The sequence below is a fragment of the Paracidovorax konjaci genome, assembly GCF_900112675.1.
Taxonomy (GTDB): domain Bacteria; phylum Pseudomonadota; class Gammaproteobacteria; order Burkholderiales; family Burkholderiaceae_C; genus Paracidovorax; species Paracidovorax konjaci.
The window spans coordinates 115,343-170,908 of sequence record NZ_FOMQ01000001.1 but is presented as its reverse complement, the minus strand read 5'-3'; the positions used below and the strand labels follow the sequence as shown (position 1 = coordinate 170,908).

The 55,566-nt window shown below is 68.1% G+C and carries 57 protein-coding genes (2 of these 57 only partly in view); 17 read left to right on the top strand and 40 right to left on the bottom strand.

The window, feature by feature from the left end:
* A protein-coding gene (locus BM144_RS00710) for a VWA domain-containing protein (protein ID WP_092948822.1) crosses the window boundary here: on the top strand, positions 1-139 show its final stretch. Its footprint begins 935 nt before the window's first position; the window shows 139 of its 1,074 coding nt (coding positions 936-1,074); its start codon lies beyond the left edge, outside the window; the stop codon is at positions 137-139.
* A gap of 103 nt (positions 140-242) precedes the next feature.
* Here BM144_RS00710 and BM144_RS00705 read toward each other — a convergent pair whose 3' ends face one another.
* The 3 genes from BM144_RS00705 to BM144_RS00695 all read right to left on the bottom strand — a co-directional run bounded on the left by BM144_RS00705 (position 243) and on the right by BM144_RS00695 (position 2,566).
* A complete protein-coding gene (locus BM144_RS00705) occupies positions 243-650 on the bottom strand; it encodes a hypothetical protein (RefSeq protein ID WP_092948820.1) in 408 nt (135 codons plus the stop codon).
* Positions 650-1,531, bottom strand: a complete 882-nt coding sequence (locus tag BM144_RS00700; protein ID WP_092948818.1) for a DUF6402 family protein — start codon at positions 1,529-1,531, stop codon at positions 650-652. The genes BM144_RS00705 and BM144_RS00700 overlap by 1 nt, the downstream gene beginning before the upstream one ends.
* A 225-nt stretch (positions 1,532-1,756) precedes the next feature.
* The gene (locus tag BM144_RS00695) at positions 1,757-2,566 is read right to left on the bottom strand and encodes a Nif3-like dinuclear metal center hexameric protein (protein WP_092948815.1); all 810 of its coding nucleotides are present in this window, start codon (positions 2,564-2,566) and stop codon (positions 1,757-1,759) included.
* A gap of 255 nt (positions 2,567-2,821) precedes the next feature.
* Between BM144_RS00695 and BM144_RS00690 the strand changes: the two genes are divergently transcribed.
* Complete coding sequence (locus BM144_RS00690) at positions 2,822-4,075, top strand: cysteine dioxygenase (protein WP_092948813.1); 1,254 nt, start codon at positions 2,822-2,824, stop codon at positions 4,073-4,075.
* A gap of 40 nt (positions 4,076-4,115) precedes the next feature.
* On the opposite strand, the gene BM144_RS00685 is transcribed toward BM144_RS00690, so the two are convergent.
* Entirely contained in the window at positions 4,116-5,447 is a 1,332-nt protein-coding gene (locus BM144_RS00685; RefSeq protein ID WP_092948811.1) for an MFS transporter, read from the bottom strand.
* 400 nt (positions 5,448-5,847) lie between these two features.
* Between BM144_RS00685 and BM144_RS00680 the strand changes: the two genes are divergently transcribed.
* From BM144_RS00680 to BM144_RS00675, 3 genes are all read left to right on the top strand, one after another.
* Positions 5,848-6,996, top strand: a complete 1,149-nt coding sequence (locus BM144_RS00680; protein WP_092948809.1) for a S1C family serine protease — start codon at positions 5,848-5,850, stop codon at positions 6,994-6,996.
* A gap of 481 nt (positions 6,997-7,477) precedes the next feature.
* On the top strand, positions 7,478-7,906 hold the full coding sequence (locus BM144_RS22480; protein ID WP_139225602.1) for a hypothetical protein: 429 nt from the start codon (positions 7,478-7,480) through the stop codon (positions 7,904-7,906).
* Between the two features lie 32 nt (positions 7,907-7,938).
* Positions 7,939-8,262, top strand: coding sequence for a hypothetical protein (locus tag BM144_RS00675; RefSeq protein WP_092948807.1), 324 nt, complete (start codon positions 7,939-7,941; stop codon positions 8,260-8,262).
* A 425-nt stretch (positions 8,263-8,687) separates the two neighbouring features.
* Here BM144_RS00675 and BM144_RS00670 read toward each other — a convergent pair whose 3' ends face one another.
* From BM144_RS00670 to BM144_RS00615, 12 genes are all read right to left on the bottom strand, one after another.
* Positions 8,688-10,379, bottom strand: a complete 1,692-nt coding sequence (locus BM144_RS00670) for an ATP-dependent nuclease (RefSeq protein ID WP_139225601.1) — start codon at positions 10,377-10,379, stop codon at positions 8,688-8,690.
* A gap of 258 nt (positions 10,380-10,637) precedes the next feature.
* On the bottom strand, positions 10,638-11,027 hold the full coding sequence (locus BM144_RS00665; RefSeq protein WP_245783469.1) for a hypothetical protein: 390 nt from the start codon (positions 11,025-11,027) through the stop codon (positions 10,638-10,640).
* A 186-nt stretch (positions 11,028-11,213) separates the two neighbouring features.
* Positions 11,214-12,008, bottom strand: a complete 795-nt coding sequence (tatC, locus tag BM144_RS00660) for a twin-arginine translocase subunit TatC (RefSeq protein ID WP_092948803.1) — start codon at positions 12,006-12,008, stop codon at positions 11,214-11,216.
* A gap of 65 nt (positions 12,009-12,073) precedes the next feature.
* Positions 12,074-12,565 (bottom strand): Sec-independent protein translocase protein TatB, encoded by a 492-nt coding sequence (gene tatB / locus BM144_RS00655; RefSeq protein WP_092948801.1) that lies wholly within the window; start codon positions 12,563-12,565, stop codon positions 12,074-12,076.
* Between the two features lie 72 nt (positions 12,566-12,637).
* The gene (gene tatA / locus BM144_RS00650) at positions 12,638-12,901 is read right to left on the bottom strand and encodes a Sec-independent protein translocase subunit TatA (RefSeq protein ID WP_092948799.1); all 264 of its coding nucleotides are present in this window, start codon (positions 12,899-12,901) and stop codon (positions 12,638-12,640) included.
* Between the two features lie 105 nt (positions 12,902-13,006).
* Entirely contained in the window at positions 13,007-13,363 is a 357-nt protein-coding gene (locus BM144_RS00645) for a histidine triad nucleotide-binding protein (protein ID WP_092948797.1), read from the bottom strand.
* 48 nt (positions 13,364-13,411) lie between these two features.
* A complete protein-coding gene (locus tag BM144_RS00640) occupies positions 13,412-14,452 on the bottom strand; it encodes a patatin-like phospholipase family protein (protein ID WP_092948795.1) in 1,041 nt (346 codons plus the stop codon).
* Entirely contained in the window at positions 14,445-14,834 is a 390-nt protein-coding gene (locus BM144_RS00635; protein WP_092948793.1) for a DUF4870 family protein, read from the bottom strand. Before BM144_RS00635 ends, BM144_RS00640 begins: the two co-directional genes overlap by 8 nt.
* On the bottom strand, positions 14,831-15,265 hold the full coding sequence (locus BM144_RS00630; protein WP_092948791.1) for a phosphoribosyl-ATP diphosphatase: 435 nt from the start codon (positions 15,263-15,265) through the stop codon (positions 14,831-14,833). The genes BM144_RS00635 and BM144_RS00630 overlap by 4 nt, the downstream gene beginning before the upstream one ends.
* A gap of 5 nt (positions 15,266-15,270) precedes the next feature.
* Positions 15,271-15,678, bottom strand: coding sequence for a phosphoribosyl-AMP cyclohydrolase (hisI, locus tag BM144_RS00625; RefSeq protein WP_491893104.1), 408 nt, complete (start codon positions 15,676-15,678; stop codon positions 15,271-15,273).
* A gap of 109 nt (positions 15,679-15,787) precedes the next feature.
* Complete coding sequence (gene hisF, locus BM144_RS00620) at positions 15,788-16,588, bottom strand: imidazole glycerol phosphate synthase subunit HisF (protein WP_092949498.1); 801 nt, start codon at positions 16,586-16,588, stop codon at positions 15,788-15,790.
* Positions 16,589-16,682: 94 nt separating this feature from the next.
* Entirely contained in the window at positions 16,683-17,555 is an 873-nt protein-coding gene (locus BM144_RS00615) for a D-hexose-6-phosphate mutarotase (protein ID WP_092948789.1), read from the bottom strand.
* A gap of 152 nt (positions 17,556-17,707) precedes the next feature.
* Between BM144_RS00615 and BM144_RS00610 the strand changes: the two genes are divergently transcribed.
* On the top strand, positions 17,708-19,042 hold the full coding sequence (locus tag BM144_RS00610; RefSeq protein WP_092948787.1) for a dicarboxylate/amino acid:cation symporter: 1,335 nt from the start codon (positions 17,708-17,710) through the stop codon (positions 19,040-19,042).
* Positions 19,043-19,111: 69 nt separating this feature from the next.
* On the opposite strand, the gene galE is transcribed toward BM144_RS00610, so the two are convergent.
* Complete coding sequence (galE, locus tag BM144_RS00605) at positions 19,112-20,128, bottom strand: UDP-glucose 4-epimerase GalE (RefSeq protein ID WP_092948785.1); 1,017 nt, start codon at positions 20,126-20,128, stop codon at positions 19,112-19,114.
* A gap of 325 nt (positions 20,129-20,453) precedes the next feature.
* Between galE and BM144_RS00600 the strand changes: the two genes are divergently transcribed.
* The 9 genes from BM144_RS00600 to BM144_RS00560 all read left to right on the top strand — a co-directional run bounded on the left by BM144_RS00600 (position 20,454) and on the right by BM144_RS00560 (position 35,868).
* Entirely contained in the window at positions 20,454-23,324 is a 2,871-nt protein-coding gene (locus tag BM144_RS00600; protein WP_092948783.1) for a bifunctional glycoside hydrolase/polysaccharide deacetylase family protein, read from the top strand.
* Entirely contained in the window at positions 23,284-27,321 is a 4,038-nt protein-coding gene (locus tag BM144_RS00595; RefSeq protein ID WP_175525904.1) for a tetratricopeptide repeat protein, read from the top strand. The genes BM144_RS00600 and BM144_RS00595 overlap by 41 nt, the downstream gene beginning before the upstream one ends.
* A gap of 43 nt (positions 27,322-27,364) precedes the next feature.
* Positions 27,365-27,919, top strand: coding sequence for an LpoB-related protein (locus BM144_RS00590; protein WP_092948781.1), 555 nt, complete (start codon positions 27,365-27,367; stop codon positions 27,917-27,919).
* A gap of 7 nt (positions 27,920-27,926) precedes the next feature.
* On the top strand, positions 27,927-29,345 hold the full coding sequence (locus BM144_RS00585; protein ID WP_092948779.1) for a PelD GGDEF domain-containing protein: 1,419 nt from the start codon (positions 27,927-27,929) through the stop codon (positions 29,343-29,345).
* On the top strand, positions 29,338-30,351 hold the full coding sequence (locus tag BM144_RS00580; protein WP_092948777.1) for a tetratricopeptide repeat protein: 1,014 nt from the start codon (positions 29,338-29,340) through the stop codon (positions 30,349-30,351). Before BM144_RS00585 ends, BM144_RS00580 begins: the two co-directional genes overlap by 8 nt.
* Entirely contained in the window at positions 30,348-31,886 is a 1,539-nt protein-coding gene (pelF, locus tag BM144_RS00575; protein ID WP_092948775.1) for a GT4 family glycosyltransferase PelF, read from the top strand. The genes BM144_RS00580 and pelF overlap by 4 nt, the downstream gene beginning before the upstream one ends.
* Complete coding sequence (pelG, locus tag BM144_RS00570) at positions 31,886-33,259, top strand: exopolysaccharide Pel transporter PelG (protein WP_092948773.1); 1,374 nt, start codon at positions 31,886-31,888, stop codon at positions 33,257-33,259. Before pelF ends, pelG begins: the two co-directional genes overlap by 1 nt.
* A gap of 51 nt (positions 33,260-33,310) precedes the next feature.
* A complete protein-coding gene (locus BM144_RS00565; RefSeq protein ID WP_092948771.1) occupies positions 33,311-34,519 on the top strand; it encodes a spherulation-specific family 4 protein in 1,209 nt (402 codons plus the stop codon).
* A 143-nt stretch (positions 34,520-34,662) separates the two neighbouring features.
* The gene (locus BM144_RS00560; RefSeq protein ID WP_092948769.1) at positions 34,663-35,868 is read left to right on the top strand and encodes a spherulation-specific family 4 protein; all 1,206 of its coding nucleotides are present in this window, start codon (positions 34,663-34,665) and stop codon (positions 35,866-35,868) included.
* A gap of 153 nt (positions 35,869-36,021) precedes the next feature.
* Here BM144_RS00560 and hisA read toward each other — a convergent pair whose 3' ends face one another.
* The 7 genes from hisA to BM144_RS00525 all read right to left on the bottom strand — a co-directional run bounded on the left by hisA (position 36,022) and on the right by BM144_RS00525 (position 41,526).
* A complete protein-coding gene (hisA, locus tag BM144_RS00555; RefSeq protein ID WP_092948767.1) occupies positions 36,022-36,768 on the bottom strand; it encodes a 1-(5-phosphoribosyl)-5-[(5-phosphoribosylamino)methylideneamino]imidazole-4-carboxamide isomerase in 747 nt (248 codons plus the stop codon).
* A gap of 66 nt (positions 36,769-36,834) precedes the next feature.
* A complete protein-coding gene (gene hisH / locus BM144_RS00550) occupies positions 36,835-37,503 on the bottom strand; it encodes an imidazole glycerol phosphate synthase subunit HisH (protein WP_092948765.1) in 669 nt (222 codons plus the stop codon).
* 51 nt (positions 37,504-37,554) lie between these two features.
* On the bottom strand, positions 37,555-38,193 hold the full coding sequence (hisB, locus tag BM144_RS00545; protein ID WP_092948763.1) for an imidazoleglycerol-phosphate dehydratase HisB: 639 nt from the start codon (positions 38,191-38,193) through the stop codon (positions 37,555-37,557).
* Complete coding sequence (locus BM144_RS00540; protein ID WP_092948761.1) at positions 38,190-39,302, bottom strand: pyridoxal phosphate-dependent aminotransferase; 1,113 nt, start codon at positions 39,300-39,302, stop codon at positions 38,190-38,192. The genes hisB and BM144_RS00540 overlap by 4 nt, the downstream gene beginning before the upstream one ends.
* The gene (locus BM144_RS00535; protein ID WP_092948759.1) at positions 39,299-39,757 is read right to left on the bottom strand and encodes a PIN domain-containing protein; all 459 of its coding nucleotides are present in this window, start codon (positions 39,755-39,757) and stop codon (positions 39,299-39,301) included. Before BM144_RS00535 ends, BM144_RS00540 begins: the two co-directional genes overlap by 4 nt.
* On the bottom strand, positions 39,754-39,993 hold the full coding sequence (locus BM144_RS00530; protein ID WP_092948757.1) for a CopG family transcriptional regulator: 240 nt from the start codon (positions 39,991-39,993) through the stop codon (positions 39,754-39,756). Before BM144_RS00530 ends, BM144_RS00535 begins: the two co-directional genes overlap by 4 nt.
* A 60-nt stretch (positions 39,994-40,053) precedes the next feature.
* Positions 40,054-41,526, bottom strand: coding sequence for an aminotransferase-like domain-containing protein (locus BM144_RS00525; protein ID WP_092948755.1), 1,473 nt, complete (start codon positions 41,524-41,526; stop codon positions 40,054-40,056).
* Positions 41,527-41,679: 153 nt separating this feature from the next.
* Between BM144_RS00525 and BM144_RS00520 the strand changes: the two genes are divergently transcribed.
* Entirely contained in the window at positions 41,680-42,030 is a 351-nt protein-coding gene (locus BM144_RS00520) for a DUF2917 domain-containing protein (RefSeq protein WP_175525903.1), read from the top strand.
* Between the two features lie 45 nt (positions 42,031-42,075).
* On the opposite strand, the gene hisD is transcribed toward BM144_RS00520, so the two are convergent.
* The 16 genes from hisD to BM144_RS00440 form a co-directional block, all read right to left on the bottom strand.
* Positions 42,076-43,389, bottom strand: coding sequence for a histidinol dehydrogenase (gene hisD, locus BM144_RS00515; protein WP_092948751.1), 1,314 nt, complete (start codon positions 43,387-43,389; stop codon positions 42,076-42,078).
* 93 nt (positions 43,390-43,482) lie between these two features.
* The gene (locus BM144_RS00510) at positions 43,483-43,836 is read right to left on the bottom strand and encodes a hypothetical protein (protein WP_092948749.1); all 354 of its coding nucleotides are present in this window, start codon (positions 43,834-43,836) and stop codon (positions 43,483-43,485) included.
* Positions 43,837-43,934: 98 nt separating this feature from the next.
* Entirely contained in the window at positions 43,935-44,597 is a 663-nt protein-coding gene (hisG, locus tag BM144_RS00505) for an ATP phosphoribosyltransferase (RefSeq protein WP_092948747.1), read from the bottom strand.
* Positions 44,594-45,907, bottom strand: coding sequence for a UDP-N-acetylglucosamine 1-carboxyvinyltransferase (murA, locus tag BM144_RS00500; protein ID WP_092948745.1), 1,314 nt, complete (start codon positions 45,905-45,907; stop codon positions 44,594-44,596). The genes hisG and murA overlap by 4 nt, the downstream gene beginning before the upstream one ends.
* A gap of 101 nt (positions 45,908-46,008) precedes the next feature.
* Positions 46,009-46,257, bottom strand: coding sequence for a BolA family protein (locus BM144_RS00495; protein ID WP_092948743.1), 249 nt, complete (start codon positions 46,255-46,257; stop codon positions 46,009-46,011).
* A gap of 91 nt (positions 46,258-46,348) precedes the next feature.
* Positions 46,349-47,104, bottom strand: a complete 756-nt coding sequence (locus tag BM144_RS00490) for an ABC transporter permease (RefSeq protein WP_092948741.1) — start codon at positions 47,102-47,104, stop codon at positions 46,349-46,351.
* A 43-nt stretch (positions 47,105-47,147) separates the two neighbouring features.
* Complete coding sequence (locus BM144_RS00485; protein ID WP_092948739.1) at positions 47,148-48,125, bottom strand: ABC transporter ATP-binding protein; 978 nt, start codon at positions 48,123-48,125, stop codon at positions 47,148-47,150.
* Positions 48,126-48,216: 91 nt separating this feature from the next.
* The gene (locus BM144_RS00480) at positions 48,217-48,513 is read right to left on the bottom strand and encodes an STAS domain-containing protein (protein ID WP_491893105.1); all 297 of its coding nucleotides are present in this window, start codon (positions 48,511-48,513) and stop codon (positions 48,217-48,219) included.
* Positions 48,510-49,166, bottom strand: a complete 657-nt coding sequence (locus tag BM144_RS00475; RefSeq protein WP_092948735.1) for an MlaC/ttg2D family ABC transporter substrate-binding protein — start codon at positions 49,164-49,166, stop codon at positions 48,510-48,512. The genes BM144_RS00480 and BM144_RS00475 overlap by 4 nt, the downstream gene beginning before the upstream one ends.
* Positions 49,167-49,298: 132 nt before the next feature.
* Positions 49,299-50,081 (bottom strand): MlaA family lipoprotein, encoded by a 783-nt coding sequence (locus BM144_RS00470; RefSeq protein WP_092948733.1) that lies wholly within the window; start codon positions 50,079-50,081, stop codon positions 49,299-49,301.
* Positions 50,078-50,566 (bottom strand): outer membrane lipid asymmetry maintenance protein MlaD, encoded by a 489-nt coding sequence (gene mlaD, locus BM144_RS00465; protein WP_092948731.1) that lies wholly within the window; start codon positions 50,564-50,566, stop codon positions 50,078-50,080. The genes BM144_RS00470 and mlaD overlap by 4 nt, the downstream gene beginning before the upstream one ends.
* A 53-nt stretch (positions 50,567-50,619) precedes the next feature.
* A complete protein-coding gene (mlaE, locus tag BM144_RS00460; protein WP_092948729.1) occupies positions 50,620-51,402 on the bottom strand; it encodes a lipid asymmetry maintenance ABC transporter permease subunit MlaE in 783 nt (260 codons plus the stop codon).
* On the bottom strand, positions 51,399-52,235 hold the full coding sequence (locus BM144_RS00455; RefSeq protein ID WP_092948727.1) for an ABC transporter ATP-binding protein: 837 nt from the start codon (positions 52,233-52,235) through the stop codon (positions 51,399-51,401). The genes mlaE and BM144_RS00455 overlap by 4 nt, the downstream gene beginning before the upstream one ends.
* Positions 52,236-52,442: 207 nt before the next feature.
* A complete protein-coding gene (locus tag BM144_RS00450; RefSeq protein ID WP_092948725.1) occupies positions 52,443-53,240 on the bottom strand; it encodes an amino acid ABC transporter ATP-binding protein in 798 nt (265 codons plus the stop codon).
* The gene (locus BM144_RS00445) at positions 53,221-53,874 is read right to left on the bottom strand and encodes an amino acid ABC transporter permease (protein WP_092948723.1); all 654 of its coding nucleotides are present in this window, start codon (positions 53,872-53,874) and stop codon (positions 53,221-53,223) included. The genes BM144_RS00450 and BM144_RS00445 overlap by 20 nt, the downstream gene beginning before the upstream one ends.
* 174 nt (positions 53,875-54,048) lie before the next feature.
* Positions 54,049-54,855, bottom strand: coding sequence for an amino acid ABC transporter substrate-binding protein (locus tag BM144_RS00440; protein WP_092948721.1), 807 nt, complete (start codon positions 54,853-54,855; stop codon positions 54,049-54,051).
* A 425-nt stretch (positions 54,856-55,280) separates the two neighbouring features.
* Between BM144_RS00440 and BM144_RS00435 the strand changes: the two genes are divergently transcribed.
* On the top strand, positions 55,281-55,566 hold the 5' portion of the coding sequence (locus BM144_RS00435; protein ID WP_092949494.1) for a sigma-70 family RNA polymerase sigma factor. 242 nt of this gene lie beyond the right edge of the window; the window shows 286 of its 528 coding nt (coding positions 1-286); it begins with the start codon at positions 55,281-55,283; its stop codon lies beyond the right edge, outside the window.

Below are 55,566 nucleotides of genomic sequence, written 5' to 3'. Positions count from 1 at the left end.
GGTCTACGAAACCCTCAGCTCGCGCCTCACGGTGGAGAAGAAGGAAACCGAGATCTCCGCGCTGCTGGCGCTGGCGGGTGCGGCCTGCATGGTGCTGGCGGCAATCCTCTCGGTCTGGTGGTTCGGGAGGGTCATGTAGTGTTTTCGCCTCCATGCCGCCGGATCCATTCAATAGTTTGCTATTAATTCAATAGCAAATGGGCGGCCTGCCCAGGACGAGCGCATCCAATCTTCGGCCATCTTCAGGGCTTGGTATTGGGGCAGCCCGGTATCTGTGCCGCTTCCGTGCATTCCGGTGGGATGTTCTTAAAGATGACATCCCTGCCCACATAGACTTTGTTGGCTTCCACGGGCGGGTCGAGTTGCCATTCGATATCGATTCCACTCCAAAGATCGACCACTTGGCTTTCTCCCAGTAGTTCCTTGGGGTCAACCCGGTGCAGGCGGACGATGAACGGGGCCTTCTGGTCGTGATGCACGATGCGCTGCCACAAAGAGGCGTGGTAGAGCTCCAAACGATAGACGTAGTGGGGGCTGTTGTAGCTGTTGAAGAGCGTTGGCGTGCTTGCGTACCAGCCCAGCACCGCGCAGGCATTCAATGCCAGGCACCAGACGATGCAGGGCACGTTTTTGACATCGGACAGTTTCATCACCACTCCAGTTGGATCGGAAAAGCAAGGCGCACGCGGTGCACGTCGGAGACGACCATGAAGTCCCCGCCTCGGCCATGCAGCGCACGCCATTGCCTGAAATGTTTGTTCTGCACCAGATAGCTCTGGTGGCTTGCCTCGCCGGCATCGGCATACATCCACTGCTCATTGATGGGGATGTCCAGGGCGGACCGGGGGATGCGCTCCACGCCTTGCGGCCCCCAGAAACCCAGCGGCTGCGATAGAAAGGAATCGTCGTTGAAGTCATAGGAATCGCGCAGGTAGAAGGCCAGTTCATCAATGGCTATGGAGGCCTTGCCGCGCCCCTTGGGCGTCACGATGCCCGACACCGCGATCTTGAGCGTGGACTCGCCCATGGCGCCGTAGAAATCGTCCATGGGGTCGCCGAACCGGCCTACGTCCAGGAAATTTACCTGGCAGGTGTTGTCCAAGACTTTGGCAGGATGGTTCAGGTTGCCGAAACGCCAGGGACGGGTCTGCCCCAATGTTTGCCGTGCGGCCTTCCGTTGTAGCAACTCTATTCCGGCAGGGCTGTTCCATTGCGCTTGCAACATCGACACCGCAGTCCGCACCCGGGCAAAGCCCAATGCCCATGCCATGGTGACCGTGTTTTCTTCCAGTTGCGAGCTGGGCAACTGGTGGAGTTCTTGGGATGGCGCGCTGAGTTTGATCGGCAGAGTGATTGCAAACCCCGCACCCCTGAACCACCGCTCCATCAACGCCGCCGCCACCGGCCACCCCAGGCGCGAGCGCATCACGCCCGGAATGTCATCGAGCTGGAAGCGCCGGGTCTTGGGCGGCAGTTTCTTTTCGAGTTCCGCGCGCGTGCGCTCCCTGTCCACATGGACGATATCGTTCACTGGCCTCTCCCCCCGCTTGGGTCTTCTCGTTTTTACGGGACCGGATTCTGAAGGGAAAAGCGGAAAGGGAAGAGAAAAGTCACGGATCTTTGGTGACTGCGGGTAACGGCTTCTGCTGGATCTGCGGGCTGGCATCCGGACGATCTGGTGGCTCTGCCGGGGCTATCGGGTGGCAGGCGATTGACCTGGCGGCCCGCTCTGCCCGGCGCGGCCGTGCCGCTGGAATCAGGCCGGGTTGTCGATCTCGATGAAGCGGTGCTCCACGCCCAGCGCGGCCGCCACGTGCGCCGCCGCCGCCGGGGCGCCGTAGCGCTCGGTGGCGTGGTGGCCGGCGGCGATGAAGGCCACGCCGGTCTCGCGCGCCAGGTGCGCCTGCGGCTCGGAGATCTCGCCCGTGATGAAGGCATCGGCCCCGGCCGCGATGGCGCCCTCGAAGAAGCCCTGCGCGCCGCCCGTGCACCAGGCCACGCGGCGGATCGGACGCGCCGCGCCGGCGCCCTCTTCGGGCACCACCAGCGTCACCGGCCGGCCCAGCGCCGCTTCCACCCGCGCGGCGAGCGCGCCCGCGTCGGCGATGTCGGCAGAGGCGCTGAAGCCCAGGTCCTGCTCGCCGAAGCGCACGTCGGCCGGAGCGAAGCCGAGCACGCGGCCCAGTTGCGCGTTGTTGCCCCACTCGGGGTGCGCGTCGAGCGGCAGGTGGTAGGCGATGAGGTTGATGTCGTGCGCCAGCAGGCGCTGCAGCCGCTGCTTCATCCAGCCCGTCACGCGGCCGTCCTGCCCGCGCCAGAACAGGCCGTGGTGCACGAACAGCGCGTCGGCGCCAGCACCGATGGCCGCGTCGATCAGCGCGCGGCTGGCCGTCACGCCGCTCACGATGCGGCGGATGCGGGGCCTGCCCTCCACCTGCAGGCCGTTGGGGCCGTAGTCCTTGAAGCGCGCGGGCTGCAGCAGGCCGTCGAACGCCGCGAGCAGGTCGTCCCGGGAAACCCCGGGGGTGGAGTCGTCGATGGAAGAAGGTACAACAGAGGCCGTCATGCACGGAATTGTGGCAGGGCGCGCGCCAGGCAGGCGCGCCGCCCGCAGGCCACTCCGGCCCCGAAGCCAGAACAAAAACCACACGCGCGCAGACCGCCGGCCAGGCGGCGCCGCGACAGGAGGGATCGCCACCACCAACACCGCCGACGCCCTTCGGGCCGGCCACGCCTCGCCTGCCGCTGCCTGCAGCGTGCGCCGCCCGCGCCCATCGCCTCGCTTGCGCAGCCCATTCATTCAACCTTCACCCGCCACGCCATGCCCTCCGCACAGCCCGCCACCACCGCCACGCCGATCAAGCTCCACCTCGTCTCCAAGGATGCCGCCCAGGGCGACTTCCGCATCACGGGCCAGGGCACCGCCTCCGTGCGCCTGCCCGCCGACGCGAGCGCGCGCTCGCTCACCATCGCGCTGCGGCCGGCCCGGCCGGGCCAGGCGCCGGCCGGCGCCTGCGGCCTGACCGTGGATGCCACCAGCGCCGTGCTCTGGGTCGAGAAGAACGGCGAGCGCTACGAACTGGCCCGCAGCATCGCCCCCAAGGCCCTGCTGCAGGCCCACACCAACCAGTCGTACTGGCTGAGCCTGGACAGCAACAACCGGCGCCTGCGCTACGGCAAGGGCGAGATGCCGCTGCACCTGATGCAGTTCGAGTACGCGTTCCCGGAAACGTCGGACCCGCTCGGGCTCGGCCAGCTGGCTCCCACGCTGGGGCACGTGGAGGTGCGCGGCGCGGGCGACCATCCGCACCTCGTGCTGCGGCCCATCCCGGTCAACCTCGACCCGGCCCCGCGCGTGGTCCGGCCCGAGGACATCACGCTCGACCTCATCGCGCAGAACACCGTCAGCGTGGCGCAGAACCTGCCCAAGGAATGCCAGCTGCTCTACGCCAACGTGGCGGGGCCGAACATCCGGCTCGCATCGCCGGACTTCCCGGAATTCGCGCAGGCCATCCAGTATTCGATCGTCACACCCGGGAAGATGTGCTTCGAGAAGCTCAAGGAGAAAGCCGGCGGCGAAGGCGGCTTCAGCTACCTGCGCATCACGCTGGACGGCAACCTGGGCGACTCGCCCGGCCAGCCCTACGTGCTGGAGGTGTGGCCCGCGGGCAGCCACTCGCCCATCCACGACCACGGGCAGGCCAACGCCATCATCAAGGTGCTGCACGGCCAGATCCTGATCGAGTGGTTCGGCACGCTGAGCCCGCAGGACGAGACCTCGTGGGGCCACATGCTCGCGCACGCGGGCGACGTGACCTTCCTCACGCCGCAGTACTACCAGATCCACCGGCTCAGCAACCCGTCGCCGCGCGCGGGTGGCGACTTCTGCGCCACCATCCAGTGCTACCGGTACGCGAACAAGGACCGCCAGCACTACGAGTTCTTCGACTACATCGACGACAAGGAGCAGCGCGTCGAGCATTTCCGGCCCGACTCGGACTGGACCTACCGCGACTTCAAGCAGCTGATCCAGAAGGAATGGGCCGAGGCGATGCACGGCCTCTCGCCCACCTGAAGGCGCGGGACGCGGCGGCAGGCCGGCCGCGCCCCGGCGGTCAGGCCCGCGCGGCGCCCGGCTGCCAGCCGCGCGAGGCCAGCGGCACGAAACCCAGCGCGAAGCCCAGCAGGCCCATGGCCGCCACGTAGTGCGCGGGCGCCAGCAGGTCGTGCTGCTGCCACACGGTGATGAGGATCGGCGTGATGCCGCCGAACACCGCATAGGCCATGTTGTAGGAGAACGAAAGCCCCGAGAAGCGCACTTCCGGCGGGAAGGCGCGCACGCCCACGATGGGCAGCAGCGCGATCGAACCCACGAAGAAGCCGATCAGCGCGTAGTTGCGCACCAGCGTCTCCGGCGTGCCGGGCAGGCCCAGGTAGAACAGGTACGACGTGGCGAACAGGCCGCCCCAGCCCACGAGCATCACCGCGCGCGTGCCGAACCGGTCGTTGGCCCAGCCCGCCACCACGCAGCCGATGGTCAGCGTGAGCGTGGCCACGGCATTGGCCTCCAGCGCCAGCGTGGCGGGGATGTGGAAGGCCTTCTGCAGGTACGACGGCGTGATGAGCACCACCACCACCACCGCGGTGGAGAGCACCCAGGTCATCAGCGCCACGAGCAGCATCGCGCCCTTGTGGTCGCGCAGGATGGTCTTGAGCGGCATCTCGTTGGCGACGGCGCGGCGCGCGGCCAGCTCCTGGAACACCGGCGTCTCGTGCAGGAAGCGGCGCAGGTACACCGACACCAGGCCGAACACGCCGCCCAGGATGAACGGAATGCGCCACGCGAAGCCCTGCACCTCGGCCGGCGTGTAGCTGCGGTTGATGGCGATGGCCACGAGCGAGCCCAGCAGGATGCCGCCGGTGATGCCGGCCGTGAGCGTGCCCACGCCCAGGCCGTAGCGGTTCCTGGGTACGTGCTCGGCCACGAACACCCAGGCGCCCGGCATCTCGCCGCCGATGGCCGCGCCCTGCAGCACGCGCATCGCCAGCAGCAGCAGCGGCGCCGCCACGCCGATGCTGGCGTAGGTGGGCAGCAGGCCGATCACCAGCGTGGGCACGGCCATGAGGAAGATCGACAGGCTGAACATGCGCTTGCGGCCCAGCTTGTCGCCGAAGTGCGCGATCACGATGCCGCCGATCGGGCGCGCCAGGTAGCCCGCCGCGAAGATGCCGAAGGTCTGCAGCTGGCGCAGCCAGTCGGGCATGTCGGGCGGGAAGAACAGCCCGCCCACCACCGTGGCGAAGAAGACGTAGATGACGAAGTCGTAGAACTCGAGCGTGCCGCCCAGCGCGGACAGGCCCAGCGTCTGGTAATCGCGGCGGGTGAGCGGTCGGTGGGGCTGCGCGGCGGCGTCCACGGGCGCGGCGGCGGGGGAGGAGGAGGTCATGGCAGGGTCCGGAAGATCACGGGAGGCATCGGCCCGGTGGCGCCCGCACGCCAGGGCGGTGCGGGGCCGACGGGCGTCTGGCGGCCACCGTCCCGGGGATTCAGCAAGGCGTGCGGGTGGAGCGCGGGCTGGAGGCGCGGCCACGGGGGTGGTGCGGTCGCGCGGTGGGAGACGGGGCCGGCGCGGGGACCGGCGGGTTGCAGTCGGTCACGATTTTAGGGTTTTCCCGGAGCACCGGGCACGGCATGCGGGGAAAGGCCCCTGGTGCGGCGTGGGGGGATGGCCCGGCGGCCGCGCATGCGCACGCGGCGCCGGTCCGCAGGCCGGCGTGCCCTCCCACGGCCACGGCCGCGCAAAGTGGCGACAATGTGGGCCCTTCCCGATCTCTCCCGTTGCCACCATGAAGCGCTTCTGGCTGCTGTTCTCCCAGGCCGTGACCGTGTTCGTCGCGGCCTACTTCGTCGTCGCCACCCTCCAGCCGGACTGGATCCGGCGCGGCGCCACACGCAGCGGCGCCGGCATCTCGCTCATCGAGGCGCCCCCCGCGCCCTCCTCCCAGCCCGTGGCGGGCAGCTTCAGCGCCGCGGCCCGCAAGGCCGCGCCGGCCGTGGTCAGCATCAACACCAGCAAGGCCGTGCGCCACCCGCGCAGCAACGACCCGTGGTTCCAGTTCTTCTTCGGCGACCAGGGCACGCAGCAGGCGCAGACCGGCCTGGGCAGCGGCGTGATCGTGAGCCCCGACGGCTACATCCTCACCAACAACCACGTGGTCGAAGGCGCCGACGAGATCGAGGTGACCCTGGCCGACAGCCGCCGCACGCGCGCCACCGTCATCGGCACCGACCCGGACACCGACCTCGCCATCCTGAAGGTGGACCTCGACAAGCTGCCCGCCATGGTGCTGGGCAACTCCGACCAGCTCTCCGTGGGCGACCAGGTGCTGGCCATCGGCAACCCCTTCGGCGTGGGCCAGACCGTGACCAGCGGCATCGTGAGCGCGCTGGGCCGCAGCCAGCTGGGCATCAACACCTTCGAGAACTTCATCCAGACCGACGCGGCCATCAACCCCGGCAACTCCGGCGGCGCGCTGGTGGACGTGAACGGCAACCTCATGGGCATCAACACCGCCATCTACTCGCGCTCGGGCGGCAGCATGGGCATCGGCTTCGCGATCCCCGTCTCCACCGCCAAGCTCGTGCTGGACGGCATCGTGCGCGACGGCCAGGTCACGCGCGGATGGATCGGCGTGGAACCCAACGAACTCTCGCCCGAACTCGCCGCCACCTTCGGCGTGCGCGCTACCGAAGGCGTGATCATCACCGGCGTCCTCCAGGACGGCCCCGCCGCCCGCGCCGGCATCCGCCCCGGCGACGTGATCGTGCGCGTGGGCGACAAGCCCACCGACAACGTCTCCGCCCTGCTCTCGGCCGTGGCGGCCCTCAAGCCCGGCGAGGCGACGGCGTTCCAGCTGCAGCGGGGGGACAGCCAGGTGGAGCTGAACGTGGTGCCGGGAACGCGGCCGCGGCAGCAGCGGGGGCAGCGGCGGTGAGGGGGTTTGGGCTTACGGTGGCGCGGGGTGGCGCGGGGTGGCGCGAGTTTGCTGTGGAGGGTGATGCGAAGGGTTCCGCCTGGGATGAAAGCGCCCTGGAAGCTGGACTGAACGCTGCTTCTGCCACGGAATCGATACCGAGTGTTTTCGGCACCATGCGGTAGTGATCATTCAGTTTTTTGCTATGTATTTAATAGCAAACAGGCGGTTGAATGTCAGCATTGCGAGGGCGGTTTGGGGCTTTAGGACAAGCTCGGGCAGATACGTCCGGCTGATGGCAGAGGCCACTCCGGAAGGCTGATTTGCAGCGATTGCGGCCGGTCAAGGCATTGGGTTCTAGGGCGGCGACCGGCCAGTAGCGGTCACCCGCGGAGATGCCAAACGTGAGCCTTAAAGCTGACACAGAGTCTTGTCGCCCAGGATTTGCCATCGCTCTGCAGCGCAATTGGCCGAAAGTGAATTTCATTCAAGGAGAAGCTTCTTGCTGTTTATGCGCGTATGCCAACTCGGACTAGCTGTTTTCGGCCTCGCTCTGTGTGTTCAAGCGCGTGCGCAGTCAGCCGAAGAAGTTTTAGCCGCTGAGCTTTCCTATTGCACCGTGATCGCCACATATATCTCGACCAACATTCCGACTCCAGCGACCGCCGAACAGGCCAACGCTCGCGCAGGGTGGCAGCGGAAGGCGCTCATTTTCAATGGAAGTGCTGCCCTGCTCACGTCGCAAGAGCTCGCGAAGGTCGGAGCCGACGCGGCGACAAGCCGTTTCCTAGAGGAGGCAGGTCGCGATAAAGAACAAGATATCAAGCTGAAGTTTCGAACATGGATGACGGCTATCGACCGTTGTGAAGCAAAACTCATTGCAAACAAGGAGAGACTGCTCGAAATTGCTGCATCTCGGAGGAACAACTGAAGTCAGTTCGGCCACAAGCAGATGCCAAAACTATGAATTGGAGTTTTGCACAGCCAAAGAGTCTCGCTGTCATCACCGTGGCTAGCGTGGTGTCTGGCAATCGCCCCGTCCTCTATTTCTCACATGACGAAGATGATGGTGGCTGGCAATTTCTCGACGGAACTGCGCGTTTAGAAGCGAACGTGCTAGTCGTCGGTCTCGGCGGCATGGTCGAAAGCGACCCGGCCCTTGCCGAACTTGCAGACCTCCAAGAAGGCTTCATCGCCACGCGAAGCAGCACGGAAGATGCTTGTGTGTGGCAGCGTCGGCCTAACGCCCCGTTTGGCCAGAACCTGTCATTCGCAACCGCCAACTGAAATGGACATACACGCATCCAGCGCTCGGTCTATTACCGCTATCAGCACGTGACCGGTCCAAAGTGCGTTTTGGTTTCTATTCGGGTTGGAAAGAGTCCACCGAATGACCCGACATTGTTCGGCTACTCGCGATGGATCGAACAGAAAGTGCGGTCCAGTTTGACCTTTCGAATCACGTGTCCGAGGTACTTGCTGGTGTCGCTCGTGCAACCTCTGAGAGTGCGGCCCACGCACTGGTCCACGACAAGCACCCGGCTCGGGGGGTTACCTTCTGGATTAATAGCCCTGATGAGGCGCCGAGAGGCGACTGGTCTTAGGGCAGCTTGATAGCACGGACAGCTTCCCCCGAGCCCCCGCCAAGGTGCACTCGGAAGTGCGCCCGGTCGTGCTCAAGCCCATACATGCGCCTACCAACGACACGCGAGTCAGCTCTTACCAAGCAGATAACGGTTCACGTCTTGTATGAAGGCTCGAGCTGGCGCCAGCTCTTCATCGGTACCAAGATCCTTGTCTTTGATGACCTGAGCGACCCAGCGCGGACCGTGGCCGCCGATGCTCCGACAGAAGCCTTCCATTTCTCCGCTGGGCGCGACAAATATGCCGAGCTCCTTGAGTTTAGCGAGGAGTTTGTTCGCCCTAACCGTCGCCTCACCAGTTGGGATGACAGACAGGCCACTGCCCTTCGCGTTGTCCCAGGGCGATGCGCGTCTCGACAACCTCTCGATATCCTTCAGAGTCTTTTTTGGAACTGCCAACTCATCGCCATAGCTGTCAAGAAGCGTAATAACTTCCTTGCGGAAGCGGGCGCCGTCGGTGAAAGCACTACTCTCCTCTACCGCCTTTTTAATCGCGCTCCAATCCTCAACTACATCCGCCCAAAAACCACCGTGAGCTTCGACGATTCGCCTAAGTGGTTGATCATTATTCAGCAGGTCGAAGTCAGCGATAGTGACTACAGGCACCTTGAGCGAAACCAGCGCCTTGATAACTACCGGAAGTCGGTCCTTGCCACCGCTGTAGGTGTAGTGAATTGATGGCCGCTCTGATTCAGGGATGCTTTCGAACGCCAGCGCTTGGTAGAAACGACAGTCAGCGTCCGCCTCGGTAAGGATGACCCCTTCGTGGAAAAGGCCGTCAAGGACATTGCTGAAGCGGAGGATCGGGTCGCGCCAGAGGTCAGAAACTTGGTCGGCCTCGAGATAGTTGGACTGCGCCCCAGACGCCGGCCGGGTCAGGCGAACGACGCTGACACGGTCTAATCCACCTGAGAGGAGACCGCGCAAGACGTCACTGCTGTGCGTCGCAATCAGCGTTTGACGGCTTCCTGAATCATTCAGTATGCTTCTGGCGATGAGTTGAGCCAACGGAGGTGGGAGAAACGCCTCGGGTTCGTCAATAAGCTGAATAGGGCGACTCTCTGTAATGACGCGTCCGACAATTGATGCGAAGCTCCTGACGCCATCGCCTTGTGTTTCAAGACGATCCAGGGCCTCAACCTTATCGATGTAACTTCTAGAGAGACGATCCTCCTCTGCTTCCTTGTTCACCTTCGGGCGCTCGCCCACGTACGCCGGAATGGAGTTGCTGGCGGCCCGGTGAATCAGTAGGTCGCGCTTGAAGGCCGCCCGAAATATGTCTGAGGCCTTTTTTTCAAGCCGGTCGTCGCTGTACATCCGTTGAAATGGATGCGAAGCTGTCCCTGGATTTCTTGATTCAAAAGCGGGTGCGGGGTCACAGTCGGCCAGCCGCGACCTTGTATTTAAGTCGCAGAGAATCTGCGAAGTTAGATAAGGACCAACGACTTCGTCACCGCCGGTCCACCAAGCCTTGAGTTGGTGCTCAAAAACCGTAGCACCGGGAATTCTGAAGACTCCGTGCGCGTCCTTAAAGCTTGATAGCGCGCTAAGGATGTCATCAATAGATGTCTCCCGAAGAACGGAAAACCGCACCAAAGAAGAAGGAGCAGTCTCCAGGCTGGCGAGCCTGGTTCGCACTGCCGCCAGAACCGCGCTCTTCCCAGAGTTATTCGGGCCAACGATCACTACCACGCTGTCTGCGTTGAGAGGGACAGTCACGCCGCCCACAAACTCAAGAGACTCCAGTCTCGCTTTTATCATCTCAAGCTCTCCTCCTTGTCCTGCAATTCTGCAGCAAGTGGCCGTATAGCCGACCAAGTCTGCCTTTCCGACAGTGCTCGAACCAAGACACTCGACTAAGCTCAGACGGTGAACGACTGCTTTACGTCAGAGGGTTGGAACGGCCGAAAGTCCGCTTCGGGCGCAGAGCCGTCATCTGGTCGTCTCGGCTGAGTGTCCGCAATCAGCCTAGAGAGGCAATTTGGAATGCAAGCCGACTTCAGCCCCGGCAAACCCCAGTCACACTGAATACTGCTTCAATACCACCAGTTCGCCACCCAACCCTGGCCACACCTGCACAAGGTACCGGTCCTCCCCCTCCAACCCATCCTCCGACAGCGAATCCAGCCCCGCTGCCGACAACCGCACCCGGTACGTCCCCGGTGCCACCGCGAACCGCGCCGCCTCCGGGAAATAGTCGGTGCAGCCCGCCACCACCAGCGGCCCGGTCTTCACGACCAGCGACGCCTCCACCACATGGTCGAACCGGTCCAGATCGGTCTGCGGCTCTGCATCGAGCAGTTCCAGCATCACCGGCACCCGCAGGTTGCGCGCCGTACCGAAGCCCACGACACCCGGCGCCACGGCCAGCATGCGGTGCACCGCAGCATCGCTCCAGGCGCTGGACAAGTCCCCTCGGCGGCCTCGTCCTGCAGGTAGAACTGGTGGTAGTCCGCGAGCAGGGTGAGGTGGTGGGTCTGCGGTGCCATGGGCAGGGCGTGGCGCTGCAGCCGCGTGATGTCAGGGGGTGGAGGGACAGCCCGCCGCGGCAGCAGTAGCAGCAACAACAGCAGCAGCAGCCGGCCCGCTCATCGATCAGGCCGCCGGCTTCTGCGCATCCGCATCCTCCGGCGCCTGCGTGTGCCGGATGAACAGTTGCGCGGCCCAGATGCCCAGTTCGTAGAGCAGGCACATCGGGACGGCAAGCGCCAGTTGCGACACCACGTCGGGCGGGGTGACCACGGCGGCGATGATGAAAGCGATCACGATGAAGTAGCCGCGGAAGCCCTTGAGCTTGTCCACGCTGACGATGCCCATGCGCGCGAGCACGACGACGACGATGGGCACCTCGAACGAGAGGCCGAAGGCGAGGAACATGGTGAGCACGAAGCTCAGGTAGGCCTCGATGTCCGGCGCGGCGGTGATGCTCTTGGGCGCGAAGCTTTGGATGAAGCTGAACACCTGCCCGAACACGAAGAAGTAGCAGAAGGCGACGCCGAAGAAGAAGAGCAGCGTGCTCGACACCACCAGGGGCAGCACGAGCTTTTTCTCGTGCGAGTAGAGGCCCGGCGCGACGAAGGCCCAGACCTGATAGAGCACCACGGGCAGCGCGACCAGGAAGGCCGACATCAGCAGGATCTTGAGCGGCACCATGAAGGGCGAGATCACCGAGGTGGCGATCAGCGTGGCGCCGGCCGGCAGGTGCGCCACGAGCGGGGCGGCCAGCAGGTCGTAGAGGTGGCCCGGCCCCGGGTAGAAGAAGAGCGCGGCGGCGGCGATGCCGATGGCGATCACGGCCTTGATGAGGCGGTCGCGCAGCTCCATGAGGTGCGCGACGAACGGTTGCTCGGTGCCGGCGAGTTCGTCTTCGTGGGAGGGGGTGTCTGGCATGGTGGAGAGTGTGCGTTCCCGCGAGGCCGATCGGAGAGGCCAGCGCCGTCAGCGGCCCATCGGCATCAATAGAGCTTGCGGGGGCGGAAGCGCGCCACGCGCGCCGCGCCCGACTGGGCTTTGGTGCGCACGCCGGCACGGGCCTTGAACCACTGCGGGGTGGCGCTGCGCTTGAGGCGCCAGTTCTTGCCGGGGTGTTTGTAGGTGGGAACGATCTGGGAATAGGACATAGCCGCATCGGCGGCGGAGGCATCGCCGGTGGTGGCGCCGCCCGGACCGGCGAGGCCGTTGTCCCAGTCCTTCTGGAAATCGCTGGCGTGGGTGTGGATGCTCTGGTGCACGTCGCGCGCGGCGCCCTCCACCGTGTCCTTCATCTTGCGCAGCTCGTCCAGTTCCATGGAACGGTTGACCTCGGACTTCACGTCGGCCACGTAGCGCTGGGCCTTGCCCAGCAGGGTGCCCACGGTGCGGGCCACGCGGGGCAGTTTCTCGGGGCCGATGACGATGAGCGCCACGGCGCCGATGAGCGCCATCTTGGACAGGCCGATGTCGATCATGGGGAGCTGAGCGGGAGGGGAAGGAGCGGTCGGTTCGACGAAAGGGCGCGGCGCGGGCCGTGGATCGGGCGATCAGCCCTTCTGCTTGGCCTCGACGTCGATGGTGGCCTTGTCGGCGGCGTGGGCCGAATGGTTGGTGACCTGGCCGGCCGGCGGCGTGGCCGTGGTGGTGGAGGGTGGCACGCCGTCGGGGGTGCTGCCGTCCTTCATGCCGTCCTTGAAGCCCTTGACGGCACCGCCCAGGTCGGAGCCCATGTTCTTGAGCTTCTTCGTGCCGAAGACCATCACGACGATGAGCAGCACGATCAGCCAGTGCCAGATGGAAAAGGAACCCATGGAAATCTCCTAACGAATACGGTCCATTCTAGACCCCGCGCATGGCGCGGAAGTTTCATATCCCTGACCCGGGCCGGGAAGCGGCGCAGCCGCCCAGGGGGATGCTCATCCCTTCAGCCAGGGGCGGGGCCCGCCCATGACGTGCAGGTGCAGATGGTGCACTTCCTGCCCGCCCTCGGCGCCGGTGTTCACCACGATGCGGAAGCCGCCGTCGGGGTACGGGTTGCAGCCCTGCTCCGCCGCCAGCCGGGGGGCCAGCACCATCATGCGGCCGAGCAGGCCTGCGTGGGCGTCGGTCAGGCCGGCCATGGAGTGCACATGTTCCTTGGGCACCATGAGGAAGTGGACCGGAGCGCCGGGATGGATATCGTGGAAGGCGAAGACCTCGTCGTCTTCGTACACCTTCCGCGAGGGGATCTGGCCGGCGATGATCTTGCAGAAGAGGCAGTCGGGATCGTGCATGGTGGGGTGCGTGGGTGGAGCGGGCCGGCGGGTGGCCGCCGGCCGGGGTCAGGCATTGTCAGCGATGTTCACGCTGGGGCGCACCCCCACGTCGCCGTGGTGGCGGGCGATCCATTCCTGCCCCGCGGTGCGCCCGAGCGCGAAGAGCTGGCGCACGAAGGCCAGGTCCGCGCGCATCTTGCTCGACGCGCCGAAGGCGGCCAGCACCGAGCCGCCGTCGATGCGGTGCATGCGCACGCTCTTGTAGCGCTCGGCATCGAGCTTGCCCTCGGCCAGCAGGCGCCGCACGAAGTCGATGGCGCGCATCTCGGCCAGCAGGCTGGCGTTGAAGGTGACCTCGTTCATGCGCTCCATGATGTCGGTGGCGCTGTCGGGCAGCTCGGGGTGCTCGATGGGGTTGATCTGCACGAGCAGGATGTCGGCGCAGCGCGTCTTGTAGATGAGCGGGTGCAGCGCGGGGTTGCCCGAGTAGCCACCGTCCCAGTAGTGCTCGCCTTCGATCTGCACGGCCTTGAAGAGCAGCGGCAGGCAGGCGGACGCCATGACGGCGTCGGCGCTCAGGCGCTTGCCGGAGAAGATCTCGCCGCGGCCCGTGCGCACGTTGGTGGCGCAGACGAACACGCGCGGCCCGTGCGTGGCGCTCAGCACGTCGAAATCGACCTCGCGCTCCAGCAGGCGGCGCAGCGGGTTGATGCCCAGCGGGTTGGTCTGGTAGGGCGACAACCACTGCGACACCATGCCCATGAGCGGCGTGGAGGCAAGGGGCACGCCCCACAGCAGGCTGCCCATGGCGCCCACGCCTTCCCAGAGCCGCGTGAGCGATTCGCGCGCCATCTCGCAGCCGCGCTGGTGCAGCGCCTCGCCGTGCAGGCCGGCGGCATGCTGGTGGTGGGCCTGCGCGAAGCCATGGGCCAGGGCGACGGCGTTCATCGCGCCGGCACTGGTGCCGCTGATGCCCTCGAAGCGGAAACGGCCGTCTTCCAGCAGCGCGTCGAGCACGCCCCAGGTGAGCGCGCCGTGCGATCCCCCGCCCTGCAGGGCGAGGTTCAGCGGCACCGATCCCGGCGCCGGGGCCGCGTGCTCAGACATCGATGGCCTGGCCCTTGTTCATCGACACCATGCCGCGCACGATGCGGTAGAGGAACCAGATGGAGATCAGCGCCCAGGCGATCCAGCCGGGGATGAGGAACAGCAGCCACAGCGGCGCGGTGACGAGGTAGAGCACGCCGGCCCAGATCACCGTGCGGATGCGCCACGAGAAATGCGACGCCTGCCACGTGCCGTCGGCGTCGCCCTTCTTCACGAGGTCGAGCACCAGCGCGATGACGAGCAGCGCCGCGCCCGGCTGCGCGCCCGGGATGACGGCACCCACGGCGACGATGAGGTGCAGGATGTAGCTCACCCAGCCGACGGTCTTGAGCGACTCGGCGCGCTCGCTGGTTTCGATGTCGGTGATGTCGTTGGGGTTCATGGCGACGGGCCTCCTTGTTCGTCGGCGGCGCGCTGCACGGACTTGCGCAGCGCTTTTTCTTCGATGCCGCTCGTGCCTTCGCGGCGCTCCAGCTCGGCCACCACGTCGGCGGGCGCGAGGCCATAGTGCGCGAGCGCGATCATCGAATGGAACCAGAGGTCGGCGATCTCATAGACCAGCTTGGACGGGTCGGCGCCGTGGTCCACGTCCTTGGCGGCCATGACAACTTCGGTCGCCTCTTCGCCGATCTTTTTCAGGAAGGCGTCCGGGCCCTTGTGCAGCAGGCGCGCGACGTAGCTCTTCTGGGCATCGCCGCCGTGGGCGGGCTTGCGGCTCTCGATCACGGCGGCGAGCCGCGCGAGCGCGTCGCTGCCCGCGGGAGCGGCAGCGAGGGAGGTGCCGGCGGCGGCCGGTGCGCAGGGGTTCGTCATCGCTGTCACTTGTAGATGGACTCGGGGTCTTTCAAGACCGGATCGACGGCCTGCCAGGCGCCGTTTTTCAGCACGCTGAAGAAGCAGCTGTGGCGGCCGGTGTGGCAGGCGATGCCGGGCTCGTGCCCGAGCTGGGTCACCTTGAGCAGCACCACGTCGTTGTCGCAGTCGAGGCGGATCTCGTGCACGGTCTGCACGTGGCCGGATTCCTCGCCCTTGAACCACAGCCGGTTGCGCGAGCGGCTGAAGTACACCGCGCGCCCGAGTTCGGCCGTCTTGCCGAGCGCCTCGCGGTCCATCCAAGCGAACATCAGCACGTCGCCGGTGGCCGCCTCCTGCGCGATCACGGGCACGAGGCCCTGCGCATCCCATTTCACTTCGTCGAGCCAATTCATCGCCGCATTCTCCGCCATTTGTCCACCCCCTTGATGACACGCCAATTGCTATATCTTTAATAGCAAACTATTGAATGAAAACGGCGGCATGGAGCCGTTTTCATTCCAAACCCCGTGGATACGGCACTCAGAGCCGCACGGGCACGCCGCGTTCGGCCATGCGGGCCTTGGCCTGGCCCACGGTGTACTCGCCGTAGTGGAAGATGCTGGCGGCCAGCACCGCATCGGCGCCGCCCTGCTGCACCCCGTCGGCCAGGTCGTCGAGGCTGCCCACGCCGCCCGACGCAATCACCGGCACGCCGACCGCGTCGCTCACGGCGCGTGTGAGCGCGAGGTCGAAGCCCGACTTGGTGCCGTCGCGGTCCATGCTGGTGAGCAGGATCTCACCCGCGCCGCGCCGCGCCATCTCCGAGGCCCAGCGCACGGCATCCAGGCCCGTGTTCTTGCGGCCGCCGTGGCTGTAGACATCCCAGCCGGGGCCCAGGGGCGCACCGTCCGGGCCCGGGCGGGCCGCGTCTTCGGCCGTGCGCCGCTTGGCGTCGATGGCCACCACGATGCACTGCGCGCCATAGCGGGCCGAGGCGGCGTCGATCACGTCGGGGTTGGCGATGGCCGCGGAGTTGAAGCTGGTCTTGTCGGCGCCCGCATTCAGCAGCCGACGCACGTCGTCCACCGTGCGCACGCCGCCGCCCACGGTGAGGGGGATGAACACTTGGCTGGCGACGGCCTCGATGATGGGCAGGATCAGGTCGCGCCCGTCGCTCGTGGCGGTGATGTCGAGGAAGGTGAGTTCGTCCGCGCCCTGGCCGTTGTAGCGCGCGGCGATCTCCACCGGGTCGCCGGCATCGCGCAGTTCCAGGAAGTTCACGCCTTTCACGACGCGGCCGCCGGTGACGTCCAGACAGGGAATGATGCGTTTGGCCAGCATGGGCGGTTCCTGCAAAAGAAGAAGAAAAAGAAAAAACGAAGAAGAGGAAAGGAAGAAAGGGAGCGGAGGCCCGCGGTGCGCAGGCCCCGGCCGGTCAGTGCAGCGCCTGGAGGTGCTGCCAGCCGGTCCATTCGGCGCCAGGGGCGACTTCCACGGGCGCATGCACGCAGGCCGCCTCCACGCACAGCATGTGCTGGAAGCCGTCCTCGGGCATGTCGGCCAGGCGGGCGCAGAGCGCGGCGCCGGGGTTCCAGACGACGGTATCCGCAAAGGAGGTGCTCTGCGTGATCGCGAGCGCGCCCTGCCCCGTCTCCACGCGCAGCGGCTGCGATGCGTCGGGCACGGAGAACACGCTGTCGTATTCGCCGTCGAACCGCACCGGGCCCTGCTGCACTTCGCGGCGGTCGGCCACGGCGTCCCAGCGCGCGCGGCCCTGCAGGCCATCCACCTGCGCCCGTGCGATGCCCTGCACCCGCAGATAGGTGTGCAGCGCACCGGTGAACGACCACGGCGCGTCGCCGCGGTTGCGCAGGGAGAGCGTCAGCCGCAGCGCATCGGGCGCGAGATCGACCTGCAGGCGGGCGCCGAAGGCGTGCGGCCAGAGCGCGCGCGTGGCCTCGCCGTCGTCCAGCGCCAGGACGGCGCGGGCTTCGTGACCGCCCGAAGACTCGGACACCAATTTCCAAGGCAAATTTCGCATGAATCCATGCTTGGGAAGCGGGCCGCGCTGGTTGAATTGGGGGCAGCAGACGGGCACGCCGCCGCGGATCGCGGTGTGTCCGTCGCGGGCCGATCGGGGGCTCAAAAAGAGCCGCTCCGTGCCGTCGGCGGTGGTCCAGGAAAGCACCTGCGCCCCCTGGAGCGCCACGGTGGCGGCCTCTCCGCGGGCGGTTTGCAACCGGACCGCGGGCATGTCCGGAAACGGCTGGGACAGGGCTTCGGAAACGTTCATGGCGGGGTCGGACATGTGCTGGATTGTAGGAGTCGGGCCGCCTTGCGGTGCCTCAAAAGCGGCGCGGCAAGGCCCTGGAACGCGGCAGGGATTGAACGACAATGCGCCACCCTGAAACGGCGCAAGGAGAGCGCCGGGGGATCCATTGCCCATTTCTGCCTTGCACCATGCCTGAGAACAAAAGAAAGCTACCACCCACCGTCAGCATCCTCATCGCGATGCTGCTCGGCATCTTCGTCGGATACCTGATCAACACCCACGTCGCAGACAAGGCGGGGGTGGCAGGATACATCTCGATCATTTCCGACATCTTCCTGCGGCTCATCAAGATGCTGATCGCGCCGCTGGTGTTCTCCACCCTGGTGGTCGGCATCGCGCACATGGGCGACGCCTCCTCGGTGGGCCGCGTGTTCGTCAAGGCGATGGCCTGGTTCCTCACGGCCTCGCTGATCTCGCTGGCGCTGGGCCTGATCCTGGCCAACGTGCTGCAGCCGGGCGCCAACCTCGGCCTGCCGCTGCCGGAGACCCACCAGGCCACGCAGCTCGCCACGGGCAAGTTCACGCTCAAGGAGTTCATCAACCACCTGGTGCCCCGGTCGTTCGCCGAAGCCATGTCCAACAACGAGATCCTGCAGATCGTGGTGTTCTCGATGTTCTTCGGCATCGCGCTCGCCAGCCTGGGCGACAAGGCCCGCACGCTGGTGCGCTGCGTGGAAGAGCTCTCGCACGCCATGCTGAAGATCACCGGCTACGTGATGCGCTTCGCGCCGCCGGCCGTGTTCGCCGCCATGGCCGCCACGGTGGCCACCAACGGCCTGGGCATCCTGCTCAAGTTCGCGGTCTTCATGGGCCAGTTCTACCTGGGCCTGCTGATCCTCTGGTCGCTGCTGATCGCGGCCGGCTTCATGGCCCTGCGCGGCCGGGTGTTCAAGCTGCTGCGCAACATCCGCGAAGCCTTCCTGCTGTCGTTCGCCACCGCCAGCTCGGAAGCGGCCTATCCCAAGCTGCTCGACGCGCTGGACCGTTTCGGCGTGAAGCGCCGGGTGTCCAGCTTCGTGATGCCGCTGGGCTATTCGTTCAACCTCGACGGCTCGATGATCTACTGCACGTTCGCCACGCTGTTCATCGCGCAGGCCTACGGCATCCATCTGCCGCTCGAGACGCAGGTCACCATGCTGCTGATCCTGATGCTCACCTCCAAGGGCATGGCCGGCGTGCCGCGCGCCTCGCTCGTGGTCATCGCCGCCACGCTGAACCAGTTCCACATTCCCGAAGCAGGCCTGCTGCTGATCCTGGGCGTGGACACCTTCCTCGACATGGGCCGCTCGGCCACCAACGCCGTCGGCAACTCGATCGCCGCCGCCGTGGTGGCGAAGTGGGAAGGCGCGCTGCTCTCCGAAGAGGAAGCCGCCATCCATGCCGCCACGCTGGACACCCAGCCCGACGCCGCCACGGCACCGGGCCATCTCCCGGGCGAAGCCATCCCGCGTCCGGCCACCTGAGGGCCCGGCCCTCTTCCGCGGGGCGCCCCGAGCGCAGGGCCGCCCCGACTCTTCCTTCCCCCGTGGCCGTCAGCCGGCCAGCAGGCTGCGCGCCACCCCGTCCTGCCAGCGCCATGCATCGGCGCACATGCGGTCCAGCCCATGGCGGGCCTTCCAGCCGAGCAGGCGCTCGGACAGCCCCGGGTCGGCCCAGCAGGCGGCCACGTCGCCCGGCCGGCGGGCGACCACCTGGTAGGGCACGGGCCGCCCGCTCGCGGCCTCGAATCCGCGCACCATCTCCAGCACCGACACGGGCCGGCCCGTGCCCAGGTTCACCGTCAGCAGGCCGGGGTGCTCGCGCAGGTAGCGCAGCGCCGCCACATGGCCGTCGGCCAGGTCGCAGACATGGATGTAGTCGCGCACACCCGTGCCGTCCGGCGTGGGGTAGTCGCCGCCGTACACGCTCAGCCGCTCGCGCAGCCCCACGGCCACCTGGGCCACGTAGGGCAGCAGGTTGTTGGGAATGTCCTGCGGGTCCTCGCCGATGAGCCCGCTCTCGTGCGCACCCACGGGGTTGAAGTAGCGCAACCGGGCGATGCGCCAGCGGCCGGGCTCGGAGGCATCCACGTCGGCCAGCACCTGCTCCATCATGAGCTTGCTCTGCCCGTAGGGATTGGTGGCCGACAGCGGGAAATCCTCGCGGATCGGCAGCGAGGCCGGCTCGCCGTAGACCGTGGCCGACGAGGAGAACACCAGGGTGCGCACGTCGGCCTTGCGCATCGCGCGCAGCAGCGCCACCGTGCCGGCCACGTTGTTGTCGTAATACGCCAACGGCTCGCGCACCGATTCGCCCACCGATTTGAGGGCCGCGAAATGGATCACGGCATCGACACGGTGCTCCGCGAAGATCCGGGCCAGCAGCGTTTCGTCGCGCACGTCGCCTTCGATCAGGTCCGGAACGCGGCCGGTGATGCGCCCGACCCGCTCCAGCACCGAGCGGCGGCTGTTGCAGAAGTTGTCGAGTATGAGGAACGGCAGCCCGGCCTCGGCCAGTGCCACGCAAGTGTGTGAGCCGATGAAGCCGGCACCGCCTGTGACGAGTATCACGCGCTGAACTCCCTGGTGAATCCGGCCGAAGATGGCCTGCGTACCAGCGGCATTGTGGGCCGCTGGATTCCCGCGGGGCGGAAAGCCCACTGTCCAGATGCTGCACCAAGAATCCCATCGCCATGAAAGTGCGACAGAATCGGGCAATATCGAAACTATGTAGCAGATTGTTTTTTTCTATGAAATGTTCATTGTGTCGTTGATCGGGACACGATGTCTCCCATTGGAGGGAGCCTTCCGCCCCTGAAGGGGGCCGAACGAAGGCACCACGTTTCCCTGGCCTCCAGGGAAACCCTTAGACGTTTTCACCATAAAACCAGAGCTCGTGCCCAGACGCCTAAGATCGTTGTTTTTTTGCCTTTGCCTGCAGCTGTGCGCGGCCGCATGGGCTGGCCTGCCAGCCGTGGCCCTGCATTACGGCCCCTCGGCACCGCTGGCCGAGCTGAAGGTTTTCGACATCGTGGTCGTGGAGCCCGACCACGGCTATGACCCCCAGGCCTTCGCCAAGACCGGCAGTGCGCTCTACGCCTATGTGTCGGTGGCCGAGGTGCAGTCTTCCCGCGCCTATTTCCGCGACATTCCCGACGCCTGGAAGATGGCCCGCAACGGCGCCTGGAACTCCGAGGTGGTCGACCAGACCCCCGCGGATTGGCCCGAGTTCTTTGCCACGCGCGTCGTGGGCCCGCTCTGGGAGCGCGGCTACCGCGGCTTCTTCCTCGACACGCTGGATTCCTACCGCCTGGCCAAGCAGTTCGACGAGGCCGCCCAGCAGCAGGGGCTGGTGCGCGTGATCGAGACGCTGCACCAGCGGTATCCGGGCATCCGGCTCATCCTGAACCGCGGCTTCGAGATCGTGCCGCGCGTGAAGGACAAGGTCCAGATGGTGGCCGCCGAATCGCTGTTCCGCGGCTGGAATGCCGGCACCCGCCGCTACGAGGAGGTGAAGGCTGCCGACCGCGAATGGCTGCTCGGCCAGTTGCGCACGATCCGCGAGCGCGACGGCCTGCCGGTGATGGCCATCGACTACGTGCCGCCCACCGACCGGGAGCTCTCCCGTGCCACGGCCGAGCGCATCAAGGCGCTGGGCATCATCCCGTGGGTGACCGACGGCCACGTGCGCACCGTGGGCGTGGGCACGGTCGAGCTGGCGCCCCGCCGCGTGCTCATCGTGTACTACGGTGGCGAATCGCCGGCGCTCAACTATTCGTCGGCCCACCGGTTCCTGCAGATGCCGCTCAACCACATGGGCTACGTGGTGGACTACGCCGACGTGCGCAACCCGCTGCCCGAGGGCATCCTGCAGGACCGCTACGCCGGCATCGTGACCTGGTTCTCGGGCTTCCTGCCCGAGGCGCGCACGCGCACCGTGAGCCAATGGATGCTGGCACGGCTCGCCGAGCGCACCCCGGTCGCCGTGATGGGCAACTTCGGGTTCGCGCTGGACCGCCAGTTCAACGACGCGCTGGGCATCAAGGGCAACGCGAGCCCGCCGCGCGGCGAGCAGCAGGTGGCCACGCAGGACCCGATGATGGGCTTCGAGCTGGCGGTGCAGCCTTCGAGCGGGTCGCGCTTCGAATGGGTGCTGCGCAACGGCGCCCCCGTGCAGCAGCCGGCCCGGGCGCTGATCGAGCACCGCGATGCGCGCGGGGGCTCTTACATCGGCGGCGCGATCCTGCCCTGGGGCGGCTTCGTGACCGACCCCTTCGTGGTGACGGAAGTGCCCGGCACCGACTACGCGCGCTGGATGGTGGACCCCTTCGCCTTCCTCACGCAGTCGCTGCGGCTGCAGCCGCTGCCCATGCCCGACGTCACCACCGAGAACGGCCGCCGCCTGCTGTTCTCGCACGTGGACGGCGACGGCTTCCCCTCCCGCGCGGAACTCGCGGGCAGCCCCAATGCGGGCCAGGTGCTGCTCAAGGAGATCTTCGAGAAATACCCCCAGGTGCCCCAGACCATGTCGGTCATCGAAGCCGAAGTGGCGCCCCACGGCCTGCACCCGGACACCAGCGCGGAGATGGAGGACATCGCCCGGCGCATGTTCCGCCTGCCGCACGTGGAGATGGCGAGCCACACCTATTCGCACCCCTTCCTCTGGGACCGCAGCGTGCGCCATGGCCTCTTCAGCGACAACTCCGAGGCAGCGATGAGCCTGGACGTGCCGGGCTACACGATGGACCTGCGGCGCGAGATCGTGGGTTCCACCGAATACATCAACAGCCGCCTCGCGCCGCCCGACAAGCGCGTGAAGATCCTGCTGTGGTCGGGCGACACGGCCCCCAGTGCCGAGGCGCTGGAGATCACCGAGCGCGCGGGACTGCTCAACATGAACGGCGGCGACACGTCCATCACCCGCACCAACCCCTCGCTCACGGCGATCGGCGCGCACGGCATCCAGAAGAACGGCTATCTCCAGGTGTATGCGCCCATCACCAACGAGAACATCTACACCAACCTCTGGCGCGGCCCCTACTACGGGTTCGAGCAGGTGCTGCAGAGCTTCGAGATGACCGAGAAGCCCCGCCGCATCAAGGCCGTGGACATCTACTACCACGTGTACTCGACCAGCAAGCGCGCCGGCCTGAACGCATTGCGCAAGGTGTACGACTGGGCCGTGGCGCAGCCGCTGCACCCGGTGTTCGCCTCGGAATACATCCGCAAGGTGCGCGACTTCCACACCATCGCCATCGCGCGCGACGGCGGTGGCTGGCGGGTGCGCGGCGACGGCGAACTGCGCACGCTGCGCCTGCCGTCCGCGCTCGGCACCCCCCAGGTGGCGGCGAGCCAGGGCGTGGCGGGCTACCGCGGCAGCGGAGAGGGCGGGGTCTACGTGCACCTGACGGGCGGCTCCGCCTGGCTGCGCACGGCCGAGCCATCGTCGCCCCCGGCGGCCGAGGGCGCGCCGCCGGCCTCCGCCCCCGCGCCGGCGACCAAGCCCGCGCCCTACCTTTTCGAAGCCAACGCCCGCATTGCGGACTGGAGCGCCACGGCCGACGGTACGCGCACCGATTTCCGCCTGCAGGGCCACGCCCCCATCGCCTTCAGCCTCGCGAATGCGCGCGGCTGCCAGGTGCGCGCCGACCAGCGCGTGCTCGCCCCCGAACGCCAGCCCGCCGCCGCCGCGGGTGGCGCGGATGTCCTTGCCTACCGTCTGACCCATGCTGCTGCGCAAATCCAGCTCCAGTGCCCAGGCCGCTGAACGGCCCGTCCTGGCGCCGCCCTGGCTGATCACGCTGCTTGCCGGCATGGTGGGCGGCGGGCTGTGGCTGCTCTATCCGCGCCAGGATCTGGAGCGGCGCCTGGCGGAAACGGAGAATTCGGCACTGTCCGTGGCCTACCTGCACAACCTGCTGCGCAGCGACCCCGACAACCCGCGGCTGCGGCTGCTGCTGGCACAGCGGCAGATCGCCGTGGGCCAGATGGCCGACGCGCGCGCCACGCTGCAGCCCGCGCTGGATTCGCCCGACCCGCAGATCCACCGCGATGCGCTCTGGGCGCTCTGGGAACTGTCATACACCGAATACCAGCGCACGCCCGAGCGCGAAGGCACCTACCGCAAGGCCATGCGCGAAGACCTGCTGCGGCAACTGCGTGCGCTGTCCGCCGAGCCCTGGCCGCTGGAGCGCCGCCTGGTGCTGACCCGCCGCGCCGCCGAGCTGCAGGACCGGGTGCTCGGCGCCGCCCTGAGCCGCAAGATGGCCGAGGAAGCCACCGACCCGCGCGAGGCCGCACTGCTCTACGAGCGCGCCGCCAAGGAAGCCCTCGGCCAGGGCGACTACGCCGGCAGCGCCGAGCTCTACCTGCTCGCGCGCAAGGTCACGCCGGAGCCCGGCAAGGCCAAGGAGTTCTACCTCTCGGCCGTGCGCACGCTGCAATCGGGCAACCGGCCGGTGGCCGCGCTGGAGATGGCCGAGCGCGAGATCGGCCCGCTCGCCCGGGATCCCGACATCCTGCTCATGATCACCCAGCTGGCGCGCGCCGCCGGCAAGCCCGCGGTGGCGGACCGCTATGTGCGCCAGCTCCTGCGCATTTCGTGGCTGCACCAGTGGCAGGATGCGGGCTCCACGGCGCTGGCGGCCCTCGTGCCGCCCGTGGGCGCGATGCTGCGCCCCATGGCCTGGCACGGCGCGCCACCGCCGGCTCCGTCCCCCGAACCCGCGGCACGCTACGACGACGGAGCGCACTGGCTGCGCCCCCCCGCATTGCCGGGTGCCGACGCATCGACCGAAGGCGCATGGCGGCAGTGGCACATGGCCGGTCCCGCACCTGCGGCGCCCGCTTCCGCGGCACCGTCCGCGCCGGCGCCCGCAGCGGCCCCGCCGGCCGCAGCAGCACCGCCCGTGCCCATCCCCGCGCACCTGCTGCCCTACGACGAGAAGATCTATACGCTGGCCTACGAAGTCTTCCTGGAGAACCGCAAGCTCGACGACGCGTGGCTCATCGCCCATGCCGCCGTGCAGGCCCGGCCCGACGACCTGGCCTGGCGCGAGCGGCTCGCCCAGGTGTCGGAGTGGTCGCGGCGGCCGGGCACCGCGCTGCAGAGCTGGCTGTTCATCGCCCAGCGCACGCAAAAGGATGCCGCCTGGCAGGCCGTGCTGCGCATCGCGCCCGGGCAGTTCGACGACACGGCGCTGGTGCAGGCCATCCGCTTCCAGCTGCGGCAGCGGCCCGACGACTTCCCGCTGATCCAGCAGTTGGTGGCGGCCTACGAGCGCATCGGTGAGCCGCAGCCCGCCATCGATTACCTGCGGCAGCACGGCAAGATCCCAGCCGCAGTGGAACTGCTGGCCCAGTTGGCCGAGCGCGCCGGCCAGCCCACGCTGGCGCTGGACACCTGGCGCCGGCTGCTGGCCGATCCGCAGCAGCTCACGCCCGAGCGCGCGATGCGCGCCGCCGTGCTGGCCCTCACGCACGACCGCCCGGACGAAGGCCTGCAGTGGCTGGAGGACGCGCAGCGCCGCCAGGCGCCCACGGAGGCGGCGGCGATGGATTTCTGGCGGCTGACCGGCCAATTGGCCGAAAGCCGGCAGCGGCAGGCGCTTGCCGTCAAGGCCTACCGCGCGCTGGTGCGCGCGCAGGACCACGACCGCTCGGACTACGACGCGCTGATCCGGCTGCTGATGGTGGACCAGCCGCTCGAAGCCGCCCAGGTGTCGGCGCTGGCCTGGGAGAAGTTCGACGACCCGCGCTATCTCGTGGACGCGCTGTCGGTGTATTCCAGCCGCAACCAATGGGCCGCCATGGGGGCCTTGCTGCGCAAGATCGACGCCAGCCCGCAAGCCAGCAAGCGCTCGATGGCCGGTCTGCAGGCGATCCCCGAGTTCCTGCGGCTGGCCGGCGGCTACTACCAGAACCAGGGCGACCTCGCGCAGGCGCGGCGCTACTACGAGGCCGGCCTGCGCGCCAGCCCCGACTCGTCCGAGATGCGGCAGGCGCTGATCTGGCTGTTCATCGACAGCAACGATGCCGTGTCGCTGCGCACGCTGCTCGCCACACAGGAGCGGCAGTGGGCGCGCGACGAAGACGTGCACGATGCGCTGGCCGGCGCCTACCAGGCGCTGTCGTTGCCGCAGGTGGCGCTGGAGCGCTACCTCACTCCGCGCATCGCACGGCACCAGGACGATTTCCTGTGGCTCATGAACTATGCCGATGCACTGGACCAGAACCAGCAGGTCGACCGGTCCTGGCGCCTGCGCCGGGAACTGCTCTCGCGGGAATGGCGTGCAGCGCGGCAGGGCGAGGCCGGCAAGCGGCTGACCCCGCAGCAGGCCCGCGCGCGCTGGCTCACCGAGGAGGGACTGGACACCACGCGCCGCATCGCGCGGGCGCGCCTCATGCTCACGCAGCGGCCGGGCGATCCGGCACTGGATGTGCTGCGTGAATTGCTGCGACTGGACACCGACGACCGCGACCGCATGTCCAACGCCGCGGCGGAAACCGCCATCGGCTGGCTCCAGGACGCGGGCGAATACACGGCCGAGCGCGGCTTCCTCTGGCACCAGTACGCCAAGGCCCAGGGCAAGCGCACCAATCGCCCCCTCTGGGCGGAGATCACCGTGGCCCTGGCCGAGGACGACAAGGCCGCGACCGGCCAACTGCTGCAGGAGTTCGACGAGCGTCTGCCGCGCTACGACCGCGTCAATGCGGCGCGTGCCGTGGACGATGTGCGCCTGGCGCAGAGCGCGGCCTTCGAGGCGCAGGGCGAGCAGCGCGAGGACGAACCCCTGCAGCTGCAGCTCACCGAAAGCCTGCTGGCCTTCAGCGACCACGCGGGCGGCTACGTGAAGCTGCAGCAACTGGGCGGCATGGACGAGAACGAGGGCGCCAGCCGCTTCCATATCGCCTTCAGCCCGCGGCTCGCGCTCGACATGGACTTCGCGAGCATCCGCCGCACGTCGTCCAACCCGCTGACCGTGGTGAATCCGCCCGACGAAAGCGTGTTCGACGCGCGCCTGCACTGGCGCCATCCGGACGGCGAAACCACGTTGCGCGCCGGCCGCCGCGTGAGCTTCCAGGTCTACACGCCCGTGCAGATCGAGCACGAGCAGCGCATCGACAACCGCCTGTCGCTGCGCATGGAACTGGGCATGCAGCTGCCGAGCCAGGAAAGCCTGGCCCTGCGCATCGCGGGCATGAAGCAGCGCGCAGGCGCGAGCCTGCGCTACCAGGCCACGCGCCAGGACCGCTTCATGGTCGAGTACGCGGCCGAGCGCTACCGCCTGCAGACCGGCGCGGACCTCGGCAGCGGGCGGCACACGACGCTGAGCTATACCCACACCTACCGCCAGGAGGCGCCGCTGCTGGAATTCGGCGCGTTCTGGTCGCACCACGACTTCTCGCGCAACGACCTGGCGGCGCTCTCGCCGCGCGACCAGGAGTACCGCCGCTACCTGCTGCCCGGCCTCATCCCGGGGCCGGACTATTTCATCCCGGACAGCTTCAGCTACTACGGGCTGCAGGTCTCGACCAACATGCGCTACGAGGAAGAGTACACGCGGGGGCTGCGGCCCTACGCCAGCGTGAGCCGCACCTGGCACAGCCTGCTGGGGCCCGGCTACGAGCTGCGCGTGGGGGTTGCCGGCAGCGTGCTCGGCAGCGACCACCTGGGCCTCACCTGGGGCACCGGAAAATCCGGCCTGCAATTGCAGCAGGGCATCACCCGCAGCCTGCTCTTCAGCTACCGGCTGCATTTCTGATCCGAACACCGAACCGTTTTTTCAAAGAAGAGAGGACTCCCCCATGCAACATCCACGCACCCTGCTGCAACGCCTGCGCACCTGCGCAGCCGGAGGCCTGATCCTGGTGATGCTCGCGGCGTGCTCCACCATCGACCGCGGCACGCCGCCGCCGCTGGAGCGCAATGCCACCTGGGTGGTGCTGCCCTTCGCCAACCACACCGAAACGCCGCTGGCCGGCAACCGCGCGGAAGCCATCACGCTGGCCCTGCTGCAGGCCCGCGGCGTGGGCCGCGTGCAGCGCTACCCCACGAGCACGCAGCAGGAGGCCCTGTTCGACGCGGGCGATGCCAAGCGCCAGGACGAGGTGCTGGCCTGGGCACGCGAGCAGCAGGCCAAGTACGCGCTGACCGGTGCGGTGGACGAATGGCGCTACAAGGTCGGCGTGGACGGCGAACCCGCCGCGGGCGTGACCCTGCAGATCATCGATGTCGCCACCGGCGACACCCTCTGGAGCGGCGCGGGCGGCAAGAGCGGCTGGAGCCGCGAGTCGCTCTCGGGCGTGGCGCAGAAGCTGATCCGCAATCTGCTGGATTCCGGCCTGTCCGGTGCACGCTGACGCAGCCATGCCTCCGGAGACTTCCTCCCCCTCGTCCTCCTCCCCCCGCCGCCGCGCGGTCGGTGCGGCGCCGGCCGGCGCCCCCCAGGCCACGGGCAAGAAAAGCCTGCGTCCTCTGCCCGAGCATCTGCTCGGCAAGCTCGCAGCCACCGACACGCGCCCGGCCATCATGCTGCTGGAGACGCTGCTGCTGCCGGGCATCGCGCTCGCGCTCGGCGTGCTGCTGCACCCGCAGGATCCGCTGTGGAGCGAAGGCGATTTCCCGTGGGCATGGCTGGCGCCCGTGATCGTGGCGCTGCGGTATGGCCCGCTGGCCGGGCTGGGCGGCGCCGTCGTGCTGCTGGCCGGCTGGCTGCTGATCAACTTCGGGCACTACGACCGCTTTCCGCAGCTCTTCTTCCTGGGAGGGCTGATCCTCGTGCTGCTCGTGGGCGAGTTCTCCAGCCTCTGGCAGGCGCGCACGCGGCGCGCCGAGAGCGTGCAGCTCTACCTGGACCAGCGGCTCGAACATCTGGTCCGCCAGTACTACCTGCTGCGCCTGTCCCACGACCGGCTGGAGCAGGAACTGATCGGCCGGCCCATGTCGATGCGCGACGCGCTCGCGACGCTGCAGAGCGTGGGCGGCCAGGAACACGACCCCGTCCAGGGCGCCCAGACGCTGCTGCGCCTGCTGGCGCAGTACTGCCAGCTCGAGTCGGCCGCGCTGCATGCCGCCACCGAGGACGAGGTGCAGGCAGAACCGGTGGCGCGCATCGGCAGCAACACCGAACTGCTCGACACGCGCGACCCGCTGGTGGTGCAGGCGCTGGAGACGCGCAAGCTCTGCCACATCAGCCAGTTGCTCGAACACCGGCAGCAGACCCGCTACCTCGCCGTCGCGCCGCTGCTGGACCTGGGCGGCGAGATCTACGGCCTGCTGGTCATCGAAGACATGCCGTTCTTCTCGCTGCAGGACGAGAACCTGCAGACCATCAACCTGCTGCTCGGCTACTACACCGACGGCCTGGCGATGCAGACCCTGGCACGCCCCATCGTGGAGCGGATCGCCGACTGTCCGGCGGACTTCGCCTTCGAAGTGCAGCGCCTCTCGCATATGCGCGACACCACCCGCGTGCCGAGCATCGTCGTGGCGCTGGAATTCCTGCCGCGCGCGATCGAACGCGGCCTGCCCGCGCAGATCGAGCGCCTGAAGCGCGAACTCGACGAAAGCTGGCTGATCGCCGGCGCCGAGCGCCAGGTGCTGGCGCTGCTCATGCCGCTGGGCGACCTCGCCACGGCCGAGGGCTACATCAACCGGCTGGAGAACTGGTCGCAGCAAAAGAGCGGCCAGCCGCTGGCGGAATCCGGCATCTTCCCGCACGTGGTGCCGCTCGAAGGCGCGCCGCTCGCGGTGCTGGAGCAACTGCACAGGATCGCCCATGCTTAACCTGAAGTTCGGCATCTCGGCACTGCTGCTCGAAATCAGCGCGTGGAGCGGGCCCGTGCTGCTGCAGGGGCGCTCGGATGCCGCGCTGGCCAGCTACCTGCTCGCGCACCTGCTGGCCTGCGCGATGCTGTCGCTGTGCCTGCTGCCGCTGCTGTCGGGCGAGCAGGCCCGTCCGCGCCTGCCGATCCTGGGGCTCATGGCCGCCTTCAGCTATGCCGTTCCCATCGTCGGCTTCGTGGGCGTGGGGGTGGCCGTGGTGGTGCTGCGCCTCTACCGATCGCCCACGGGGCAGGACGATTTCGAGTCGCTGCAGCTGCCGGAATTCGACCTGCACCAGCGCATGCAGGCCAGCTTCCGCCAGGCCGGCCTGCGGTCCTTCCTGGGCAACGCCCAGGCCCCCATGCAGACCCGCATGCGCGCCATGGTGGCGCTGCAGCACGTGTCGGGCCGCATCGCGTCGCCGCTGCTGCGCAGCGTGCTGAGCGACCCGAGCGAAGACCTGCGGCTGCTGGCCTACGGCATGCTCGACACGCTGGAAAAACGCATCAACCGTACCATCGACAGCGAGCTGGATGCGCTGCGCCGTGCCGAGGCCGAAGAAGGCACCACGCCCGGCCCCCGGACGCTGGAGTCCGCCCACCGGCTCTCCGACCTCTACTGGGAGCTGGTCTACCAGGAACTCGTGCAAGGCGATCTGCGCACCCACGCCATCCATGAATCGCTGCGCTACTGCGAGAGGGTGCTGGGGCACGAGCCCGGCAACGCGCAGCTCAACCTGCGCCGCGGCCGCCTGCTGCATGCCCAGGGCCAGATCGCCGAAGCCGGCGAAGCCTATGCCCGCGCACGCCAGCTGGGCCTGCCGGCCACGCGCGTGCTGCCCTACCAGGCCGAACTGTGCTTCGAGCGCAAGGACTTCGAGCAGGCGCGCGCGCTGCTGCAGGAGCTGGGCCAATGGCGTGCCCTGCCACGCCTGCGCCCGGTGCTCGACTACTGGAACGCCCGATGAGCGACGCCCGTCCGCAGGCCCAGGAAGCCGACATCGCTCTGCTGCTCGAAGGCACGTTCCCCTACGTGAGCGGCGGCGTGTCGAGCTGGATCAACCAGGTCATCCGCGCCTACCCCGAATACCGCTTCGCCATCATCTTCCTGGGCAGCCGGCGCGAGGACTATTCGGGCTTCAAGTACGAGCTGCCGCCCAACGTGGTGCATTTCGAGGAGCACTACCTCTACGGCCACCTCGGCGTGCGGTCGATGCCTGCGCGGCGCAAGGGTGACCGCGCGGCGCTCGAGATGGTGCGCACGCTGGTCGATTCATTCCGCATCGGCAACCGCAGCCCCGAGGCCATCGCGGCCTTCCAGCGGATCAGCCTGGAGATGCAGCCCGGCGGGCGCCTGCCGCTGGAGGATTTCCTCTACAGCGAGCGGGCGTGGGAGATCATCTGCCAGAGCTACCGCGAGCACTGCACCGATCCGTCGTTCGTGGACTACTTCTGGACCGTGCGCATCATGTACCAGCCGCTCTGGATGCTCGCGCGCGTCGCCAAGAGCATGCTGCGCGTGCGCATGGTGCACTGCGCCTCCACCGGCTATGCCGGCTACCTGGGCGGGCTGGTGCAGCAGATGCGCAGCGTGCCGCTCATCCTCTCGGAGCACGGCATCTACACGAAGGAACGCAAGATCGACCTGTTCAAGAGCGAGTGGATCCGCGACAACCGCAACATCTTCCAGCGCGACCCCACCGAGCTGTCGTACTTCCGGCAGATGTGGATCCAGTTCTTCGAGTGGCTGGGCTACTACTGCTATGCGGCCGCGGACCCGATCATCGCGCTCTACGAGGCCAACCGGCTGCGGCAGGTGGCCGATGGCGCGCCGGCCGAGCGCACCTTCAACATCCCCAACGGCATCAAGCTCGCGCGCTTCGCGCCGCTGCGCGCGCAACGGCCCGCCGAGGTGCCGCCCATCCTCTGCCTGATCGGCCGGGTGGTGCCCATCAAGGACATCAAGACCTTCATCCGCGCGATGCGCCGCGTGGTGAACCAGCGCCCCGATGCCGAGGGTTGGATCGCCGGCCCCACCGAGGAAGACCCGGCCTACGCGCAGGAATGCGAGAACCTCGTGCGCAGCCTGGGCCTGGAGAACAACGTGCGCTTCCTCGGCTTCCAGAAAGTGGAAGACCTCATGCCGCGCATCGGCCTCATCATCCTCTCGTCGATCAGCGAGGCCCTGCCGCTCGTGCTGCTGGAAGGCTATGCAGCGGGCGTGCCGGCCGTCTCGACCGACGTGGGCTCGTGCCGACAGCTCATCGAAGGGCTGGACGAAGAAGACCGCGCGCTCGGCGCCTCCGGCAAGGTGGTGCCCATCGCCGACCCGCAGCAGCTCGCGGACGCCTCGCTCTCGCTCATCAACGACGCGGCCGCCTGGCAGGACGCCAGCCGCGCCGCCGTGGCGCGCGTGGAGCGCTATTACACCGACACGCTCATGTTCGACCGCTACCGCCGCGTGTACGAACACGCGTTCCAGCAGACGGAGGGCCCCCGCTGATGGCCGGCATTGGATTCGAGCTGCGGCGCATGCTGCGCAAGAACACCCTGGTGGGCCTCGTGCAGGCCTACGCCTACGCCGGCGTGATCGGCTCGGGGCCCTGGGTGTTTTCGATCGTGGGCATCCTGCTCATCGGTATCTTCAGCGCGAGCGTGGTGGTGCCGGGCGTGCTGGTCACGCAGTTCCAGACCTCGGTCACCTACATGGTGGCCGGGAGCCTCATCCTCACGGGCCTCGTGCAGCTGGCGTTCACGCGCTTCGTGTCGGACCGGCTCTTCGAGAAACGCAAAGACGCGATCCTGCCGAACCTGCACGGGCTGATGCTGGTCACCACCGTCGTCGCGGCGGGTCTCGGATCGCTGGCGCTCTTCTTCCTGCTGCCCCAACTGGGGCTGGTCTACCGCATGCTGATGCTGGCGGGCTTCACGCTCATGTGCGATGTGTGGGTGCTCACGGTGCTGCTCTCGGGCATGAAGCGCTACAAGGCCATCGTGGCGCTTTTCGGCATCTCGTACGGGGTCATCGTGGTCAGCTCGCTGCTGATGCGCCCCTGGGGCCTGGAGGGCCTGCTCGCGGGGTTCGTGCTGGGCAATTACCTGCTGCTGGCCGGCATGTGGCTGCTGGTGGTGCGGGAGTTCAACCCGCGCGGCCGGATCATCGCCTTCGATTTCGCCGATGCGAAGCTGCTCTACCCGTCCCTGGTGGCGATCGGGTTCCTATACAACTTCGGCATCTGGGTGGACAAGTTCATGTTCTGGTACTTCCCGCCCACGTCGGAGCCCATCATCGGGGGGCTGCGCGCCTCGCTGATCTACGACCTGCCGGTGTTCCTGGCCTACCTGTCCATCATTCCCGGGATGGCGGTGTTCCTGGTCCGCATCGAGACCGACTTCGTCGAGTACTACGACAAGTTCTACGACGCCGTGCGCAGCGGCGGATCGCTCGAATACATCGAGGCGATGCGCGATGAAATGGTCTATTCGATCCAGCAGGGGCTGGGCGAGATCGCGAAGATCCAGACCCTGGCCGTGCTGATCACGTTCGTCGCCGGGCCCACCATCCTGAGCGGGCTGGGCATTTCCCGCCTCTATCTGCCGCTGCTGCACGTGCAGGTGATCGGCGCCGGCCTGCAGGTGGGCCTCATGGCCATCCTGAACGTGTTCTTCTACCTGGACCAGCGCCGGATCGTGCTGCTGCTGTGCGTGCAGTTCGTGGTGCTCAACGTGCTGCTGACGGGCTTCACGCTGCACACGGGTGCGGCGCTGTACGGCTACGGATTCGCGGTGGCCACGCTGCTCACGCTGTGCACCGGCATGTACCTGTTGTCGCGCCAATTGAACCGGCTCGAATACGAAACTTTCATGCTGCAGTAGCCGGCGCCGCGCCACAATGGCCCCACCAGAGCGACTACCGGGGAGGGGCCCATGGACCAGACGATTCACCCATCGATGCGCCGCGCGTTGCAGTGCTGCGCCCTTTCCGCCCTCTGGCTGCTGGCCGGCTGCGGCGGCGGGGGCTCCGGCCCCGCAGACGCAGGCCCTGCCGCCAAGGCCGCCGCAGACGCCCAGGCCGCCGCCGCGCCGGCCTTGGCATTCACGGCCCCGGCGGAGGGCGACGTATTCGACCTCGGCACCGCCCTTGCCGTGTCGGTGGCGGTGCCATCGCTTCCCGATGGGGCGGCGGTCGTGTTCTCGGCCGGCTCGGGCAGCTTCGCACCCACGGCCGCCACCGTCGGCGGCGGCACGGCCTCGGCCACGTTCATGGCCACCACGCCCGGGCCGCAGGCGCTCGCGGCCTCGGTTTCGGTCGAAGGGGTGGCAGGCGTGGCGGCCAGCGCCTCGCGCACGCTCTATGCGCGGCCCGCGCCCGCACCGCTCGAAGTGCTGGTGCCCGCCTATTTCTACCCCTCCAGCGATTCGCCCTGGGGTGCGCTGAGCGCCGGCACGCGGGCCTACCCTTCGGTGGCGGTCACCGCCATCCTGAACCCCAACAATGGCGTGTTCACCCGCGCGAACCCCGAATTCACCGCGGCCGCCACCACGTTCGTGCAGTCAGGCGGCAAGCTCCTGGGTTATGTCTACACGCGCTACGGGTCGCGCTCGGCCAGCACCGTGAAACGCAACATCGACAGCTACCTGAGCCTCTACGGCCGCGGGCTGATCAGCGGCATCTTCATCGACGAGATGTCCACCGAGGCCAAGCGGCTGGCCTACTACCGCGACCTGTACGGCTACATCAAGGGCAAGGACGCCAGCCTGCGCGTGGTGGGCAACCCGGGCACCCTCTCCAATGCCGCCTACCTGGACGCGGCCGACACCCTGGTGAACTTCGAGAACCGCGCAAAGGAGTTCGACAGCTACGACCCGCGCGCCAGCGGCGGCTGGCTCTACCGCACGGCCAACACCCGGCAGAGCGCCCTGCTGCACAACGCGCCCGACTGCGCCACCATGCAGCAGGCCGTGCGCACCGCCGCCACGGCGCGCTACAACACGGGCTCTCTCTACGTGACGGACGACAGCTTCAATCCCGACACCGGCGAGGGCGACCCCTGGGACACCCTGCCGGGCTACTGGCTGCGCTTCCTCGGCACCGTCGACGCCGTGAACCGCGGCGCCGACCTGCCCGCCTGCTGAGCCGCCCCGCAGCCTCCGCCATGCCGGGCGGGCCAAATGTGTCTAAACTTTACAGAGCCGGCGGGCGCGAAAGCGCCTTTCTCTGCGGCGGCGCGAAGACAATCGCGGCTTTCCCACACAACCCCTCCTCCGAGGAACCTGCCATGTCCCGAACCCGACACATCGCCCGCTGGTGCAGCCTGTCCCTGGCCGCACTGATTGCCGCATGCGGCGGCGGAGGGGGCGGCGGCACCACGGACGGCTCCACGCCCACCACCCCGACCACGCCGACGACCACCAGCGTCGCCGTCTCCTTCACCGGGCCGGAAGCCGAGGCCGTATTCAACGCGGGCGCTGCGCTGGCCGTGAGTGCCCAGGTCACCGTGAACGGCGCAGCCGCGGCGGACGGCACGTCCGTCAGCTTCGCGGCTTCGCCCGGCACCTTCACCGCCACGGGCACCACGCGCGCCGGCGTGGCGACGGTCACGCTCACGGGCAATGCCACGGGCCGCCAGCAGCTGAGCGCCTCGGTGTCGGTCACCGCGCAGTCGGCCACCGCCACGGCGACGGCCACCCGCGTCATCTACCTGCGCCCGGCCCCGGCCGCGCTGGAGGTGCTGGTGCCGGCGTATTTCCACCCGTCCTCGGGCACCGAATGGGCCCGCATGGCCAGCGGCGCGGCGGCCAATCCCGGCGTATCGGTCACCGCCATCCTGAACCCCGACAACGGAGAGTTCGACGCGGCGGAGGCCAGTTACGTCAGCGCGCTCAACCAGTTCACCGGCGCGGGCGGCAAGGTGGTGGGATACGTCTACACCGGCTACGGCACCGGATCGCGCTCGATCGCCTCGATCAAGGCCAACATCGACGCCTACTTCGCCACCTACGGGCGTGCCACGGTCAGCGGCATCTTCCTCGACGAGATGGCGTCGGAAACCTCCCGCCTGGACTTCTACCGCGAGATCTACGCCTACATCAAGGCCAGGGACACCAGCCTGCGCGTGATCGGCAACCCCGGCATGGTGCCCGCAGCCGGCTATGCGGACGTGGCCGACGTGCTCGTCTCCTTCGAGGGCCGCAACAGCACCTACGCTACGTACGACCCACGCACCACGCCCTGGCTCTACAACGTGGCCAACAGCCGCCTGAGTTCGCTGGTGCACAACACCGCCACCTGCTCCGACATGCAGAAGGCCGTGCAGTCCGCCGCGACGGCGCTCTACAACGCCGGCCCGGTGTACATGACCGATCTCGAATACGACCCCGTGCGCGACATCGGCAACCCGTGGTCCTCGCTGCCGTCGTACTGGACGGCCCTGCTGCAGACCGTGGCGGCTGTGAACCAGGGGCGCACGCCGACCGGCTGCTGAACGACAGACAGGGAAACGGGGAACGGGGAACGGGGGGCGACGGGCAGGGAGGCACAGGACCTCTGCCCGCATCCTCTGCGCCAAGCGCGTGGCAGCCGGCCTGGGAACCCGCTCAGCGGCGTTGCAGGACCTTCCGGCAGGCCCAGCCCGGTGTCAGGCCGCGCCGCCCAGCGCGTCCGCGCGGCTCTGCGCCGCCGCGAAATCGAGATCGCCCGAGTAGATCGCCCGGCCGCAGATCACGCCTTCGACGCCCTCGCCCTCCACCGCGCAGAGCTGCTCGATGTCGGCCATGCCGGCCAGCCCGCCCGAGGCGATGACGGGGATCGTGAGGGCCTGCGCCAGCTTCACCGTGGCATCGATGTTGATGCCCGACAACATGCCGTCGCGGCCGATGTCGGTGTAGATGATGGACTCGACGCCCCAGTCCTCGAACTTCTTGGCCAGATCGACGACCTCGTGCCCGGTGAGCTTGCTCCAGCCGTCCGTGGCGACCTTGCCGTCCTTCGCGTCCAGGCCCACGATGATGTGGCCGCCGAAGGCGCTGCAGGCGTCCTTGAGGAAGCCCGGGTTCTTCACGGCGGCCGTGCCGATGATCACGTAGCGCAGGCCGCCGTCGATGTATTTTTCGATGGTGTCGAGGTCGCGGATGCCGCCGCCGAGCTGCACGGGCAGGTCGCTGCCCACTTCCTTCAGGATGGCCTTGATGGCGGTGTAGTTCTTGGGCGTGCCGGCGAAGGCGCCGTTCAGGTCCACGAGGTGCAGCCGGCGCGCGCCGGCATCCACCCATTTGCGCGCCATGGCTGCGGGGTCTTCGCCGAAGGTGGTGGATTGATCCATGTCACCTTGCTTGAGGCGCACGCAGTGTCCGTCCTTGAGGTCGATGGCGGGGATGAGCAGCATGATGAGGAGCGAGAGGGTGAAGGAATACCGTGGCGGGCGCGACGCGGCCGCCGGGGGTGAAGGGGATCAAGGGTTCCAGTGAAGGAAGTTGCGGTACAGCGCGAGGCCCTGGCCGGAACTTTTCTCAGGATGGAATTGCGTCGCAAAAATATTATCGCGCGCGATGGCCGATGCAAAGCGCCCGCCGTAATCGGTTTCCCCTGCAGTGTGCGCGGCATCGCGCGGCAGGGCATGGAAACTGTGCACGAAATAGAAGTAGCTTTCTTCCGGCACGCCGGCCCACACGGGATGCACGGCGCCGGCATGCGGCACCTGGCGCACGCGGTTCCAGCCCATCTGCGGCACCTTGTATCGGCTGCCGTCGGGCTGCAGGCGGCCGGCCAGGTCGAAGCGCACCACATCGCCCGGGATCAGGCCCAGGCCGCGGGTGTCGCCCTCGGCGCTGTGGTCCAGCAGCATCTGCATGCCCACGCACACGCCGAAGAGCGGCTTGGACGCCGCCGCTTCCAGCACGGATTCCTGCAGGCCCGATTCGCGCAGCTCGCGCATGCAGTCCGGCATGGCGCCCTGGCCGGGCAGCACGATGCGCTGCGCGGCGCGCACGTCCTCGGGGCGGGAGGTCACGGCGACGGTCCAGCCGCTGCCCTCGGCAGCGGCCTGCACGGCCTGGGAGACCGAGCGCAGGTTGCCCATGCCGTAATCCACCACCGCGACGGTCTTTGCTTCAATATTCATAGCAACAAATTCAATAAAGACGCCGGCATGGAGCCTTTTTTGCTTGGATTTCTACAGGGATCCCTTGGTGGACGGAATGACGCCGGCCGCGCGCGGATCGCGTTCCAGCGCGGCCCGCAGCGCGCGCGCGAACGCCTTGAAGATCGTCTCGCACTGGTGGTGGGCGTTGAAGCCCTTGAGGTTGTCGATGTGCAGCGTGGCGCCCGCGTGGTTGACGAAGCCCTGGAAGAACTCGTAGACCAGTTGCGTGTCGAGCTGGCCGATGCTGCCGGCCGTGAACTTCACGTCCATGTGCAGCCCCGGGCGGCCCGAGAAATCGACCACCACGCGCGACAGCGCCTCGTCGAGCGGCACGTAGGCGTGCCCGTAGCGGCGGATGCCCTTCTTGTCGCCCACGGCGCGCGCGAAGGCCTGGCCGAGGGTGATGCCGACGTCTTCCACGGTGTGGTGGCCGTCGATGTGCAGGTCGCCCTCGCATTCGATGTCCAGGTCGATGAGGCCGTGCCGCGCGATCTGGTCGAGCATGTGGTCGAAGAAACCGATGCCGGAGGCGAGGCGCGCCGCGCCCGTGCCGTCGAGGTTCACGCGCACGCGGATGCGGGTCTCCGCGGTGTTGCGTGCGACTTCGGCGATGCGGTCGGCATCGGGCCCCTCGGGGGGGGTGGAGGGAACGAGTGCGGAGGAGGTCATAGGGAAGCCTGGAGTGCGCCGAGCATCTGGGCGTTGTCGGCCGTGCGGCCCACCGTGAGGCGCAGGCAGTTGGCCAGCAAGGGATGCATTGTAGAAACGTTCTTGACGAGAACCTTGCGGGCCTTCATGCCTTCGAAGGCGCGGGCCGCGTCGGGCACGCGCAAGAGCACCATGTTGGCCTCGCTGTCCCACACGCGCACGACGCCGGGCAGCGCACGCAGGTCGGCCACGAGCTGGGTGCGCGCGGCGCGCAGTTCGGCGGCCTGGGCGGCGAACACCTCCGCGTGCTCCAGCGCGAAGAGCGCCGCCTCGCAGTTGAGCACGCTCACGTTGTAGGGTGGGCGCACCTTCTCGATCTCGTTCACCAGCGCGGCCGGGCCCACGAGGTAGCCCAGGCGCACGCCCGCCAGGCCGAACTTGCTCAGCGTGCGCATGAGCAGCACGTGCGCATTGCGTGCGGGCTCGGCGCGCATGCGATCGAGCCAGGTGCGGCTCGCGAAGGGCTGGTAGGCCTCGTCCATCACGACGATGCCGCCCTGCGCGCCCACCGCGTCGATGATGCGCTGCACCGCGCCTTCGTCCCAGAGGGTGGCCGTGGGGTTGTTGGGGTAGGCCAGGTAGGTAAGGGCGGGCCGGTGCGCGGCCACGGCCGCGAGCATGGCGGGCTCGTCCAGCTCGAAATCGGGCGTGAGCGGCACGCCGGCGAAATCCAGCCCCTGCAGCTGCGCACTCATCGGGTACATCACGAAGCCGGGCAGCGGCGCCAGCATGGTGGCGCGCTCGCCCGTGCCGGGGCGCGCGCAGGCCAGCGCCAGCAGCGTGATGAGTTCGTCCGAGCCGTTGCCCAGCACCAGGGCGCTGCCGTCCGGCGCTTTGATGTGGGCGGCGATGGCGTCGCGCAGGTCGTTCGTGCGTGCGCCGGGGTAGCGGTTGAGCGCCAGGCCGCCGAGCCGCCGGCCCAGCGCCTCCTGCAATGCGTCCGGCAACGGGAACGGGTTCTCCATCGCGTCCATCTTGAGCACGCCGGTCGAAGGCTGCACCGCGTAGGCGTGCATGGCGCGGACGTCGGGGCGGATGCGTTCGAGCGCGGAAGCGAGGGTGTCGGTCATGCGAGCGATTCCAGTTCGTGGGGAGCCAGGAGAAACGGGTTGACGGCCAGCACGGCGTCGTAGCGCCGGCCGTGCGGCAGCACGTCACCCAGCACGTGGCGGCAGCCCTGCTGGTGCGCGGAGGCCAGGATGAGCGCGTCCCAGTAGCCCAGGCCGTAGCGGTCCTGCAGGTCCCAGGCGCCATCGACGGTGTAGGCATCCAGGTGCGGGGGCTGCCACACGCGCAGGCGGCGCACCTGCGCGCGCACCAGGTGCAGCGTCTGCGGCCCGGGAAAGCAGGCCACGGCGTTGTGGTACAGCTCGTTGAGCACCTGCGAACTGATGCGGCCGCGGCGCGTCTGCCAGCACATCGCGAGCCACTCCCGCGCGCGCGCCTGGCGCGCGGGGTCGCGGTCGTCCACGCTGGAGAGCAATAAGCCGGTATCGACGAACAGCGGTGCGGAATCGGCGCTCATGCGGGCGGGCCCTCGCGATCCAGCAGTTCGGGGCGTGCGAGGTAGGGCTGCGACGACGCACCCCACGATTCGAAGCCCAGCGCCTCGCGCATGGCCTGGGCATAGGCGTCTTCCTGGCGCATTTTCTCGGCCAGCCATTCGCCCAGCAGGCGCGAGACGCTGCTGCCGCGCTTCGCGGCCTCGACGCGGACCCATTCGGCCACGGCGTCGTCCATGGTGATGGTGACGTTTTTCACGGCAGTGATGGTAGCCGAAAATCCCCACGAACTTCGTGCATCACGAACTTCGTGGGATTTTCAAACCTCGGATCCGGCGGGCATGCCGGGGCCTTTCGCGACACAGGCCGCCATCGCGCAGGCAATCGCCCCCACGCGGCGCAACGCAGCGACATGGGCGGGCGTCCAGTCGCCCCCCACGCCGATCCGCAGGCAGTTGCGGAAGCGCCCGCCGGTGCCGAAAACCGTGCCGGGCGGCACGAGGATGCGTTCGCGCAGGCACGACTGGTGGAGCTGCAGGGTGTCGAGCCCGCGCGGCAGTTCCAGCCACAACAGCAGACCGCCGGGTGGGTCGCTCACGCGCGTGCCCGCGGGAAAGGCCTGGGCGATGACGTGCCGGACTTCGTCCATGCGCGCCGCCACCGCCGCGCGCAGCTGGCGCATGGCGGCGGCGTGGCCGGCCTGCAGGATCAGGTCGGCCAGCGCCAGCTCCAGCACCGGCGACTGCCCGCCGGCCTGCAGGTCCTTGATGCGCCGCAGCGGCTCGGTCCAGCGGCCCGCCTCCACCCAGCCCAGGCGCAGCCCGGGCGCCAGGGTCTTGGAGAACGAATTGCAGAGCATCACGTGGCCCGCGGTGTCGTGCGACTTCACGGTACGCCGGTGCTCCTCCTGCTCGGCGAGGTCGTTGTAGATCGCATCTTCGATCACGGCCAGGCCATGCCGCGCCGCCAGTTGCACCAGGCGCCGGCGCTCGGCCTGCGGCATGCAGGAGCCCAGGGGATTGCTGAGCGTGGGCACCACCAGCAGCGCCTTCACGGACTGGGTCTCCAGCGCGAGCTGCAGCGCGTCCAGGGAGAGGCCGTGGCGCGGATGGGTGGGGATCTCGAGGGCTTTCAAATGCAGGCCCTGCAGCACTTCGAGGAACGAGAAGTGCGTGGGCGATTCCAGTGCGACCACGTCGCCCGGCCGTGTCACCGCCCGCAGGCACAGGCTGATGCTGTCCATGCAGCCGCCGGTGACCAGGATGCGCTCCGGGTCGAGGCTGCAGCCCAGGCTCACGCAGTAGCGCGCGATGGCGCGGCGCGCCTCCTCGTGCCCGTCGGACGACGGGTACACGCACAGCAGTTCGCGGTGGCGCTGCACGGAACGCGCCAGGGCACGGCGCACGCGGTCCACGTCGAGCAGGTCGGGCCCCGGCGTGCCGCTGCTGAACGAGACCACGTCGGCCGGGTGCGGCGTGCCGAGAATGCGCTGGCCGAGCCAGTCCACCGACACGTCGCGCGGCCGGCGCAACCCGCGGGAGACGGAGGGCTCGGGCATCGCCACGGGCCGCGGAGCGACGAAGTAGCCCGAGCGCGGCCGGGCCGAGACGAGGCGCGCGTCCTCCAGCCAGTGGTAGGCCTGCACCACCGTGCTCTGTGCCACGCCGCGCTGGCGCGCCAGCTCCCGCACCGAGGGCATGCGCGCACCGCGCGCGAGGGTGCCGTTGCGGATCAGCTCCGCCATCTGGGCGGCGATCTGGAGGTACAGGGGCGTGGAATCGATGTCGAGCACCCGGCCATTCTGTATCGCCCTCGCCTTCGCGCATCGCTACAGATGGCCGCCAAGGCAGGCAATACAGACGCCGCGGGGCGTGCATCTGTACGGCCCCGGGTGGCGCGGTGCTGCGGCTGTCGCGCGGGCGGGCTTTTGCGGACAGTGGGTGCCATGACACTTACTTCCGCCCCTGCCCCCTCGCGCCTGCCGCGCGCCGTGCCTGCCACCGAGGCGTGCGCCACCCTCACCCTGCATGCCGGCGAGCCCGTACGCGCCCTGCCCTGCCCGCGCGGCCGGTGCGCCGTGCTCGAAGTGCTCTCGGGCCGCGCCTGGATCACCCGCCACGGCTGCGGCGACGATGTGTTCCTGGGTGCGGGCCAGCGGCTCGTGCTGGCAGGCCCCGCGCGCCTCTACGCGGGTGCCGATGGGCCGCAGCCCTTGCGCCTGCGCTGGGTGCTGGAGCGCGGCGGGCGTCGCGCTGTCACGCCGGTGCCGGGCGCCGCGAGCGGCTTGGCCGCCTGAACGGCTCAAGCGGCAGGCGCCGCATGAGGGCGCGTGAAGCGGCCGTCAGCCCTTCAGGCGCATCTCGGCCGCGCGTGCATGCGCCTGCAGGCCCTCGCCGTGCGCCAGCACGCTGGCGATGGCGCCCAGCGTCTGCGCGCCCTGCTCGCTCACCTCGATGAGGCTGCTGCGCTTCTGGAAGTCGTAGACGCCCAGCGGCGACGAGAAGCGCGCCGTGCCGCTGGTGGGCAGCACGTGGTTGGGGCCGGCGCAGTAGTCGCCCAGGCTTTCGCTGGTGTAGGCGCCCAGGAAGATCGCGCCCGCGTGGCGCAGCAGCGGCTCCCAGCGGTGCGGGTCGCGGCTCGAGACCTCCAGGTGTTCCGGCGCGATGCGGTTGCTGATCGCGCAGGCTTCTTCCATGTCCCGCGTGAGGATCAGCGCGCCGCGGCCGTTGAGGCTCCTGGCGATGATTTCCGCGCGCGGCATCGTGGGCAGCAGCCGGTCGATCTCGCGCTGCACGGCGTCGAGGTAGGCCGCATCGGGGCACAGCAGGATGGACTGGGCCAGCTCGTCGTGCTCGGCCTGGCTGAAGAGGTCCATGGCCACCCAGTCGGGCGGCGTGGTGCCGTCGGCCAGCACGAGGATCTCGCTCGGGCCGGCGATCATGTCGATGCCCACGGTGCCGAACACGCGCTTCTTGGCGCTGGCCACATAGGCATTGCCCGGCCCGGTGATCTTGTCCACCTTCGGCACCGTGGCGGTGCCGTAGGCCAGCGCGGCCACGGCCTGCGCGCCGCCGAGGGTGAAGGCCCGGCTCACGCCGGCCACGTAGGCCGCCGCCAGCACGAGCGGGTTCTTCTCGCCGCGCGGCGTGGGCACGACCATGACGATGTCCTGCACGCCGGCCACATGCGCCGGAATGGCGTTCATGAGCACGCTCGACGGGTAGGCCGCCTTGCCGCCCGGCACGTAGATGCCCACGCGGTCGAGGGGCGTTACCTTCTGCCCGAGCAGCGTGCCGTCCTCGTCGCGGTAGCTCCAGCTCTCGCCGCTCGCCTTCTTCTGCGCCTCGTGGTACCTGCGCACCCGGTGCGCAGCGGCTTCGAGCGCCTCGCGCTGCGCCGGCGGCAGGGCATCGAAGGCGGCCTTCAGCTCGGCCTGCGAAAGCTCCAGCGCCGCGACGGAGTCCGCGGGCAGGCCGTCGAAACGCTCCGTGTACTCCAGCACGGCCGCATCGCCGCGCGCCTGCACGTCGGCAAGGATGTCGGCCACGCGCTGTTCGATGGCGGCATCGGTTTCGGCGGACCAGTGCAGGCGCTCCCGGAACGCGGCCTCGAAATCGGCATTTTCGGTATGCAGGCGGACAGGCGTGGCTTTCATAAATCTCTCGGGGCAAAAAACAGCAGACCGCCTGCGGAGCGGCTGGCGGAACCCGGCGCGGCCACCAGGCCACGGGGGTTCCGCGAGCCGCTCTTATTCGGTCTCTGCCGACACTTCGCGCGTCTTGCGGTTGTACTTCAGGGTGATCTTGTCGAGTTCGCAGAGGTTGAAGCCCTCCCACTCGACTTCCGAGCCATCGTCCGTGAACACCACCTTGATGTCCTGGACGCAGTGCTTGGTATCGCCGAACTTGAACTTGCGGGAGGCGCCGTTGACCAGCTGGCTGCTGCCCAGGCGGTCCACGCCCCACTTGTCCATTTTCGTCGGCGAGATGAACACTTCGTTGAGCGCGTAACCCGTGCGGTTGACCAGCGTGAAGTCCGCGTCCGCGGCCAATGCGGCACCACCCAGGAAAAGGCTGCCGAGCAGCAGGAATTTTTTGAACATGGAGCCTCCGATTTGAAACAATTGATGCAACCGGAAACAATTCCCGGGCGTCGCATTTTGACGCTTATTTCAAAGAAAACTCATCCGTACGGTGGATTTCAGCTTTTCTGGCCCGTCGCGCGCTCGAAGGCATCGATGATCCGGCGCAGCCGCTCGCGCTTGAGCTTGAGCGCGGCCTGGTTCACGACCAGATGGGAACTGATATCCATGATGCGTTCCACCTCCACCAGGCCGTTGGCGCGCAGCGTGTTGCCCGTGGAGACCAGGTCCACGATGGCATCGGCCAGCCCGGTGAGCGGGGCCAGTTCCATGCTGCCGTAGAGCTTGATCATGTCCACGTGCACGCCCTTGTTCGCGAAGAATTCGCGCGCGATGCTGGTGTATTTGGTGGCGATGTTCAGCCGCGATCCCCGCTTCACCGCCCTGGCGTAGTCGAAATCGTTGCGCACGGCCACGCTCACGCGGCACTGTGCGATGCGGAGGTCCAGCGGCTGGTAGAGGCCCTGGCCGCCGTGCTCGATGAGCGTGTCCTTGCCCGTCACCCCGACATCGGCGCCGCCGTACTGCACGTAGGTCGGCACGTCGCTCGCGCGCACCAGCACCACGCGCACGTCCGGCCGGTTGGTGGGCAGGATCAGCTTGCGCGATTTCTCGGGGTCTTCCAGCACCTCGATGCCGGCGGCCGCCAGCAGCGGCAGGGTTTCTTCGAAGATGCGGCCCTTGGAGAGGGCCAGTGTGATCACGTCGTCGTTGGTCGTCATGCCTTTACCCGTTCGATATCGGCGCCCAGGGCGCGCAGCTTGCCTTCCATGCAGTCGTAGCCCCGGTCGAGGTGGTAGATGCGGTCCACCGTGGTCTGGCCCGTGGCCACGAGGCCGGCGATCACGAGGCTGGCCGAGGCGCGCAGGTCGGTCGCCATCACCGTGGCGCCCGACAGCAGCCCGCCGGTATCGCCCAGCCCCTCGATCACCGCCACCTTGCCGTCGGCCTGGATGCGCGCGCCCAGGCGCAGCAGTTCGTCCACGTGCATGAAGCGGTTCTCGAAGATGGTCTCGGTCACCCGCGATGCGCCCTGCGCGACCGTGTTGAGCGCCATGAACTGCGCCTGCATGTCGGTGGGGAAACCCGGGTATTCGGTGGTGCGGAAGCTCTGCGCCCGCAACTGGCCCGCGCCGGGGCTGCGCACGCGCAGGCCGCCCTCGGGCGCATCGACGGGCTCGACCGTCACGCCGGCATCGCGCAGCTTCTCGATCACCGCGTCGAGGTGGTCGGCGCGGGCATGGCGCAACACCGCCTCGCCGCCCGTGGCCGCCACGGCGCACAGGAAGGTGCCGGCCTCGATGCGGTCAGCCACCACGCGGTGCGTGCAGCCGTGCAGGCGTTCCACGCCCTGGATGCGGATGCGGCTGGTGCCGTGGCCTTCGATCTTCGCGCCCATGGCGATGAGCATCTCGGCAAGGTCGGTGACCTCGGGCTCCTGCGCCGCGTTCTCCAGCACGGTCTCGCCTTCGGCGAGCGTGGCGGCCATGAGCAGGTTCTCGGTGCCCGTCACCGTGACCATGTCGGTGGTGATGCGCGCACCCACGAGGCGCGTGCGGCCCGCGGGCAGCCGGGCGATCATGTAGCCGTGCTCCACCACGATCTCCGCACCCATGGCCGTGAGGCCCTTGATGTGCTGGTCCACCGGCCGCGAGCCGATCGCGCAGCCGCCGGGCAGCGAGACCGTGGCTTCGCCGAAGCGCGCCAAGAGCGGCCCCAGCGCCAGCACCGAGGCGCGCATGGTCTTGACCAGCTCGTAGGGCGCCTCCGGCGTGGAGAGCGCACCCGCATCGATGCGCACCGTGCCGCTGTCGGCGCGGTCGCTGCCCTGCGAATGCTCCGCCGCCACGCCCATGTTGCGGATGAGCTGGAGCATGGTCGCCACGTCCTGCAGGCGCGGCACGTTGAGCAGGGTCACGGGGTCGGCCGTGAGCAGCGCCGCGCACAGCTCGGGCAGCGCGGCATTCTTGGCGCCGGAGATCGGCACCTCGCCGCGCAGCGCCTGCCCGCCGCGAATCTGGAGTTGGTCCATGGCTTGGATTGGCCTTGTATTTCTGGTGAATGGAGGCTTATGCCGCCGTATCCATTGAATAGTTTGCTATCAAAATATGAGCAAATCGGTCGCCGCGGGATTCAGTCTTCCCGGGGCAGCGCGGCCCACTCGGCGGGGGTGTAGGTCTTCATCGACAGCGCATGCACCTCGTCGGTCTGCATGCGGCTGCCGAGCGTGGCGTACACGCGCTGGTGGCGCTGGATCGCGCGCTTGCCCTCGAACTCGGCCGACACGATGGTCGCGTACCAGTGGCGTCCGTCGCCTTCGAGCTGCAGATGTTCGCAGGGCAGGCCCGCACGGATCAGTTCTTTGAGTTGGTCTGCGTTCATCGGGAGCCTTTGCAGGAAATGGGGGAAGGGTCGGGATCGGGATGGGCAGGCCCGCCGCCCGCGCGGGGCGTACGGCCTGCCGGCCGCCCGCTCAATGGCGGATCTTGTAGCCCGTGCGCAGCAGATGCACCGCCAGCGCGCTCACGGCCAGCCAGGCACCGCCCACGATGGCCAGGCTCAGCCACGGAGAGGTATCGCTCTGCCCGAAGAAGCCATAGCGGAAGCCGTCGATCATGTAGAAGAACGGGTTCAGGTGGCTCACGGTCTGCCAGAACGGCGGCAGCGACTGGATGGAATAGAACACGCCCGAGAGGAACGTCATGGGCACGATGATGAAATTCTGGAAGGCCGCCATCTGGTCGAACTTGTCGGCCCAGAGCCCCGCGATGAGCCCCAGCGTGGCCAGCAGCGCCGCGCCCAGCAGCGCGAACGCGGCGATCCACAGCGGCGCGGCGAACTCGGGCCGCGCGAAGCCCAGCGTGGCGATGAACACGCCCAGCCCCACCACCAGCCCGCGCAGCGCGGACGAGCCCACGTACGCGAAGAACCAGGCCCAGTGCGACAGCGGGGCGAGCAGCACGAACACGAGGTTGCCCATGATCTTGCTCTGGATCAGGCTCGACGAGCTGTTGGCGAACGCGTTCTGCAGCACGCTCATCATCACAAGGCCGGGCACGAGGAAGGCCGTGTAGCTCAGGCGGTCGTACACCTTCACGTGGTCTTCGAGCACGTGGCCGAAGATCAGCAGGTAGAGCACCGCCGTGAGCACGGGTGCCGCGATGGTCTGGAAGCTGACCTTCCAGAACCGCAGCACCTCCTTGTAGAACAGGGTCTGCCAGCCGTTCACAGGGTCACCTCCGCGCCGCGCGCGGCCATGTCGTCGTTGCCGCTCATAGCCGCACCCCGCCTTCGGGCGTTTCCTCGGGCTCGCCGGCCGGTGCCGGCGCATGCGCTGGATCGGGATAGCGGCCCTCGGCCATCAGGTTGAGGAACACGTCCTCCAGATCCGCCTTGCGGATCTCGATGTCGTGCACGCCCACGCCCGCGGCGCGCAGCGCGGCCAGCAGGCGTTCGATGTCGGCGGCGTCCTGCGCGGGCATCTGCACCACGCGGCCCGTGACGCGTGCGGTGCCGGCCAGCGCCGGCGGCAGCGTGTCGTCGGTCTTGAAGCGCAGCACGTTCGTGGAAGCCGCATGCAGCAGATCGGAGGTGGTCGAGAGCGCGATCGTCCGGCCGCGCTTGAGCATCGCGATGCGCTGGCACAGCGCCTCGGCCTCCTCGAGGTAATGGGTGGTGAGCAGCACGGTGTGGCCCGCCTTGTTGAGCCGCGCGATGAATTGCCAGAGGGTCTGGCGCAGTTCCACGTCGACGCCGGCCGTGGGCTCGTCCAGCACGATGATGGGCGGCTTGTGCACCAGGGCCTGCGCCACCAGCACGCGGCGCTTCATGCCGCCCGAGAGCTGGCGCATGTTGGCGTTGGCCTTGTCCGCCAGCCCCAGGTTCTCCAGCAGTTCGTCGATCCAGGCATCGTTGTTCTTCACGCCGAAATAGCCGGACTGGATGCGCAGTGCCTCGCGCACATTGAAGAACGGATCGAACACCAGCTCCTGCGGCACGATGCCGAGCTGCCGGCGCGCCGCCGCGAAATCGGCCTGCACGTCGTGGCCCTGCACGAGCACACGCCCGCTGGAGGCGCGCGCGAGGCCCGCGAGGATGCTGATGAGGGTGGTCTTGCCCGCGCCGTTCGGCCCGAGGAGGCCGAAGAACTCGCCCTCCTCGATGTCCAGGCTCACGCTGTCGAGCGCCTGGAACGGCCCTTTGGGCGTGGCATAGGTTTTGGAGACGGACTGGAAGGAAACTGCAGGCATGGGAGCCGGCCATTTTACGGGCTGGGCGCGGGGCGCGCCCGCCGGTGCCCGAGCAGCCTTTCGCCGCACCCCGCTGCGGGCGCGCAGCGGATCAGGCCGCGGTGGGCAGCAGCTCGCCGACGCCGTACAGGCCGGCCAGCTTGGCCATGCCGTCCGGCAGGCCCTTGACCTCGAAGCGCTTGTTCTCCAGCAGCGCGGCGCGCCGGCATTCGAGCAGCACCGCGAGTGCCGAAGAATCGAAGTCCACCAGCGGGGCCGCGTCCACCACGAGGATCTCGTCGCGGTGCGCCTTGAGGCCCTGCAGCAGCATGCGCAGGCAGGCCTCGGCCTGCCGGTGGGTCAGCTCGGTGGGAAGGACCAGCATGCCGGTGCCCTGCGGATGCCTCAGCCGGCCTTGCCGGAGCCGGCAGCGTTGGCCTTGTTGCGCGCGGCCAGGGATTCGATGAGGCCATCGATGCCCTTGGTGTTGATTTCCTGCGAGAACTGCGTGCGGTAGGTTTCGACCAGCCATACGCCCATCACGTTCAGGTTGTAGATCTTCCAGCCGGCGCCGTCGCCGGGGGTCTTCTCCAGGCGGTAGTCGAGCTGGATCGGATCGCCGCGGCCCAGGATCTCGGAGCGCACGAGCACGTCCTTGTCGTCGGCCCCGGCACGCAGGGGCTTGACCTGGATCGACAGGTCGTTGACCTGGCTGAGCGCGCCCGAGTAGGTGCGCACGAGCAGCGACTTGAATTCGTCCTGCAGACGCGACTGCTGGGTGGGGGTGGCCTGGCGCCAGGCCGGGCCCACGGCCGCGGCCGTCATGCGGCGGAAGTTCACGTGCGGCAGGATGACCCTGTCGACCAGCGCGGTGATCCTGTTCACGTCGCCGGCCTTGATGCTCTTGTCGTTGCGCACCGTGTTCAGCACATCGGTGGACAGGCGCTTGACCAGTTCGTCCGGCGCCTCGTCGGCCGCCAGGGCTGCGACCGGCAGGCCCAGCCACAGCACGGCGGCGGTGCACAGAGCCGCCTGGCCCAGGGTACGTCGGTTCATCGTCATGGTTCGTTTCCTTTCTGTGGTGCCCCCCGAAAGGAGCGCACCGGTTCATTCATGCATTCTGGGCGCATCGCCGGATGGGCATGCGTCCCGCGGGTACCCGGATGCAAGCAACTGCAACTCCGGCCAGGCGCCTCAGCGCACGGGCTCCTCGGGCAGCTTGCCGGCGTCCTGGTCATAGCGCTCTTCGGCGCGCGCATCGGTCTGGGCCGCCTGGTTGCGCACCTGCAGGTAGGCATCGCGCGTGAAGCTGTACTTGTCGAGCGCGGCCGTGTCCAGCACGGAACTCGCGCGCAGCAGGTTGGCCCGCGTGTTCACGATGTTGAGCGCATAGAGCGCATTGCGGTCGGACACCGGGTCCACGTAGGTGACCAGGTTGCCCTTGCTGTCGACCGGCAGCGCGATCGTGTCGCGCACGGTGGAGGGACCCAGCAGCGGCAGCACGAGGTACGGCCCGGTCGGCACGCCCCAGCGGCCCAGCGTGAGGCCGAAGTCCTGCTTGGCCCGGTCGATGCCCATCTCGGAGGCCACGTCGAACACGCCGCCCATGCCGAACACGGTGTTCACGTTGAACCGCGCGATGCTGTTGAGCGCGCTTTCGCCGCGCAACTGCAGCACGTTGTTCACGAACGACCACAGGTCGCCCAGGTTCGCGAAGAAGTTGCTCACCCCCGTGCGCACCAGGGGCGGGGCCACCTCGGTATAGGCGATGGCGACGGGCCGCAGGATGATCTCGTCGACCGTGTCGTTGAACCGCGTCATGCCGCGGTTGTAGGGTTCGAGCGGATCGCGCGGATTGGCGTTGGGCCCGCTGGCGCAGCCGGCCAGCACGAGGGCCGCCACCACCGCGCAGGCACTGCCGCGCAGGGACGGTGCCCGGAAATCTTGGAGCATCTTGGTCATTGTTGTCGTCGTCATTTCTTGGCTCCGCCCGAAGAGGCCCCACCGCCCTCCTCGGCCTTGCCATAAAGGAATTGGCTGATGAGGTTCTCCAGCACCACGGCGGACTGCGTGGACGTGATGCGGTCGCCCTCGGTGAGGTTCTTTTCTTCGGCACCCGCCTGGATGCCGATGTACTGGTCGCCCAGCAGGCCGTTGGTGAGGATCTTGAGCGAGCTGTCCTTGGGGAAGGCATAGCGCTTGTCCATCTCCAGCGTCACCTGGGCCTGGAAGGTTTTGTCGTCGAAGGCGATGGCATTCACCCGGCCCACGACCACGCCGGCGCTGCGGACCGCGGCCTGGGGCTTGAGCCCGCCGATGTTGTCGAAGAGCGCCGTCACGTGGTAGCCGGTCTGCCATTGCACGCGCAGCAGGTTGGCCGACTGCAGGGCGAGGAAGAGCAGGGCCGCGCCGCCCAGCAGGACGAACAGGCCGACCCAGATATCGTTCTTGGAGTGCTGCATGGTGTGTGTTTCTCTCTTGATGGGTTCTTGCGTGCGGACCGGAGGGCGGCGCCTCAGATGCTGAACATCCAGGCGGTGAGCAGGAAATCCAGCCCCAGCACCGCGAGCGAGGCCATCACCACGGTGCGCGTGGTGGCCCGCGACACGCCCTCGGGCGTGGGTTTGGCGACATAGCCCTGCAGCAGCGCGACGAAGGTGACCGTGACGCCGAAGACGAAGCTCTTGAGCACGCCGTTGCCCACATCGGCCCACACGTCCACGCCGCTCTGCATCTGGCCCCAGAACGCGCCGCCGTCCACGCCCAGCATGACCACGCCGACCACCCAGCCGCCGATCACGCCCACGGCGCTGAACACCGCCGCCAGCAGCGGCATGGCGATCACGCCGGCCCAGAAGCGGGGCGCGAGGATGCGGCGCACCGGGTCCACGGCCATCATTTCCATGGCCGAGAGCTGCTCGCCCGCGCGCATGAGGCCGATCTCGGCCGTGAGCGAGGTGCCCGCGCGGCCGGCGAACAGCAGCGCCGACACCACGGGCCCGAGTTCGCGCACCAGCGACAGCGCCACCAGCAGGCCCAGGGCCTGCGAGGCCCCGTAGCGCTGCAGCGTGTAGTAGCCCTGCAGCCCCAGCACGAAGCCGACGAACAGGCCCGAGACGGCGATGATCGACAGCGAATAGTTGCCCAGGAAGTGCAGTTGGTCGCGCACGAGGCCGAAGCGCTGCAGGGTGGGGCCGGCCAGGCCCACGAGGCGTGCGAACAGGCGCGCGGCGCGCCCGATGTCCGCGAGCACGCGGCGCGTGGCGAAGCCGATGTCCGAAGGTTTCCACCAGCTCATCGCGCGCCTCCGCCCGTGCCGCTGCCGATGCCCAGCGGTCCGAAATCGTCGGCCACGGTGGGGCCGGGGTAGTGGAATGGCACGGGGCCCGTGGGCAGCGCGTGCACGAACTGGTGCACCAGCGGATCGGTGCTGGCGCGCACCTCGTCGGGCGTGCCCTGCGCGGCCACCACGCCGGGGCCCAGGATGACCACGTGGTCGGCGACGCGGAAGGTTTCCTCCACGTCGTGCGAGACCACGAGCGTCGTGAGGCCCATCGCGTCGTTGAGCTGGCGGATCAGTTGCGCGGCCGTGCCGAGCGAGATCGGGTCCAGCCCCGCGAAGGGCTCGTCGTAGAGGATCAGTTCGGGGTCGAGTGCGATGGCGCGGGCCAGCGCCACGCGCCGCGCCATGCCGCCGGAGATCTGGCTGGGCAGGAGGTCGCGCGCGCCGCGCAGGCCCACGGCCTGCAGCTTCATGAGCACGATGTCGCGCACCAGCGCCTCGGAGAGGTCGGTGTGCTCGCGCAGCGGGAAGGCCACGTTCTCGAACACGCTCATGTCGGTGAACAGGGCGCCGAACTGGAACAGCATGCCCATGCGGCGCCGCGCGGCGTAGAGCTGGGCGGCGTCCATGCGCGCCACGTCCTGGCCATCGAACAGCACCTCGCCCTGCTGGGCTATCTGCTGCCCGCCGATCAGGCGCAGCACGGTGGTCTTGCCGCCGCCGGATGCGCCCATGAGCGCGGTCACCTTCCCGCGCGGGATCTTCAGCGACAGATCGCGCAGGATCGGACGCTCGCCATACGAGAACGTGACGTTGCGCAGCTCGACCAGAGGGGCGGACTCGGACATGCGGAAAGGTTGGAAAGCAGGAAAAGGCGTGATTGTCGCGGGTGCGGCCATTTGCCGTGCGAGCGATGGTAACGCAAACATACATGCATGGATGTTTGCTATCGCCACAGGCCTTGGATCGCTACTTTTTCGGTAGCGCCCTGTGCAGGCTGCGTGGGGCTTGGCTTGGATTATCGGGACTAGTTTGCACCTCGTGTGGCGGCCGCGTCACAGCATGCTGCGAAGGAATGCCTGGGTTCGCGCATGCCGGGGACTGGCAAAAAACTCGGCCGCGGGCGCGGACTCGATGATCTCGCCCCGGTCCATGAACACCACCCGGTTCGCCACCTCGCGCGCAAAGCCCATCTCGTGCGTGACCACCAGCATGGTCATGCGCTCCTGGGCCAGCGCGCGCATGGTGCGCAGCACTTCGCCGGTCAGTTCCGGGTCGAGGGCGGAGGTGGGCTCGTCGAAGAGCAGGATGTCCGGCTCCATCGCCAGCGCGCGGGCGATGGCCACGCGCTGCTTCTGCCCGCCCGACAGGCGTGCGGGGTAGTTGTCCTGCTTCTCCAACAGGCCCACCTTGGCGAGCAGCGCCTGCGCGTGCGGCACGGCGGCCTGGCGCGCAAGGCCCTTGACCACCATGGGCGCCTCAATCACGTTCTCCAGCACCGTCAGGTGCGGGAACAGGTTGAACGACTGGAACACCATGCCCATGCGGCGGCCGATGCGGCGCACCTCGGCCTCGGGCACGTAGCGGCAGCGGCCGTCCGGACCGGTCGTGGCGAGCGCCTCGCCCTCGATGGCGATGTGGCCGCGGTCGATGGTCTCCAGGTGGTTCAGGCAGCGCAGGAAGGTGCTCTTGCCGGAACCCGAAGGGCCGATCACGGCCACGGTCTCGCCGCGGCCGAGGGTGAGCGACACATCGCGCAGCACCGGCAGGCCGCCGAAGGCCTTGTGCAGGCCGCGCGCATCGATCATGGGCGCGGCGCCGGAGGCGCCGATGTCAGGCGTCGTGGCGTGCATAGCGTCGCTCCAGGCGCTGGAAGCCCCAGGTGAGCACCAGGGTCATCACGAGATAGAAGGCAGCGGCCACGAGGAAGGGCGTGGTCGTGAAGTCGCGCTGCACGATGCCGCGCGCGGCGCGCAGCAGGTCGTTGAGCGCCAGCACGTAGATGAGCGAGGTGTCCTTGACCAGCGTGATGGTCTCGTTGCTCATCGGCGGCAGGATGCGGCGCACCATCTGCGGCAGCACGATGCGGCGCATGGTCTGGCCGTAGGTCATGCCGAGCACCTTGGCGGCCTCGTACTGGCCGCGGTCGATCGACTGGATGCCCGCGCGGAAGATCTCGGCGAAGTAGGCCGCGTAGTTCAGCGCGAACGCCACCACCGCCGCGGGGAAATCCGGCAACCGCACGCCGAGCACCGGCACGAACGGCAGCGCGAAATAGATGAACAGCATCTGCAGCATGAGCGGCGTGCCGCGCATGAGCCAGATATAGCCGTTGACCAGCCCCGACAGCAGCCCCCAGCGCGACACCCGCGCGAGCGCCAGCGCCAGGCCCAGCGGCACCGCCAGCGCCAGCGTGATCGCGAAGAGCTTCAACGTGACCGTCGCGCCCTGCGCCAATGGTCCAAGAAGTGAAAGAACGTAGTCCATGCAGTCAGAACAGTTCAGTGGTTGCACGGCACACAGCGCATGCAACCGGCGCGGCCCAGACCAGCGGACGCCGCGCAAGGGCCGCCCCGCCGCGCTGGCGTCGTCCCCCTTCCCGCATCGCGCAGCGATGCGAGAGAAGGGGGAAGCGGCGCAGCCGCTCAGGGGGTTGTACCTTTATTTAATGATGTTCTTGCCGAACCACTGCGTCGCGATGGTCGCGGCGGCGCCGTCCTGCTTCATGTCGCCCAGCGCCTTGTCGAGGCGGCCCTGCAGCGCGGTGTCGTCCTTGCGCACGCCCACGCCGTATTCCTCGGTGCCGAAGTGCTCGTCCAGCACGGCGTAGTCCTGCGGCTTCTTGGCGACGTAGTAGCGGCCCACCACCTCATCGACCACCACGGCTTCCAGGCGGCCGGTGGAGAGGTCCATGAGCGCCGTCACGTTGTCGCCGAAGGTCTTGAATTCCTTGAACGACTTGAAGACGGCGTCTTCCTTCTTGACCGCGTCCACGGCGCTGCTGCCGTCCTGCGCACCGACCACCTTGCCGGCGAGATCCGCCTTGGTCTTGATCGCGGCCTGGGCGGCCACGACGATGATCTGGTGGTTCTCCATGTAGGGCGCGGTGAAGGCGATGTTCTGCTTGCGCTCTTCGGTGATGGTCAGCCCGTTCCAGAGCGCGTCCACGCGCTTGCCGGAAAGTTCGGCCTCCTTGGCGCTCCAGTCGATGGGCTTGAATTCCACTTCCACGCCCATGCGCCTGGCGGCCTCGCGGGCCATGTCGATATCGAAGCCCACGAGCTGGTTCTTCTCGTCGCGGAAGCCCATGGGCGGGAAGTTGTCGTCCAGGCCGATCACGATCTTCGTGACCGCGGCGGGGGGCGTGGCCGGAGCGGCGGCGGCAGCGGGCTGCGCGCTCTCGTTCTTGCCGCAACCGGCAAGCAGGGCACCCAGGGACATCAATACGACAGCGGCGATCTTCTTCATGGCAGTGGAAAAGCCGGCACGGTGGCCGGCGAAGGCAAGGGGGAAAAGGGAAGGAGCGGCAAAAAACAGCGCGTGGCGGCCTGCGCGAAAGGGGCAGGCGGACACGCGCGGGCGGTCGGAAACCAGCGCGTATTGTCCCCGATCGCCCGGAGCCCCCCGCGGCGCGCGCCCGGCCCGGCGGGCGGCAAAGGGCAGGAATTCAAGCCAAAAGGCCTCCATGCCGCCGGGTTCATTCGATAGTTAGCTACATATTCGATAGCAAATCACGTGGCACACCCTCCGCGCGGCGGGGATGGCGCCGTGCCCACTGTCGCGTGGAATAATGCGAGTCATTTGCATTTCTATGGGTTGCCCGGGCGGCCGGTGCCCCCCGCCCCGCCCCCATCCGTTGTCCCGCCTGCACCGTGGTTTACGCAAGCTCTCCGATCGACGCCGCCCCAGCGCCCGCCGCCGGGCAGGATCTCGGCCGCCTCTACGGTGACCACCACGGCTGGCTGCAGGGCTGGTTGCGCCGCCGGCTGGGATGCCCCGACCAGGCCGCCGACTTGGCGCAGGACACCTTCCTGCGCCTGCTCTCGCACCGGCTGCGCGGCGGCGCGGCCGAGGCGCCCGCGCCCCGCGAGCCGCGCGCCTTCCTCGCCACGGTCGCGGGCCGGCTCGTGGCCAACCATTTCCGCCGGCTGTCGCTGGAACGCGCGTGGCTCGATGCCC

Coding starts and splice junctions, on each gene's coding strand:
- tatA (WP_092948799.1), bottom strand. CDS start 12,901: ATGGGTTCCTTTTCCATCTGGCACTGGCTGATCGTGCTGCTCATCGTC.
- hisH (WP_092948765.1), bottom strand. CDS start 37,503: ATGAATATTGAAGCAAAGACCGTCGCGGTGGTGGATTACGGCATGGGC.
- hisI (WP_491893104.1), bottom strand. CDS start 15,678: ATGGCGGAGAATGCGGCGATGAATTGGCTCGACGAAGTGAAATGGGAT.
- BM144_RS00510 (WP_092948749.1), bottom strand. CDS start 43,836: ATGTTCAAAAAATTCCTGCTGCTCGGCAGCCTTTTCCTGGGTGGTGCC.
- BM144_RS00705 (WP_092948820.1), bottom strand. CDS start 650: ATGAAACTGTCCGATGTCAAAAACGTGCCCTGCATCGTCTGGTGCCTG.
- BM144_RS00580 (WP_092948777.1), top strand. CDS start 29,338: ATGCTTAACCTGAAGTTCGGCATCTCGGCACTGCTGCTCGAAATCAGC.
- hisF (WP_092949498.1), bottom strand. CDS start 16,588: ATGCTGGCCAAACGCATCATTCCCTGTCTGGACGTCACCGGCGGCCGC.
- BM144_RS00535 (WP_092948759.1), bottom strand. CDS start 39,757: ATGAGCGCCGATTCCGCACCGCTGTTCGTCGATACCGGCTTATTGCTC.
- BM144_RS00670 (WP_139225601.1), bottom strand. CDS start 10,379: ATGATAAAAGCGAGACTGGAGTCTCTTGAGTTTGTGGGCGGCGTGACT.
- hisB (WP_092948763.1), bottom strand. CDS start 38,193: ATGACCTCCTCCGCACTCGTTCCCTCCACCCCCCCCGAGGGGCCCGAT.
- BM144_RS00610 (WP_092948787.1), top strand. CDS start 17,708: ATGCCTGAGAACAAAAGAAAGCTACCACCCACCGTCAGCATCCTCATC.
- BM144_RS00565 (WP_092948771.1), top strand. CDS start 33,311: ATGGACCAGACGATTCACCCATCGATGCGCCGCGCGTTGCAGTGCTGC.
- BM144_RS00440 (WP_092948721.1), bottom strand. CDS start 54,855: ATGAAGAAGATCGCCGCTGTCGTATTGATGTCCCTGGGTGCCCTGCTT.
- BM144_RS00675 (WP_092948807.1), top strand. CDS start 7,939: ATGAATTGGAGTTTTGCACAGCCAAAGAGTCTCGCTGTCATCACCGTG.
- hisG (WP_092948747.1), bottom strand. CDS start 44,597: ATGACGACCAACGACGACGTGATCACACTGGCCCTCTCCAAGGGCCGC.
- BM144_RS00560 (WP_092948769.1), top strand. CDS start 34,663: ATGTCCCGAACCCGACACATCGCCCGCTGGTGCAGCCTGTCCCTGGCC.
- BM144_RS00695 (WP_092948815.1), bottom strand. CDS start 2,566: ATGACGGCCTCTGTTGTACCTTCTTCCATCGACGACTCCACCCCCGGG.
- pelG (WP_092948773.1), top strand. CDS start 31,886: ATGGCCGGCATTGGATTCGAGCTGCGGCGCATGCTGCGCAAGAACACC.
- BM144_RS00590 (WP_092948781.1), top strand. CDS start 27,365: ATGCAACATCCACGCACCCTGCTGCAACGCCTGCGCACCTGCGCAGCC.
- pelF (WP_092948775.1), top strand. CDS start 30,348: ATGAGCGACGCCCGTCCGCAGGCCCAGGAAGCCGACATCGCTCTGCTG.
- BM144_RS00485 (WP_092948739.1), bottom strand. CDS start 48,125: ATGCCTGCAGTTTCCTTCCAGTCCGTCTCCAAAACCTATGCCACGCCC.
- mlaD (WP_092948731.1), bottom strand. CDS start 50,566: ATGCAGCACTCCAAGAACGATATCTGGGTCGGCCTGTTCGTCCTGCTG.
- BM144_RS00455 (WP_092948727.1), bottom strand. CDS start 52,235: ATGTCCGAGTCCGCCCCTCTGGTCGAGCTGCGCAACGTCACGTTCTCG.
- hisD (WP_092948751.1), bottom strand. CDS start 43,389: ATGAAAGCCACGCCTGTCCGCCTGCATACCGAAAATGCCGATTTCGAG.
- BM144_RS00615 (WP_092948789.1), bottom strand. CDS start 17,555: ATGTCCGACCCCGCCATGAACGTTTCCGAAGCCCTGTCCCAGCCGTTT.
- tatC (WP_092948803.1), bottom strand. CDS start 12,008: ATGCCAGACACCCCCTCCCACGAAGACGAACTCGCCGGCACCGAGCAA.
- BM144_RS00450 (WP_092948725.1), bottom strand. CDS start 53,240: ATGCACGCCACGACGCCTGACATCGGCGCCTCCGGCGCCGCGCCCATG.
- BM144_RS00630 (WP_092948791.1), bottom strand. CDS start 15,265: ATGACGAACCCCTGCGCACCGGCCGCCGCCGGCACCTCCCTCGCTGCC.
- hisA (WP_092948767.1), bottom strand. CDS start 36,768: ATGCTGCTCATCCCCGCCATCGACCTCAAGGACGGACACTGCGTGCGC.
- BM144_RS00470 (WP_092948733.1), bottom strand. CDS start 50,081: ATGACGACGACAACAATGACCAAGATGCTCCAAGATTTCCGGGCACCG.
- BM144_RS00495 (WP_092948743.1), bottom strand. CDS start 46,257: ATGAACGCAGACCAACTCAAAGAACTGATCCGTGCGGGCCTGCCCTGC.
- BM144_RS00635 (WP_092948793.1), bottom strand. CDS start 14,834: ATGAACCCCAACGACATCACCGACATCGAAACCAGCGAGCGCGCCGAG.
- tatB (WP_092948801.1), bottom strand. CDS start 12,565: ATGATCGACATCGGCCTGTCCAAGATGGCGCTCATCGGCGCCGTGGCG.
- BM144_RS00690 (WP_092948813.1), top strand. CDS start 2,822: ATGCCCTCCGCACAGCCCGCCACCACCGCCACGCCGATCAAGCTCCAC.
- BM144_RS00475 (WP_092948735.1), bottom strand. CDS start 49,166: ATGACGATGAACCGACGTACCCTGGGCCAGGCGGCTCTGTGCACCGCC.
- BM144_RS00640 (WP_092948795.1), bottom strand. CDS start 14,452: ATGTCTGAGCACGCGGCCCCGGCGCCGGGATCGGTGCCGCTGAACCTC.
- BM144_RS00645 (WP_092948797.1), bottom strand. CDS start 13,363: ATGCACGATCCCGACTGCCTCTTCTGCAAGATCATCGCCGGCCAGATC.
- mlaE (WP_092948729.1), bottom strand. CDS start 51,402: ATGAGCTGGTGGAAACCTTCGGACATCGGCTTCGCCACGCGCCGCGTG.
- BM144_RS00520 (WP_175525903.1), top strand. CDS start 41,680: ATGACACTTACTTCCGCCCCTGCCCCCTCGCGCCTGCCGCGCGCCGTG.
- BM144_RS00685 (WP_092948811.1), bottom strand. CDS start 5,447: ATGACCTCCTCCTCCCCCGCCGCCGCGCCCGTGGACGCCGCCGCGCAG.
- BM144_RS00540 (WP_092948761.1), bottom strand. CDS start 39,302: ATGACCGACACCCTCGCTTCCGCGCTCGAACGCATCCGCCCCGACGTC.
- BM144_RS00585 (WP_092948779.1), top strand. CDS start 27,927: ATGCCTCCGGAGACTTCCTCCCCCTCGTCCTCCTCCCCCCGCCGCCGC.
- BM144_RS00445 (WP_092948723.1), bottom strand. CDS start 53,874: ATGGACTACGTTCTTTCACTTCTTGGACCATTGGCGCAGGGCGCGACG.
- murA (WP_092948745.1), bottom strand. CDS start 45,907: ATGGACCAACTCCAGATTCGCGGCGGGCAGGCGCTGCGCGGCGAGGTG.
- BM144_RS00680 (WP_092948809.1), top strand. CDS start 5,848: ATGAAGCGCTTCTGGCTGCTGTTCTCCCAGGCCGTGACCGTGTTCGTC.
- BM144_RS00595 (WP_175525904.1), top strand. CDS start 23,284: ATGCTGCTGCGCAAATCCAGCTCCAGTGCCCAGGCCGCTGAACGGCCC.